The 57,671-nt window shown below is 50.1% G+C and carries 46 protein-coding genes (1 of these 46 running past the window's edge); 20 read left to right on the forward strand and 26 right to left on the reverse strand.

Going from position 1 to position 57,671, the window contains the following annotated elements; genetic code table 11:
* A partial coding sequence (locus WC647_11415) for an IS66 family transposase (GenBank protein MFA6222909.1) occupies nucleotides 1–608 on the reverse strand: 608 nt, incomplete at its 3' end.
* Between the two features lie 186 nt (nucleotides 609–794).
* Between WC647_11415 and WC647_11420 the strand changes: the two genes are divergently transcribed.
* From WC647_11420 to WC647_11445, 6 genes are all read left to right on the forward strand, one after another.
* On the forward strand, nucleotides 795–1,106 hold the full coding sequence (locus WC647_11420; protein ID MFA6222910.1) for a hypothetical protein: 312 nt from the start codon (nucleotides 795–797) through the stop codon (nucleotides 1,104–1,106).
* Between the two features lie 219 nt (nucleotides 1,107–1,325).
* Nucleotides 1,326–1,976, forward strand: coding sequence for a TetR/AcrR family transcriptional regulator (locus WC647_11425; GenBank protein ID MFA6222911.1), 651 nt, complete (start codon nucleotides 1,326–1,328; stop codon nucleotides 1,974–1,976).
* 71 nt (nucleotides 1,977–2,047) lie between these two features.
* Nucleotides 2,048–4,063 (forward strand): PAS domain S-box protein, encoded by a 2,016-nt coding sequence (locus WC647_11430; GenBank protein MFA6222912.1) that lies wholly within the window; start codon nucleotides 2,048–2,050, stop codon nucleotides 4,061–4,063.
* A 158-nt stretch (nucleotides 4,064–4,221) separates the two neighbouring features.
* A complete protein-coding gene (locus WC647_11435) occupies nucleotides 4,222–4,869 on the forward strand; it encodes a hypothetical protein (GenBank protein ID MFA6222913.1) in 648 nt (215 codons plus the stop codon).
* Between the two features lie 223 nt (nucleotides 4,870–5,092).
* Nucleotides 5,093–6,169 carry an efflux RND transporter periplasmic adaptor subunit gene (locus WC647_11440; protein ID MFA6222914.1) on the forward strand — a complete coding sequence of 359 codons (1,077 nt, stop codon included), beginning with the start codon at nucleotides 5,093–5,095 and terminating at the stop codon, nucleotides 6,167–6,169.
* 12 nt (nucleotides 6,170–6,181) lie between these two features.
* Nucleotides 6,182–9,361, forward strand: coding sequence for an efflux RND transporter permease subunit (locus WC647_11445; GenBank protein MFA6222915.1), 3,180 nt, complete (start codon nucleotides 6,182–6,184; stop codon nucleotides 9,359–9,361).
* Nucleotides 9,362–9,670: 309 nt separating this feature from the next.
* On the opposite strand, the gene WC647_11450 is transcribed toward WC647_11445, so the two are convergent.
* Nucleotides 9,671–11,083 carry a rubredoxin gene (locus WC647_11450; GenBank protein MFA6222916.1) on the reverse strand — a complete coding sequence of 471 codons (1,413 nt, stop codon included), beginning with the start codon at nucleotides 11,081–11,083 and terminating at the stop codon, nucleotides 9,671–9,673.
* A 621-nt stretch (nucleotides 11,084–11,704) separates the two neighbouring features.
* Here WC647_11450 and WC647_11455 point away from each other — a divergent pair.
* Both WC647_11455 and WC647_11460 read left to right on the forward strand, forming a co-directional pair.
* A complete protein-coding gene (locus WC647_11455) occupies nucleotides 11,705–13,222 on the forward strand; it encodes a DUF1254 domain-containing protein (GenBank protein MFA6222917.1) in 1,518 nt (505 codons plus the stop codon).
* A gap of 120 nt (nucleotides 13,223–13,342) precedes the next feature.
* Complete coding sequence (locus WC647_11460) at nucleotides 13,343–13,900, forward strand: DsbA family protein (GenBank protein MFA6222918.1); 558 nt, start codon at nucleotides 13,343–13,345, stop codon at nucleotides 13,898–13,900.
* A 77-nt stretch (nucleotides 13,901–13,977) separates the two neighbouring features.
* Here WC647_11460 and WC647_11465 read toward each other — a convergent pair whose 3' ends face one another.
* From WC647_11465 to WC647_11505, 9 genes are all read right to left on the reverse strand, one after another.
* Nucleotides 13,978–15,357, reverse strand: coding sequence for a hypothetical protein (locus tag WC647_11465; GenBank protein MFA6222919.1), 1,380 nt, complete (start codon nucleotides 15,355–15,357; stop codon nucleotides 13,978–13,980).
* Between the two features lie 11 nt (nucleotides 15,358–15,368).
* Complete coding sequence (locus WC647_11470) at nucleotides 15,369–16,289, reverse strand: SgcJ/EcaC family oxidoreductase (protein ID MFA6222920.1); 921 nt, start codon at nucleotides 16,287–16,289, stop codon at nucleotides 15,369–15,371.
* A 233-nt stretch (nucleotides 16,290–16,522) separates the two neighbouring features.
* Nucleotides 16,523–19,285, reverse strand: a complete 2,763-nt coding sequence (locus WC647_11475; GenBank protein ID MFA6222921.1) for a molybdopterin cofactor-binding domain-containing protein — start codon at nucleotides 19,283–19,285, stop codon at nucleotides 16,523–16,525.
* Nucleotides 19,282–20,112, reverse strand: a complete 831-nt coding sequence (locus WC647_11480; protein MFA6222922.1) for an FAD binding domain-containing protein — start codon at nucleotides 20,110–20,112, stop codon at nucleotides 19,282–19,284. Before WC647_11480 ends, WC647_11475 begins: the two co-directional genes overlap by 4 nt.
* Nucleotides 20,113–20,213: 101 nt before the next feature.
* Complete coding sequence (locus tag WC647_11485) at nucleotides 20,214–20,684, reverse strand: hypothetical protein (protein ID MFA6222923.1); 471 nt, start codon at nucleotides 20,682–20,684, stop codon at nucleotides 20,214–20,216.
* Nucleotides 20,685–20,944: 260 nt separating this feature from the next.
* Nucleotides 20,945–22,360 carry a guanine deaminase gene (gene guaD, locus WC647_11490; protein MFA6222924.1) on the reverse strand — a complete coding sequence of 472 codons (1,416 nt, stop codon included), beginning with the start codon at nucleotides 22,358–22,360 and terminating at the stop codon, nucleotides 20,945–20,947.
* Between the two features lie 341 nt (nucleotides 22,361–22,701).
* Nucleotides 22,702–24,153: an FAD-binding oxidoreductase gene (locus WC647_11495; protein MFA6222925.1), complete on the reverse strand. Its 1,452-nt coding sequence runs from the start codon at nucleotides 24,151–24,153 to the stop codon at nucleotides 22,702–22,704.
* A gap of 371 nt (nucleotides 24,154–24,524) precedes the next feature.
* Nucleotides 24,525–25,058, reverse strand: coding sequence for a DUF202 domain-containing protein (locus WC647_11500; protein ID MFA6222926.1), 534 nt, complete (start codon nucleotides 25,056–25,058; stop codon nucleotides 24,525–24,527).
* Between the two features lie 24 nt (nucleotides 25,059–25,082).
* Nucleotides 25,083–27,641, reverse strand: a complete 2,559-nt coding sequence (locus WC647_11505) for a PEP/pyruvate-binding domain-containing protein (protein ID MFA6222927.1) — start codon at nucleotides 27,639–27,641, stop codon at nucleotides 25,083–25,085.
* Nucleotides 27,642–28,067: 426 nt separating this feature from the next.
* Here WC647_11505 and WC647_11510 point away from each other — a divergent pair, with 426 nt between their 5' ends.
* Entirely contained in the window at nucleotides 28,068–30,533 is a 2,466-nt protein-coding gene (locus WC647_11510) for a PAS domain S-box protein (protein ID MFA6222928.1), read from the forward strand.
* A 46-nt stretch (nucleotides 30,534–30,579) separates the two neighbouring features.
* On the opposite strand, the gene WC647_11515 is transcribed toward WC647_11510, so the two are convergent.
* From WC647_11515 to WC647_11535, 5 genes are all read right to left on the reverse strand, one after another.
* Nucleotides 30,580–33,726: a multidrug efflux RND transporter permease subunit gene (locus WC647_11515; protein MFA6222929.1), complete on the reverse strand. Its 3,147-nt coding sequence runs from the start codon at nucleotides 33,724–33,726 to the stop codon at nucleotides 30,580–30,582.
* Between the two features lie 14 nt (nucleotides 33,727–33,740).
* Entirely contained in the window at nucleotides 33,741–34,982 is a 1,242-nt protein-coding gene (locus WC647_11520) for an efflux RND transporter periplasmic adaptor subunit (GenBank protein MFA6222930.1), read from the reverse strand.
* Between the two features lie 310 nt (nucleotides 34,983–35,292).
* On the reverse strand, nucleotides 35,293–35,706 hold the full coding sequence (locus WC647_11525; GenBank protein ID MFA6222931.1) for a Zn-ribbon domain-containing OB-fold protein: 414 nt from the start codon (nucleotides 35,704–35,706) through the stop codon (nucleotides 35,293–35,295).
* A gap of 80 nt (nucleotides 35,707–35,786) precedes the next feature.
* On the reverse strand, nucleotides 35,787–35,954 hold the full coding sequence (locus tag WC647_11530; GenBank protein MFA6222932.1) for a hypothetical protein: 168 nt from the start codon (nucleotides 35,952–35,954) through the stop codon (nucleotides 35,787–35,789).
* Between the two features lie 51 nt (nucleotides 35,955–36,005).
* On the reverse strand, nucleotides 36,006–37,160 hold the full coding sequence (locus WC647_11535; GenBank protein ID MFA6222933.1) for a thiolase domain-containing protein: 1,155 nt from the start codon (nucleotides 37,158–37,160) through the stop codon (nucleotides 36,006–36,008).
* 215 nt (nucleotides 37,161–37,375) lie between these two features.
* Between WC647_11535 and WC647_11540 the strand changes: the two genes are divergently transcribed.
* The 3 genes from WC647_11540 (at nucleotide 37,376) to tsaA (ending at nucleotide 40,080) form a co-directional block, all read left to right on the forward strand.
* On the forward strand, nucleotides 37,376–38,230 hold the full coding sequence (locus WC647_11540; protein MFA6222934.1) for a 3-hydroxybutyryl-CoA dehydrogenase: 855 nt from the start codon (nucleotides 37,376–37,378) through the stop codon (nucleotides 38,228–38,230).
* Nucleotides 38,231–38,258: 28 nt separating this feature from the next.
* Complete coding sequence (locus WC647_11545; protein ID MFA6222935.1) at nucleotides 38,259–39,428, forward strand: acyl-CoA dehydrogenase family protein; 1,170 nt, start codon at nucleotides 38,259–38,261, stop codon at nucleotides 39,426–39,428.
* A gap of 148 nt (nucleotides 39,429–39,576) precedes the next feature.
* Nucleotides 39,577–40,080 carry a tRNA (N6-threonylcarbamoyladenosine(37)-N6)-methyltransferase TrmO gene (tsaA, locus tag WC647_11550; GenBank protein MFA6222936.1) on the forward strand — a complete coding sequence of 168 codons (504 nt, stop codon included), beginning with the start codon at nucleotides 39,577–39,579 and terminating at the stop codon, nucleotides 40,078–40,080.
* A gap of 92 nt (nucleotides 40,081–40,172) precedes the next feature.
* On the opposite strand, the gene WC647_11555 is transcribed toward tsaA, so the two are convergent.
* The 5 genes from WC647_11555 to WC647_11575 are packed head-to-tail and all read right to left on the reverse strand — an operon-like array spanning nucleotide 40,173 to nucleotide 44,452.
* Nucleotides 40,173–41,111: a hypothetical protein gene (locus WC647_11555; protein ID MFA6222937.1), complete on the reverse strand. Its 939-nt coding sequence runs from the start codon at nucleotides 41,109–41,111 to the stop codon at nucleotides 40,173–40,175.
* Nucleotides 41,104–42,195, reverse strand: a complete 1,092-nt coding sequence (locus tag WC647_11560; GenBank protein ID MFA6222938.1) for a glycosyltransferase family 4 protein — start codon at nucleotides 42,193–42,195, stop codon at nucleotides 41,104–41,106. Before WC647_11560 ends, WC647_11555 begins: the two co-directional genes overlap by 8 nt.
* A complete protein-coding gene (locus tag WC647_11565; protein ID MFA6222939.1) occupies nucleotides 42,192–42,596 on the reverse strand; it encodes a 6-carboxytetrahydropterin synthase in 405 nt (134 codons plus the stop codon). The genes WC647_11560 and WC647_11565 overlap by 4 nt, the downstream gene beginning before the upstream one ends.
* Nucleotides 42,593–43,654 carry a zinc-binding alcohol dehydrogenase gene (locus tag WC647_11570; protein ID MFA6222940.1) on the reverse strand — a complete coding sequence of 354 codons (1,062 nt, stop codon included), beginning with the start codon at nucleotides 43,652–43,654 and terminating at the stop codon, nucleotides 42,593–42,595. The genes WC647_11565 and WC647_11570 overlap by 4 nt, the downstream gene beginning before the upstream one ends.
* A 42-nt stretch (nucleotides 43,655–43,696) precedes the next feature.
* Nucleotides 43,697–44,452, reverse strand: coding sequence for a RibD family protein (locus tag WC647_11575; GenBank protein ID MFA6222941.1), 756 nt, complete (start codon nucleotides 44,450–44,452; stop codon nucleotides 43,697–43,699).
* Between the two features lie 440 nt (nucleotides 44,453–44,892).
* Between WC647_11575 and tsaE the strand changes: the two genes are divergently transcribed.
* From tsaE to WC647_11595, 4 genes are read left to right on the forward strand one after another with little or no spacing between them, the layout of a single operon-like run.
* Complete coding sequence (gene tsaE / locus WC647_11580; protein ID MFA6222942.1) at nucleotides 44,893–45,378, forward strand: tRNA (adenosine(37)-N6)-threonylcarbamoyltransferase complex ATPase subunit type 1 TsaE; 486 nt, start codon at nucleotides 44,893–44,895, stop codon at nucleotides 45,376–45,378.
* A gap of 40 nt (nucleotides 45,379–45,418) precedes the next feature.
* On the forward strand, nucleotides 45,419–46,639 hold the full coding sequence (locus WC647_11585; GenBank protein MFA6222943.1) for an aspartate kinase: 1,221 nt from the start codon (nucleotides 45,419–45,421) through the stop codon (nucleotides 46,637–46,639).
* 24 nt (nucleotides 46,640–46,663) lie between these two features.
* Nucleotides 46,664–48,235 (forward strand): citramalate synthase, encoded by a 1,572-nt coding sequence (cimA, locus tag WC647_11590; GenBank protein MFA6222944.1) that lies wholly within the window; start codon nucleotides 46,664–46,666, stop codon nucleotides 48,233–48,235.
* Nucleotides 48,195–48,797: a helix-hairpin-helix domain-containing protein gene (locus WC647_11595; protein ID MFA6222945.1), complete on the forward strand. Its 603-nt coding sequence runs from the start codon at nucleotides 48,195–48,197 to the stop codon at nucleotides 48,795–48,797. The genes cimA and WC647_11595 overlap by 41 nt, the downstream gene beginning before the upstream one ends.
* A gap of 50 nt (nucleotides 48,798–48,847) precedes the next feature.
* On the opposite strand, the gene larB is transcribed toward WC647_11595, so the two are convergent.
* Nucleotides 48,848–49,609, reverse strand: a complete 762-nt coding sequence (larB, locus tag WC647_11600) for a nickel pincer cofactor biosynthesis protein LarB (protein ID MFA6222946.1) — start codon at nucleotides 49,607–49,609, stop codon at nucleotides 48,848–48,850.
* A gap of 10 nt (nucleotides 49,610–49,619) precedes the next feature.
* Nucleotides 49,620–50,066, reverse strand: a complete 447-nt coding sequence (locus tag WC647_11605; protein MFA6222947.1) for a CBS domain-containing protein — start codon at nucleotides 50,064–50,066, stop codon at nucleotides 49,620–49,622.
* Between the two features lie 135 nt (nucleotides 50,067–50,201).
* Here WC647_11605 and WC647_11610 point away from each other — a divergent pair, with 135 nt between their 5' ends.
* Nucleotides 50,202–50,621, forward strand: coding sequence for a secondary thiamine-phosphate synthase enzyme YjbQ (locus WC647_11610; protein MFA6222948.1), 420 nt, complete (start codon nucleotides 50,202–50,204; stop codon nucleotides 50,619–50,621).
* A gap of 79 nt (nucleotides 50,622–50,700) precedes the next feature.
* Here WC647_11610 and clpB read toward each other — a convergent pair whose 3' ends face one another.
* On the reverse strand, nucleotides 50,701–53,292 hold the full coding sequence (gene clpB, locus WC647_11615; GenBank protein MFA6222949.1) for an ATP-dependent chaperone ClpB: 2,592 nt from the start codon (nucleotides 53,290–53,292) through the stop codon (nucleotides 50,701–50,703).
* 288 nt (nucleotides 53,293–53,580) lie between these two features.
* Between clpB and WC647_11620 the strand changes: the two genes are divergently transcribed.
* Together WC647_11620 and WC647_11625 are read left to right on the forward strand one after the other, a co-directional pair.
* Entirely contained in the window at nucleotides 53,581–55,113 is a 1,533-nt protein-coding gene (locus tag WC647_11620; GenBank protein ID MFA6222950.1) for a response regulator, read from the forward strand.
* A gap of 139 nt (nucleotides 55,114–55,252) precedes the next feature.
* The gene (locus WC647_11625; protein MFA6222951.1) at nucleotides 55,253–56,464 is read left to right on the forward strand and encodes a radical SAM protein; all 1,212 of its coding nucleotides are present in this window, start codon (nucleotides 55,253–55,255) and stop codon (nucleotides 56,462–56,464) included.
* A 34-nt stretch (nucleotides 56,465–56,498) separates the two neighbouring features.
* Here WC647_11625 and WC647_11630 read toward each other — a convergent pair whose 3' ends face one another.
* Both WC647_11630 and WC647_11635 read right to left on the reverse strand, forming a co-directional pair.
* Nucleotides 56,499–57,008: a Gx transporter family protein gene (locus tag WC647_11630; GenBank protein ID MFA6222952.1), complete on the reverse strand. Its 510-nt coding sequence runs from the start codon at nucleotides 57,006–57,008 to the stop codon at nucleotides 56,499–56,501.
* A complete protein-coding gene (locus WC647_11635; protein MFA6222953.1) occupies nucleotides 57,005–57,397 on the reverse strand; it encodes a NusG domain II-containing protein in 393 nt (130 codons plus the stop codon). Before WC647_11635 ends, WC647_11630 begins: the two co-directional genes overlap by 4 nt.
* A gap of 265 nt (nucleotides 57,398–57,662) precedes the next feature.
* Here WC647_11635 and nrdR point away from each other — a divergent pair, with 265 nt between their 5' ends.
* Nucleotides 57,663–57,671, forward strand: the start of a protein-coding gene (gene nrdR, locus WC647_11640) for a transcriptional regulator NrdR (GenBank protein ID MFA6222954.1). It continues 513 nt past the right edge of the window; the window shows 9 of its 522 coding nt (coding positions 1–9); it begins with the start codon at nucleotides 57,663–57,665; its stop codon lies off the right edge, out of view.

Raw genomic sequence — 57,671 nt, forward strand, 5'->3', positions numbered from 1 at the left:
CGTGTGCTCTTCCGATCTATCCCAGCGCATCGATGGAAGATATCCATCAGACTCCCAGGTCCAACGCCGATATTTTCCGAGATTCGTCCCATTGGAAGACCAAAAAGATAGTACATCGTTATCGCATTGGCGATCAGTTGGTTCCCATACAAGCTTTTAGGAAGAACCCCAGGAACACGGGGAGTGAAGTTTTTGTGACAATGTGGACAATACCGCTTGGACAATCGAAACAAGACCTTTTCAGGCTTAGTTGAAGAAGTGTCAAGAATGCTTCTTTGCTCAATTCCCTTTTTCTGAAGTTGATGGCCGCACTCAGGACATAGATCCGATTCCGCCTCAACTTCCACAACCCTATCCGCTCCCAAACCATCATGACTCTTGCGGCCCCACCCGTTGTGACCTAAGCGCCCACCTTTCGGCCGCTTCTCTCCCTCTTGAACGTTTGCCTTAACAGGCAGTTGGGATGAAGGAGTGGAAGAACCGAAAAATCCTTCTTTTTCGTTCTGTTTTATTCTCCCTAAAGCCTGTTTAAGTCGATTGATCTCATCTTCCAGTTCATCAATCTTTCGCTGTTTGTCCAAGCATAAACAACAATTATTAATCGCCATCAGCGCCAACCTCTAAAGAAAGCTGATAAACTTCCTTGAACTCAACGCCATATTTAAAATCTTTGAAAAAATCGCGACAATAAAATCAAACTCAAACTATTTTATCCCCCTGTAACTGAATGGTTACCAACAGTACTAAATTCCAAGTCCTCTGCCGTCATTATCAAAGGTATTCAGACTGCCGACTTGAATTATATTGCTGTAACAGCGGCTTCGGCTAATGTAGAAAGACGTTTTTCGCATGAAACACCACATGTTTATGACACTGATCCGCAAAACGCTCCCCTTCATATCCAAAAGACCATACAATTAGGAAACCGTGGAGATTTCGAAGAAGCTTTTCTCCATCTTAGCGCTGCGATAAAACTTGACCCCCAGAACTCTGATTATTATCGTGAAAGGGCCAAACTTAGGGTACAGCTCGGTTTCATGAATGAGGCCAATAAAGATTTGGCTATTGCGGAAGCAACTCTACAAGAAAAAGCGGAGATCCCTTAAAGAATCGGCAAAAGGAGCCGCTTGGCGGACTGGCAAGCTGCCAGAATGCCTAAGATCTCAACCCCAAAATAGAGACCTGCTCCGTCGCTACAACCTGCGCTAGTTTTTTTGTTGCCAACAAACGACGAATTGCCTCGACGAATTGCCTCTTGACTAGTGCCTCGGAACCAAATAGAATGTGACGTCATATTCTGATTATGACCTCAGGAGGAGAAATGAATGAGTCCTGTAGCGCTTGGGAATGTCAACACAAATTTTGAAAACCTTCCGCGTCGAGACCGAGAGAAATTACGTCAGCGCGGAGAGATACTCGACGCTGCGCTAAGACTCTTCTCGGAAAAGGGGTATCACAACGTCTCTATGCACGAGATTGCAGGAAAGGCAGAGTTCGGGATCGGAACATTATATAAATTTTTCACTAATAAGGAGGACTTGTACAAGGCCCTTATCATGGAGATGGCGGAAAAGTGGCACCATGCTCTCATGCAGGTCCTCGAACAGGAACGGAATCCTCTGCAAGCCATCAACAGGTACATCGCCCTCCGTCGGGAACTGTTTTTCGATAATCTACCGGTCATGCGCCTGTATTTTGCCGAAACCAGAGGAGCGAGCTTCCACATAAGAGCTGGTTTGGACCAAGATCTCCTTAAGCTCCACGATGAAGGAATTGAGAAATTGGCATCATTCTTTCAGAAGGGCATCAAAGCTCATCTGTTCCGGAGCCTTGATCCCTATTATATGGCACTGGCGCTTGACGGAACGATCAACGCTTTTCTTTTTAGCGTCATGAACGATCCCGCCCAATTTAGAGCGGGGGACAATCTGTCAATCGCCACGGACATTTTTTTCAGAGGGGTGCTGGACAAGTGAGAAAGCGTATCTAAGTCATGCCTGCGTCATTCAACTTCAAAACAGGGTAGACCACAGAAAGGTGGAACACTATGGAGGAAAAGAAGCCTGCGATCGGCGGAGTTCCTTTTGAGAATGGGCTATCTTTTGATGTCGCATCACTGTTAGACGAAGATCCAACCTTGCCGGATAGTGTTGAGATGAGAGAACTTCAAGCGGCCGCACTGGCTAAACTCCTGGATGCCATGCCGATCCCTGCGGTATTGATTGATCCATTGTCGCTCATAGTCTTTGCCAACCAATCTTTCAGGCGAACAATCCTGCAACCCGAGAAACTACAAGGCCTATCCCTCTCAACGCTGTTTCCCGACAAACGTGTTTTCACAAAAATCCAACACCTGACGGAGGAAGTCCTTACCACAGGAAAATCCCAAGTTGTGTACGCCCCGTTTGAAGTTACAGATCAGAGGATCTGGGGACACCTGCGCTTTCAGTCCATGAGGCTCGGCAATAATAAGTGGATGGCGCTCTTGATGGAAGACCTGAGCAGTGAAAAAACTCAGCTCTTGTCGAGCCATAGAGACTACTACGGAGTTCAAAAGGAAATCGTGGAGCGTGGGTGTGCGGATAAATCGCTGTTTGAGAATCAGCAGAGGCTTGAGCTTTCGCTGAGAGGGGCGGAGTTGGCGCTGTGGAACGTCGATCTTCAAAAAGACACCGTGCTTGTTGATCAAACGTGGGCCGACATCTTCGGCGATCGCCCCGAGGGGATTCAGCTTGGCGCGAGTTTTTGGTGGAGCCTCATTCACCCTAATGACCGATCTAGGGTCTCAAATGCTTGGAATGAGCATGTTGAGGGAACTACAGAGCGCTTTGAGTGCGAGCATCGCATCAGGAACAAGTTTGGAGAATGGGAATGGCTGTTGACTCGGGGAAAAACAGTGGAACGCCTGCAAGACGGTAAGCCGCTAAGGGTTTCCGGGGTTGCGTTTGCCGTCACGGATCGCAAGTGTGCTGAAGAAAAACAGTTTCAGGCTTCTAAAGTATTTATGGACGCGATAGACCCGATTTTCATCAGGGATTTGAAAGGCGATATCATTGACCTGAATCGCAAGGCTGAACAGACCTATGGCTGGAGTCGGGCCGAGTTGATCGGCAAAAGCATGAAAACAATTGTGCCTCCGGACCTTCACTCACGGGCGGAAGAGTTACATGAGCGCTGCAAGCGGGGAGACAAGGTTGAAAATGTGGAGGCTGCTCACGTAACAAAGTCCGGCGTCACTATCCCGGTCTTGCTCAGCCTCTCACTCTTGACCAACGAAAGAGCTGAGCCGGTAGGTATAGCCACCATAACCAAGGACCTGAGCGACCTCAAGCGCACGGAAGAGGTGCTTCGTGCTCAGACGAAAGCGCTGGAACGCAGTAACAAGGATCTGGAGGAATTCGCCTACGTGGCGGCTCACGACCTAAGAGAACCACTCATCGGAATTGCGACTTATATCAAACTCCTGGAGCGGCGCCTGAAACGCAGGCTCGACGCACAGGCAGATAAACTTATCGCCCGTGCGCTCCACACAATCACCCGAATGGACCATCTCATTCAGAGTCTCTTGTGGTATTCACGTCTGGCAAGCGAGAAAAAGCGTTTTGCGCCCACTGATTGCAATGTCACTTTGGAAGAAGCCCTGTCCAGTTTGAGATCAGCCATAGAACAACGTGGAGCTATCGTCGAGAGTGAATCACTTCCCACGGTGATGGCCAATCCGTCACTGCTGATCCAGGTATTTCAAAACCTGGTAAGCAACGCAATCAGGTTTGCCGGTAATGAACGCCTCAAGATTCGTATCGGTGCGCGACGTGAAGAGGGCGAGTGGAAGTTTTTTGTCGAGGACAACGGCATCGGAATCGAACCACCGTATTTGGACCGAATCTTTCGTATCTTTGAGCGGATTGATTCAAGCCCGGATAGTCCTGGAACAGGCATAGGATTGGCCAACTGCAAAAAGATTGTGGAGCATCACGGAGGACGCATCTGGGTTGAATCCAAACCAGGAAAAGGTTCGACGTTTTTCTTCACCATGCCGCATCAGATGGTTTCTGATACTTAAATGAGAATCGGGCTCGAACATCAAACGAGAGTAGCCTGAAGATGGCGGATCCAGCTCAGATGGGACTCTGGGAGCATGAGGGTTCCCAGAACAAGTTGTTAAGACACAAGGCGGCGGGCACGACCGTCGCACAAATCAGATCAAAAGGAGATAATACTATGTCAAAGATTAGGGAAATCAGAGAATCCATCGACACGAAACTGGACAAATGGGAAGCCACAGTGACGGCGGTCGAGGCCCAACTGCAACAAACCAAAGATCAAGCCCTAGAGGAATTCGAAGTTCGGAAGAAACAATTGAACGAGGCGCTGAAGGCATTCAAGTCAGAAGTCGTTAAGGCAAAAGGGCTTGCAGATGGAAAAAAAACCGAGATTCTGGCCCTGTTCGAGGATTTGCCGGTTCAACTGGCTTTGGGTAAAGCTGAGGTGAGAGATTCATTCGAAGCCCAGAAGGAAAAGATCCGACACTCAATCGCCACGCTGGAAACCACCATTGACCATGACCTGGACGCTGCTGGCCAATCAATTGATGAGTCGCTGGAAAGAGCCGCAAACAAGTTCATCGTAGCCGCTATTGGATTAGAAGCTGAGATGGAGGCCTTGGAGATTCAATTTAAAGTGGAAAAGGCTGGAGCTAAGACTCAGCTCGAGCATAAAAAGAAGGAACTCATTGCACAGATAAATCGGTACAAAAGCCAACTCGATGAAAAGAAGCAAATGGCCAAGGACAAAGCCACAAACTTTGAGAGTGAGCTATCGGATGGCATGTCCCAGATCATAAAAGCGTTCAAGAAGCTCTTTGATTGAGAAGAAAGTCCAGGAGAAGGCAGCGACGCCTAACCGAGCCTTCTCCAACAACGGGGAAAACCCATCGAACGACGGGAATTACAGCAAACACATTCTTTAAGGTTGCGTCATGCTCTCGCAAAGACTCACAGTTATCTTGTTCGTCAGTGTTTTAGCGTTACCGCTCCTTGGCTGCGGTCACCAGCAGCAATCTCCGCCGCCACCTGTCCTGGAAGTGACTACGATGACGGTCCAGCCTCAGCGGCTCTTGCTGACCACTGAATTGCCGGGCCGCACGTCTCCGTACCGTGTTGCGGAAATCCGACCCCAGGTCAATGGCATCATACAGAAACGCCTGTTTGTGGAAGGTTCAGATGTCAAGTCCGGCCAGGTGCTTTATCAGATCGACCTCGCCCCTTTTCAGGCGGCGCTCAACAGCGCTACGGCTAACCTTGCTAAATCAGAAGCTAATTTTGTTGCGACCCGCTTGCGGTTCGAGCGATACAAGGGATTACTCGCAGAACAAGCTGTCAGCCGGCAGGACTACGACGACAAAGAGGCTGCGCTGAAACAGGCCGAGGCCGATATTGAGTATTGCAAAGCGGCGGTTGATACGGCCCGCATCAATCTAGAGTATACCGGTGTCACCGCGCCCATCTCCGGGCGCATCGGTAAATCCAACGTGACGGATGGCGCTCTGGTGACGGCGTATCAATCCCTAGCCCTGGCAACCATTCAACAACTGGACCCCATATACGTGGATGTGCCCCAATCCACCACCGAACTGCTGCGATTGAAGCGCCGCCTGGAAGATGGCCGTCTGAATCGAGACGGAACGAACCAGAAGAAGGTCAACCTCATCCAGGAAGATGGCACAGCATATCCGTTGGAAGGGACGCTTAAGTTTCGTGACGTCACGGTGGACCCCACGACCGGGTCTGTCGTCCTGCGGCTTGTCTTCCCAAATCCAGACGGAATTCTCTTGCCAGGGATGTTCGTCAGAGCGGTGGTGAAAGAAGGTATAAACGAGCAAGCCATTCTTATTCCGCAGCAAGCATTGTCACGCGATCCAAAGGGGAATCCCATGGCGTTGACCGTGGACGCCGAAGAGAAGGTTCAACAGCGACAACTCACTATTGGTCGCGTCATCGGCGACAAGTGGCTCATCTATTCAGGTCTCACATCCGGTGATCGTGTGATCGTCGAGGGTATGCAGAAAATTCGGCCGGGCGTTTCCGTGAAGGTTGTCCCTTTTGGCTCCGATGGGAAAGCCGATTCGGAACCCGGGAATTCGGCCCAGCCGGCCGGAAAATCGAACTGACGGGGAAACATAATGTTATCGAGATTCTTTCTGGATCGGCCGGTCTTCGCCTGGGTCATAGCGATCATTATGATGGTGGCGGGTGGCTTGTCGATCTACAATCTGCCCATATCGCAGTATCCTCCCATCGCCCCACCGTCAATCGCCATTGACTCCGTTTATCCCGGGGCCTCTGCGGAGACCGTTGAAAACACGGTGACGCAGATCATCGAACAGAAGATGACCGGCTTTGACAAGATGCTGTATATGTCCGCCACCAGTGATTCAACCGGCGCCTCCCGCATCGAGTTGACCTTTGCCCCGGGAACCGATCCGGACCTCGCCTGGGCCCAGGTGCAAAACAAGCTCCAGCTCGCCACGGCGAGCCTGCCGGACGTGGTTCAGCGCCAGGGCGTCAAGGTCAGCAAATCCACCAAAAACTACCTGATGGTCGTGGGCCTGATCTCGGAAGATGGCAGCATGGATGGGTATGACTTGCAAGACTATGTCCAGTCCAACATCGAGAAGGTGCTGGCGCGTGTACCAGGTGTGGGCGAGGTTACAAGCTTCGGCGCCCAGTATGCCATGCGGGTGTGGCTGAATCCCGACAAGCTTACCGATTACCAAATGACGGTCGAAGATGTTATCACGGCGCTTCGAGCCTACAATGTGGAGGTCTCCGCCGGCCAGTTCGGAGGAGCGCCGGCGGTGGAAGGCCAGCGCTTGAACGCCTCGATTATCGTCCAAAACCTCCTCAAGACCCCTGATGAGTTTGCCGCCATCCCCATCCGCATGAATCCGGACGGGTCCGTCGTGCGAATCAAGAACGTGGCACGGACGGAACTTGGCACTGAGTTCTACAATCAGTCGTCATTTTTCAATGGCAAACCTGCCGCTGCCCAGGCTATCCGGCAGGCCGCCGGCGCCAATGCGCTGGATACGGCTAATGCCGTCAAAGCGAAACTGAAAGAGATGAGCCGGTACTTTCCTCCCGGCATGAAGGTCATTTACCCTTACGACACAACCCCTTTTGTCACCGCGGCCATCGAGGAGGTAGTGAAGACCCTTTTTGAGGCCATCTTGCTGGTCTTCCTGGTCATGTATCTCTTCCTGGGGAACATCAGGGCTACGCTGATACCGACCATTGCGGTACCGGTGGTGATCCTGGGGACCTTTGCGCTTCTGGGGCTATTCGGGTTTTCCATCAACATGCTGACCATGTTTGCCATGGTGCTGGCCATCGGTCTCTTGGTGGACGACGCCATAGTGGTGGTGGAGAACGTGGAACGAATCATGACCGAGGAAGGTTTGCCGCCTAAAGAAGCCGCCCGAAAGTCTATGGGAGAGATCACCAGCGCGTTGATCGGAATCGGGTTGGTGCTCTCGGCGGTGTTCGGCCCTATGGCGTTCTTTGCAGGCTCCACCGGTGTCATCTACCGCCAGTTTTCCGTGACCATCATCGCCGCTATGCTTTTGTCGGTTGTTGTGGCCCTGATCCTAACGCCGGTTCTCTGCGCATCGCTTCTCAAAACAGTGGGAAAAGGCCATGAGGCGTCTGAGACCGGATTTTTCCTTTTTCGGCCATTCCTCCGGTGGTTCGACCACATGTTCTTCTGGGCCAGAGACAGGTACATGACGATGGTCGGTCGTGTTCTTTCAAAGCAACTCCGTTACCTGTTTATATTCCTAGTGATTGTGGTTGCATTGGGATTTCTGTTTCAGCGCATGCCCACCGCCTACCTTCCTGATGAGGACCAGGGCATACTGTTTGTTCAAGCGATGCTTCCGGCAAATTCGACCCTGGAACAGACCGAGGAGGTCCTGAAGAAGGTAAACAACCATTTTCTGGTGGATGAAAAAGACGCAGTGGAATCCTGTATGACGATTGCCGGTTTCAGCTTTTCCGGCAGTGGACAGAACATGGGCTTGGCATTTGTGAAACTCAAGGACTGGGAGCTTCGCGACCGGCCGGATATGAAGGCCGATGCCCTGGCCGGAAGGGCCATGGAGGCGTTTTCAAAGATCCGCAATGCCATGGTGTTCGCCTTTCCGCCGCCGGCTGTCGTCGAACTGGGTCAGGCCAAAGGTTTTGATTTTCAGTTGCAGGATCGCGGCGGTCTAGGCCACGCCGATCTGATGGCGGTCCGCAACCAGCTCCTGGGGATGGCCATGCAGGACCCAAGATTGACCAGGGTTCGGCCTAACGGCATGGAAGATGTGCCCGAATATCGGATCGACGTGGATTTGGCAAAAGCAGGCGCTCTGGGGACTCCCATCACCTCCATCCATACTACCATCTCAGCGGCCTTCGGTAGCGCCTATGTGAATGACTTTATCCAGGCCGGACGGGTCAAGCGGGTATATGCTCAGGCGGACGCACCCTACCGGATGTTGCCCAAAGACCTGGAAAAACTCTATGTGCGCAATACCGCAAGTAAGATGGTCCCCTTTTCTTCTTTTGCGTCAGGACACTGGACTTCCGGTTCTCCCAAGCTGGAGCGCTACAACTCCTTTCCGTCCATAAATATCTGGGGTGAGGCGGCCCCGGGGAGGAGTTCCGGTGAGGCGATGCAGGCGATGGAAGAGATTGTGTCGAAATTGCCCCAGGGCATCGGTTTTGACTGGAACGGGCTCTCTTACCAGGAGCGCATGGCGAGCTCGCAAACGGCCATGCTCTATGCATTTTCCATGCTCGTTATCTTCCTTTTTCTGGCGGCTCTTTACGAGAGCTGGACCGTTCCCTTTTCGATCATGCTGGCGTTGCCTCTCGGGGCTATCGGCGGCGTGTTGGCCTCATCGTTTCGGGGATTGCCCAATGATGTCTATTTCCAGATAGGACTTCTCACTACCTTGGGGTTGACTACTAAGAACGCCATCCTGATCGTCCAATTCGCCAAGGATAAACTGGAAGAGGGGATTGGAGTGATCGAGGCCACACTGGAAGGGGCAAAATTGCGGCTTCGTCCGATTGTTATGACATCGCTGGCCTTCGGCTTCGGGGTCCTACCACTGGCGTTAGCCACGGGAGCAGGAGCGGGAGCGCAAAAGGCCATCGGCACCAGCGTCCTGGGCGGGATGGTTACAGGAACATTCCTGGCGATTTTCTTCATTCCACTCTTTTATATTGTGGTTCATCGGATATTTGAAAGAAAAAACCGCGGGCAGCCTGAAACGACCGAGCAGTCTGACGTGCATCCTAAAAATGGCCTCTGATATTTACGCAACAAGGCTTGTCCCAGGTAATCCCTCGGCGCAGCATATTTTCGTCCAAGACTTTTCAGTGTCGGCAGCGCCAAGGCTGCTAAAAGTCGGGAAGGTTCCTTCGACAGGACAAAGGACTCAAAAGAAACTCACGATAGATGTTGACGAGATTGACAAGTAGAGCGGGAAACAATTTCGCCAGGCGAGAAATCAAGCAGACGCCCGTTAATTCAGCAACTAACCTGGCGAACGAGGACAGGAACGGTCGGGTACGACCCTCTGGAGGCTGTCTCCTAATCAGAATTCAAAGGAGGCGCCTTATTACCCGCTCCTTACCAGGCTGAACACCTGAACCGGCTCGCTCACATTCTTGAAATTCATCAACCCCCTGTCGAATAGCGTCACATCTTCATCTTCCGCCACCCTGCGGGCCGTCTCCGGACCGACGAGAATATCCCCATGCTTTGCAGCGGAGGCGATTCGCGCAGCAACATTTGTGACTGGCCCCGTCGCAGTAAAGGTCATTCTGGTTCCTGAAACCCCTGTGAATCGACTCATCCCTACAGCGGCCGTGCCGGAATTGATGCCCATGTTAATTTCAACCGGTAAGAATCGATTCTTCAATTCCTCGTTAATCTCCATTGTCTTATTTCGAATCTCCAGAGCCGCCTTTACGGCAGCTAACGCAGTTTTCTTCGGCTCACCCTGAAATATGACCATGAGTCCGTCACCTGCCGTTTCGTTTATGTCTCCCCCATGATCGTAGATGAGGTCCAGGAAACTGGAAAAATACTTTTCGATGATGAAAGTGACTTTGTCCCGGCTCTGAGTCTCACTGATGCAAGTATAACCCGCAACATCCAAAAACAGCACGGTAGCGTCTATGTCCTTCTTTTCAAGGTCAGGGGCAGCAGGGTCTTTTTCCACGATCTTCTGAACTGTTGATGGGACAAACGGCCTTAGATGATCCAGAATCCTATCTACGGTAAGCTTTTCCTGGGACATTCTCCAGTGGTTTCGAGCATTCTTGATTACATTGCTGGCGAGTTGAACGAGATCCTGCAATAGTACAAAGTGCTTTTCGCCCATGGAGTGACCGGGCTGCGCTATAGCGTCAAGAACAGCGAGTGGTCTGCCTTCATCATAGATTGGAAACACTATTTCCGAAAAACCATCGGCATACGGGCCGGCCGCCATTACATGGCCGCCATGATTATCAGGAAGAAAACAAACGGCAGAGGCGGTTTGACCGACGGCGCGGTTTACCGTTTCTCTCCCACGTTTACATAGCTGGCAATTGATCCGTTGCTTTGCCACTGCGCAATGAAGTGGGCGGGTATAATTATGGGCTTCAGGGTCTGTTACAAGAAGACAAACCTCCTGCAATTGAGGTAAGGTCGCTCTTGCTTCGTCCCGGATCATCTCCAGCACTTCGCTAATGTTCATTGACGACGTTAGCTTTTGGGCCACTCGAAAGACGTTTTCGAAGCGTTCCCTAAAAAGTTTTCCTTCTGCTAGAGACAGTTCCTGCTCTTCATGATCCATATTTGAAGCATCAGTGGGTCTTGGCGCCATGATTTCTACTTCGAACATGTCTTTTGTAGATGCGCATATGGGGCAAATCCACGTGTCAGGTAAATCCTCGAACGCCGTTCCCGTGCCTATGCCATTTTCCGGATCACCTTGGGCGGGATCATAAATCCAACCACAAGTATTACATTTCCACTTAGCCATATCTGTATTTCCTTGAATCTCTCATAGAGCGTCATCCTCAATGGGCTGCCGCTACGTGTTCCTCAAGCTCTCGGGTTCATGTTCCGCCGCTTTCCTTGAAAAAGAGATTTTTCTAAAGCTTTTAAGCATAACTCTCTTAACGCCTCATGGTCAAACATAATATCCCCAGAAAATTGCCCAAATCATCATCGAGATCAACTAGTTTAGAACATAATATTAATGATTTAGTGTTTTGTGCAAATAGAAATCGGGAAAGTTCTTAACTTCAAAATATTGACTAAAATATCCACAATCTATAGTAATCTACATTGAGCAGTTCGTCTGGGACTCCATGCTGTGACCGATCAGGGTCAGAGAAACTATCCCGCGGTTCTCCAACCGAGCCAAGACGCTCAAGATCGCAAGGCATTTGCGTGATTGCGGTCCGATATACCCCAGCCGTGCTTCCTAGGTCTGGAAACAAGCCCAAGTTTCCAGAGAATTAACCGACGCAGAGTCAGCCGGATCAAGTAGGGAGGCTTCTGAGAAACCTCCGATCCTCATGAGACTCTGCAACATGGAAACATAATTCGATGCTATTCCAGTGGATTAGCGCTCCAAATAGACCGAAGGGGAAACATCATGAAAAGATCACTGAATAGCGTGAGCCTTTTGGTGTGCGCTTTCATCATAATAGCGGGAACGCTCGCGCAAGCTGCAAGCTTCGAACTATTGGCCAACAGCGCCATGCATGAAGACCGGCCCACCGCGGAGACCAGCAAGCTCTTGAACGATGAATTACTGTTTCAGCGTGCGACGCAGGCCTATCTCTGGGCGATGCCGCTTATCAACACCATGGGCATGAAAACCGGGTCCGAGAAAGTATTCGGCGCCGGCTACAACGTGTTGCCCATCTGGAAGGACCGCCTGAATGCCCGGACCCTGGTAACCACCCCCAATTCCGACGTTCTTTATGCAATGAGTTATGTCGACCTCGGCACGGACGGGCCCTTAGTGCTGGATGCGCCGCCAATGCTCCAGAGCATTCTGCTCGATTTCTGGCAACGTCCTATCCCAGGGCCTACGATCCGGGGACGGAACTTCCTCGGCGATATCGGCTTCTTCGGTCCGGACAAGGGCCAGGGAGGCAAGTTCCTGCTACTGCCGCCAGGCTATACCGGCATGATTCCTGATGGATACTATGTCTATCGACCGGAGACCAACAACGTTTTCATTTTCTTGAGGGCCTTCTATCAGGATCCCAAGGACCTGAAGCCTGCCGTAGATTTGCTGGAAAAGACCAAAATCTATCCACTGAACAACGAAGCCAAGGCCAGGAAGATGGAATTCCCGAATGCCTCGCTGGTTCCCGCAAATATGCTGCCTGCCAGTGACTTTCAAGCCTTCGAGCAACTCAAGCTGCTAGTGGACAGCGAAACTGACGGATTGGGTGACCCAGACTGGATGGGAATGCTCGGCTCGATCGGTATTGAGAGAGGTAAGCCGTTCAATCCGGATGACCGTTCGATAGCTATTCTCGATCAAGCCGCCAAGACCGCCTACAAAATGAGCCGTGTCATCGGCCTTCAGGAAACGGACATCAATGGGGTTTCGTATCGTGTGTACCCTGATCGGCAATGGGCGAACCCTGCCGCGTCCGGCAACCCTTTTGACCTGAACTGGTTGAAGACCAACACCGCTTATCGTGCGCTGGACGCCAGAATAAACTTTTTCACCAACTACTACTCAATTAGTCCCGGAATGATTTCGCAGACGCCCGGACTTGGAGCGAATTACATGGTCGTTAACCGGGACGCCGATGGCGATCTCTTGACCGGAGCCAGTCAATATTTACTGAAACTGCCTGCAAATGTGCCTGCAAAGAACTTCTGGTCCGTGACCCTCTATGACGCGGCTAATTCGTCAGGTCTCGACAATGGACAGCCTTTCCCTTCGCTAGGTTCCCGAGACAAGCCTGTCGTCAACGGCGACGGCTCCATTGATCTCAGTTTTGGGCCGACGCCCCTAAAAGGAAAGGAGGTTAATTGGCTCCGTACGGTCCCCGGTAAGGGTTTTTTCGTAATTCTCCGGCTTTACGGTCCGACTGAAGCGTCATTTGACAAGAGTTGGAAGCCAGGTGATTTGGCGAAAGGGAAATGACTTTTCCAACAATCTTTTGAACCCAGGTCAAAGCGCCGGGATAGCGGATATTGAAAGGATAGAAGATTAATGACCATTCACATGAAAATTTTTTCGGATTATGTCTGACCGTACTGCTATATCGGCAAGGGTCTTGTCGAAGAATTGAAAAAGAATTTTCCAATCGAAGAAACCTGGGTTCCATTTCAGTTACGACCCGCAACTCCGCCTGAGGGAATTCCATTCTCTGCACTCTTCCCAGGTATGGACATCAAGGAGCGTTACGCTGGTTTCAATAAGGCGGGAGAGCCTTTTGGGCTCCGATTCGGTGAACGCTCTTTTCTCTCCAACTCCCAGCCTGCTCTCGAGGCCAGTGAATATGCGAGAGACAATGGGAATTTCGATTCATTCCATGAGAAAGTCTTCCGGGCGTACTTCACCGATCTACTCGACATTGGTGACACAACGATTTTGTTCAGGTTGGCCCAAGAGGTGGGCCTTGATCCTGAGGAATTGAAGCGTTCTCTGGATGATGGGCTTTATCGGACCAGGATAGAAGAAGGCTTGAAGGAAGCGGCTCGATATGGGATCACTGCAGTCCCGACCTTTATCATCAACGAGGTCCACAGAATCGTCGGAGCGCAACCATTGGAGTCATTTAGAGACAAATTAAGACGTATCCAACAAGCTGACGAATGAAGCAGCATGCTCCACTACGAACAGTTTGAAACGGACCGCCTGTCAAATCCTTTCAACTATTTGACAGGCGGCATGCGTTATTGTTTTTTGGTTTCTTTGGCGCTTTCATCATTTTTCGGCTGATCAAGCCGAACCAACAACCATTGCTCTGTCTTCTCATTGCCGAAATGCACGAGCGCTTCGGTTTGATCTTGTGTAAGATTGAAAACGCCCGTCTCCATGATTATATCGGTGTTCTTGCCGTCACCAAAAGTCCATGCCGCTCGCTGGGTCTTTTTGTCGACCTTGCCTTTCACAGGCCGAGAGATGTCGGTGGCTGTGTTGTAATAAGTCCCAGCTATCACTCCGTCTTTGTCGACTGCAAGCTGCAATAGCGCATTTGAATCGGTGGCCTGGTCTCGCGAGATAGCGAAGACCCCAAGCGGCAACCATTCTGTTTCAGGCGCCTGGGTTGAGGGAGCGCTGGTCGCGAGATCACTGGCCTGCTGATAATATTCGTCTGCGCTTGCGACCCGTTTTCCGTTCACGTAGACCTGTTCGTCCTCGTAATATACACCTTCACCATAATCATAATAGGCCGGAGAGTCCCAGGCGCTTCCCGCCACCCAACCGCCCAACGCGGCCCAGGTAGCTGGCCTCCACCAATGATTACGAGCGTATTGGTATTTCCCCATGTTTTGCCAATAAGCCTGGGCCATGTTTGGATGGTCTTTCCACCATTGTGGCGTAAAAAGATTGTCGTATCGTCCCTGCATGTTGTCTCGAATTTGGCCGGCATTTGCCCGTGAAGGCAATTGCGAAGGACGATCCGCTGTGCCCGGTCTGGCCCCAAGGTCTGGACGCCCACCTGCTCTTGGTCTTTCAGCAGGGAGTGTACCCGCCTGGGGACGATCTCCGAGTCCAGGTCTCCCGCCAGACTCGCCCCTGTCCGCAATACCGGGTCTTTCCCCTCCGGGCTTCTGGGACCCCAGCAATTGCTGCGCCCCTGCAAATCCGAGCGCTCCCGCGGCTGCGCCAACGCCGACCTTTCCCAGATCCGACAAACCTTTTCCATCCTGTTGGGGAAGATTCAAGAATTGCTGCACATCACTCCGACTCGGTTTAGATCCTCCTGCGCCGGGAAGTTTGGTCTGAATTTTTGAGCCGGCAGCCGGGGAAAGTTTTTGGCCGGAATGACTGGGGCGGTTAGATGCAGCCTTGCTGGGAGAAGAAGAACGCTGTGACTGAGATGAGACATTGCTGGATTGTCTCGGTTTTGACTGCGAAGCTGATGAGCGCGATGGGGAATGGGAACTCATGGAAGGACTGCGGGAAGCGGCGCCCCCTCCTCGATAGGCCGCGCCTCCACCTCCAAAGCCTCCGCCTCGGCCCCCTCCTCGTGAGAAGGCGTCGTCAGCGTTTAAAAAGAGGAAAAATACAAACAGCATAGGCAGAGCGAATACAGCTAGTCTTTTCATGAACTCCTCCGTCATTTCCCGGATTCTGGTTGAGCTTTTTGGGCGATCTTCCTTACTACGGTCACCTCATCGATGTCCGGAAGAAGTTCTCCTTCCACTTCACGGCTAACGGACTGCCAGGTGAATGCGTTCGGGTCCACATATGTATAGATGTTCATGGATGATGCTTTCTGACCAGTACCAAGGATGCTTTTCACCTTCACTGTCCATCTATTGCCCGCCCTGGACCATTCACCTTCCCCAAAACCTGCTTTGGTGTCGAATATCCAGGAGCGAATCTTTTTTGCCACAGGATCCCAACCAATGACCTGTGTACCCTCGAGATCCACGCGATCCCCCACTGTCACACGGAATGCGCCGTTAATGAAGGCATAGTCCTTGGCCCAGCGATATGTTGTTTCTACTCTGGCGTTTTCGTCCTGGTCCACCCAGTCGCCAACCAGCCATTCGAGTGCGCCAAGCTTTGCGATTGTGGCAATAGGAACCGGGGATTCAGCTTCTTCCACTTTAGAAAGCTTCCACATCCCGTTTTCTTTTACGAGAGTAGCGGTGAAAAGAACTTCTTCTTTCTTTTCCTTGGGACTATGGAACACCGCAAAACCTTTGGATATCGCTAGATCAGGCGATTGGAGTTCAACGCGGAAAATAGCCGCCTTCACCTGGATGCCCTTTTGTTCGGCAAAAAGCTTTTCCAAAGCGGGTCGTATTTCGTTCGGCCCCTTTGCGAGTTCTCCATCCTGGCCTATGTATGTGCCGTCCAGGCTCCAATGCTCAGCCGCAGCCGAGGCGTCCCCGTGGTTATAAGTGTCTTCATAGGATTCAATGGCTTTTCGAATGGCGATTTCATCCTGACTTAAGCCGGTGTTTTCGGCGCTCACTCCCGAAACCATTAAAATTGAACCGATTATCAAGGCCAGTGCGACTCTACCCACCACAGCGGTCCTCCTTATTCGGTAGTCCAACTTTTATAGAATAACTTCATATACAAAATTATACAAATCAGGCGCCATTTTCGTTGTTTTGGGGATTGTGATAAGTCATCCGATGGTTCCCCTCAGTTTAAAATGCCGTCTCGGGGTGTTTCACTATCTTCTATTGATCCGAAACGTTTGCAGCGCAAGTTAGTTGGCTAATTCGTGCGGGCTCTTGCGTCTGCGTAAGGTCGTCAGGTGTCAGGCGATCCCCATTGTCGGTCGTAGTCCGCCGGGCCTAGTGGGTGTTCCGCCAGGATGGCGCTGTAAATACGATCAGGGGCTAGTGGAAGATCATGAAAGCGGATGCCGGTCGCATCGGCCAGAGCGTTGGCCAGCGCGGGGGCTACCGGGTTGATCGGCGCTTCGCTCATGCTCTTCGCTCCTAGTGGGCCAAAGGTGTCCGTTGTCTGGGCAAAATAGACCTCGCTGCGTGGGATGTCGGCATAAGCCGGGATGCGGTAGTTACGGAATGTCGGGTTGACGACCCGCCCTTCCTTGTCGAACACTATTTTTTCGTACAGGGCCCATCCCAGTCCCTGGGCGATAGAGCCTTCGACTTGGCCTCGGAGCTGCTGCGGATTGATCACTACCCCAGCATCGACTGCCTGAACGCTCTGGAGGATCTTGATTTCCCCGGTAATACGATGGACCGCAATCCAGAAACCGTGCACGTTGAAAGCTACGGTTCGCGGGGTTCCATGGGCCTTGCGTACGACCCGCAGAACCTGCCCCGCCTGCCGCGCTAAGTTGTGAAGATCAACCAGGCTCATGCGGGCGCCATCACAAACAACAGTGTCCGGTTCCAGTCGGCATTTGTCGCGAGCCGTACCACAATGCCCGGCAGCAAAATCCAGGATGCGATCCCGGAGGGATTTGGCCGCTTCATGCACCGCCTTCCCGGCGACGGTCGTCCCAGTGCTGCCGAACGGCCCGGTATCATAACCGGTGCGATCGGTGTCGGATTGGATCGAGATCACGCACTCCGGGGAAGCGCCAAGCACCGTGGCCGCAATCTGGTGGCGGACCGTGGTTGAACCATTGCCAAATTCCGGCGACCCGATGGTCAGGTGGTAATTACCATCCCCTTCCAGACTGAGACATGCCTCGGAACGATGCTCGGTGGGCGGGGCGCAACCAATCATTGCCAGACCGACACCCTTTCCTACTAGCCACTCATCTCCCTCGGGGCATGCCCGTCCCTTGCCTCGGGCGAGAGCGTCGCGCACCAGATCGAGGCACTGGTCCAGTCCATAGCTTCCGTAGTCCAGGTCGTGCGGCTCCCCGCTCAGGGACGTCATCGGATCGTAAGGGCGTATGACATTACGATGTCGGAACTCGATGGGGTCGATGTTCAAACCTCGGGCCAGTTCGTCCATCGCCGACTCGACCGCAAAAATAGTCTGCGTCAGCCCGTAACCTCGAAAGGCCCCCGCAGGAACAGTGTTCGTATAGACAGCGAAAGCATCGATCTTCTTGTTCGGGCAACGATAAACCGCAACCGATTCACCAGTGGAATGGAAAAGTGTGGAGCCTCCATGCGTGCCGTAAGCTCCGGTATTGGAAACGATACGCAACTGGAGAGCAGTCAGCGTGCCGTCGCGTTTGGCCCCGGCCTTCACATGGATTTTCATCGGATGTCGCGTCGTGGCGCCGAAGAATTGCTCCTCCCGCGTATACTCGAGCTGTACCGGCCTGCCGGTCTTGATCGAGGCAAAGGCGCAAATATCCTCTGTCACCATTTCCTGCTTCGCCCCAAAGCCACCCCCGACACGCTCGCAGAAGACACGCACACTGTCCGGATACAGGCTAAAGAGATAGCACAGCTTTGCCTTGGTAAGGAACGGGGTCTGCGTGCTGGTACGGACGTTCAGACGACGGTCGTCGTCGATCCACGAGATCGTGCAGTGCGTCTCCAGATGAGCATGCTGGGCTCGGTGCGTCGAATAGGTCGCTTCGTGGATGACATCCGCCTGCGCGAGGCCGACCTCGACATCACCAACGCCGCCGTGGAGTTCGAGCAGGATGTTTCGGCCCGGACGCTGGATGCGGGACTCCACGCCTTTGTCATGGAGCACGGGCGCACCGATCCTCATCGCTTCCTCAGGATCGAAAACAGCCGGCAGCAATTGATAGTCTACCTCCAGGCGGCGGCATCCCTCCTCCGCAGCCCCCTCGCTATCCGCCAGCACGGCAGCGACGCGCTGACCGACGTGACGGACCACGTTGTCCAGAATATACGTGTCGTTGGGATCGGAGTGATAATCGTCGTGATTGGCAGCGGTAAACAGTAGCCGTGGGACATCCTCCCACGTGAAAACCTCGTGGACACCGGGCGTCGCCAGTGCGCGGTCCTTACGAATGGACAGGATTCGCGCGTGCGCATGAGGCGACCGGAGCAGTTTCAAGTGCAGCATTCCGTCGATGCGCATGTCGAGGGTATACCGCGCCTTCCCCGTGACGATTGCTGAAGATGCCGGCGCTGCAACGCTACTCCCGACGGAAGCTCCTGGGGTCGGTTCCTCGATCGATTTGATCCTGCGGATTGCGTCCTCTATCGAGTGGTATCCAGTGCAGCGGCATAGATTACCCTTGAGCGAGCGAGGAAGGTCCTGGAGGTCTTCCTCGTTGAGGCTGGCCGCTGTCATCGTCAACCCACATGTACAGAAACCACACTGGAAACCCTGTGCGTCGATCAACGCCTGCTGCACGGGATGCAGTTTCCCATTGCCGGCCAGTCCCTCGATCGTCGTCACTTGTCGGCCGGCAGCGCGAAAAGCCGGCACCAGGCAACTGTGGACGGGAACACCATCGAGCCAGACTGTACAGGCTCCACAATCCCCCGTATCGCATCCCTTCTTGACTCCGAACCATCCCAAATCGCGCAGGAAGCTGCGCAGGCACTGCCCGGGTCGTGGCTCGGTGGAGAAGGTCCTACCGTTGATGTGATAGGTCATGCGCCTCCTCCTGCCGAGAGTTCTCTACGGATGTCCTCAGCGAAGTAGTAGGTTAAGTGTTTGCGGTAATCGGGTGTCCCGTGAACGTCATCCAGGTACCAAGAATCCGGGATTGCTTCGCGGAGCTTGCTTCGGAGTTGATCGGCAGGAGGGATCCGAGAAAACTCAATCCTAACGGGTCGCTCGGTAGCAGCGGTGACAGTGAGCGCCATACTCCCGTCGAGCGGGCATAAGGTGGCGATCAGTAGCGCCGAGGACCGGCCCATGTGGGTCAGGGACATTCGGCGAAAGCTCGTTCGCTTTTGAAGGGCGGATGCCGGCAAGTCGACGCTGCGAAGCAAGTCGCCCGGTCTGATGAGGTTCTGGTGAACTCCGGTGACGAAATCTACGACCGGCACGGCCTGCTCACTGCCATCACGCCGCCAGATCGTGCAAACACCTTCGAGAGCGGCAGTCAGGGAGGTCATCGCTCCGGCCGGCAGGGACATGCAGATGTTCCCACCCACGGTCGCAGTGTTCCAGATTTTGAATGATGCCAGCAGCGACCTACAGCACTCGCGGATCAGCGGGGCCGCCCGCCACTCAGGTGGCGTAACGAGAGAGTAAAGCTGGCTGATCTTGCACGTCGCTGCAATTGTGAGACCTAGCTCATGAACTTGCAGCGATGGCCAGCGGAGCCCTTCGAGATCAATGAGTCGGCGCACGCCAGGCTGCTGTTCAGAGAAAAGCCACGTTCCTCCGGCCAGCCAGGCATCCGAGTCGCGCCAGTCAGGGACGTCATCCCTGGTTGAGGGACGAACTACTTCAGAAACAGTGTTGAGATCCATGTTACACCGCCGTTCGCTTCCAATTGTCGCTCCGCCGATAATTGGGAATTGCCGGAGCCGATCACCTTGGCATCATGATGGATGCGTCACTTTGAGTACTTCTATCCCGTCACCTGACGAAACAGGAGGGCCAAGCCCGTCAAAAGGACAAGAATCAGCAAAAATCCTCCGGCAGACAAAGCCCTATCCTTTTCCGAATTCGCCTTGAGCCAAGGAGCGAGTAAGGAGTTCAGCACGGGCATCACGGCCCATTGGAGAATGGACACGCTCAGGGCGTTGCCGATCAGCATGGCCAAGGCCAGTCCCAATGGCTCCATATACGGCCCAGGAAAGAGCGTGAGCGCCATAACAGTGGGATAGAGGCCGAGAAGCACCGTTAGGGCCATCTTCCACGATGGCGGAGGCGTTTGCTCCGGACCGTGAGCAAGGCCCGTGAACCAGGAGCCGAAGCCGCCCGGTAGCGTTTTCAGTTCGAAGTCGCCGACCTGCGCTTGCAGTTTCTCCACCCACTGCGACCGAACCGACGAGTCCAGCCACCCCTGAAGTGACTTCTCATCGTCGAAGTGTATCACCACCACCCACTCGTTTCGCCGGCTGTCACCTGGAGGATAGACCTCTGTGCCGCGGTAGCCGGCAAAGCCCTCGGCGGCCCCAGTGACGCCGCTCTGCCACTCCATGAACCATTCCGCAAGGACAGGTGGGACTTGTTGAACCACAACTGCGGAAGCCCGCGAGATATGCACTTCCAAGCTTTAACTCCTCATGTTCTAATATCTGAACACGCACTGTTCAGCAAACAGGCGCGAGGCTCAACCTCGCCGCTGATTTACACCTACGCTCCTTCAGGAGCTTTCTTGTAGGCGCGCTTTCCTGCGACCCACGTCTCGTCGATGTTGCGGTCGTCGCCGACCGTCATGACGCCGAACAGTAGCTGGGCCGCCTGCTCGATGGTCTCCGGGCCGGCGCCCTCCACGATGAGCGACTGGCGCCAGCGCATTGCCAGTTGCCCGGCGTTCCAGTCGACAGCGACGAAGTCGGCCTCTTTTCCCTTGTCGAAGTTGCCCAGCATGTCGTCGAGGTACAGCGCATGGGCGCCTCCGAGGGTGGCCAGGTAAAACGCCCGGTAGGGTGATAGTTTGTTCCGTTCAGCCTCGGCCAGGTCTTGCTCACGCGGATTGACGGAACCGTCTAGCATGGTGTTGTTGCACATGCCTACCTTATAGGCTTCCTCGAGCACGCGAACGATGGTGAACGCGTTGCCTCCGCCCATGTCGCATCCTACTGTGATGCGGACGGGGTACTCGGGGTCCGTAGCGCGGCCCAGGCGGAAGAGGCCACTGCCTAGGAACAGGTTCGACAGCGGGCAGAACGCAATCGCTGCGCCCGCCTTCGAAAAGCGTCGCAACTCGTCATTGGAGAGCCAGACCCCGTGGCCGGCGGTGAACTTCGGTCCCAGCAGTCCGTGTTCCTGGTGGACCTGCGTGTAGTCCTCGCAACCGGGAAAGTAGTTGTGCGCTGTGCGAATCTCGGACGGGTTCTCGGAGATGTGCGTGTTGACCCAGCAGTCATTGTGCTCCTGCTTCAACTGCCGGCAGCGGTCCATCATTTCCCCGGTGCAGCCCACAGCGAAGCGTGGCGTGATAGCGTAGAGATTGCGGCCCTTGCGGTGGTAGCGCTCAATGAGCCGCTTGGACTCGCGGTAGAATTCATCCGGCGTGATGAGGACCTCGTCCGGCGCGAAACGGTCAATTCCGGTCAGGCCGGCGATCACGCGCATGTTACGCCGAGCCGCCTCGTCAAAAAACTCCTCCGTCGAGACGGGGCTGCTGGTGGTAAACGTCAGGCATGTTGTTGTGCCCCCGGCCAGCAGGGCGTCGAAGAAATACCTGGCAGCGGTGCGCGAATAGTCGCGGTCGCTATACTTCAGCTCTTCCGGAAAGATCCAGGTTTGAAGCCAATCAAGCAACTGGTTACCGTATGCCCCGAGGACCCGAACCTGAGGAAAGTGAATGTGCCCGTCGATGAACCCCGGGAGGATCAGCCGATTTTGCAGATGGGTAACCGGAAACTCGGGGTAGCGCGGCGAGATGTCGGCGAAGGCGCCAAAATCCACTATCATCCCGTCCTTGACGACGAGCAATCCGTCGCGGATGAAGCGGGCAGCGTCCTGCTCCTTTCCGATGTGCTTCCACGGGTCGTCTATGAAATCGAAGAAAGTTCCTCGGATCGCGCAACTGGCGCCTGTCATGACGGTTCCTCCTCTCAAAAGTTGGTCACGCTGAAAAGCGCTACGTTGTGTAACAAAGATGGCTCTTGGACGACCGGAAGTTCTCCGGCCCTGACGCATTGGCGCCTCACTCTAGGCCGATATGAACAACAGAACACATGGAAGCATATTCGGGATTGACCCCGAACGCGGCATCACTGAGATCTTCATTATCCATAAGACATTAAACGTGGAATTCAAATTGAGGCCCTTCATTCCATAAGCTCCGGATTGAAACCGGCGTCAGGAGCCTTGGGTACACCATCGAAGAATTGCCGGAGTCCTTTTGGGGAACAGAGATAAATCGAGACTCCCAGCTACTCTCAACTCAACCCGTCAGAATAATCGAAGAACACCCCATCCGGATCATATTTCTTTCGCAACTCTTTGAGGCGCTTCCACTTGCCTTCGGTATATGATTCCTGAACGATGTTTGGATACGTGACCGTGTCCGATTCGCCGATGTAATACCCCGCGACAAACGGTTTAAGCAGCTCCAGGCACTTCCTGTGCCATCGCGTGTTGGCTTCGTCGTCCTCCGCTTTCGTCCACTGCGTCCATGGTCCGCCATAATAATGGGCGCTCATGGAGAATGCGGCATCGGGAAGCGGGGCTGGGATGTTGGGGCCGGTGAAAATTGCGAACATGATCAGAGTGGTAGGTGACGGCGTCTTCAGGAAATAGTCGCGGACTCCGTGGAACAGGTCCGCCAGTTTGGAGTTCGAGAAGACCGCTTCAACTTGGTTGCGGTGATCGGCGGGCCACAGAGTTCCGGACGCATCAAACAAAGCCTCGAAGTCGTAGGGGACCGCTACAGTTTTGGAGAGACATTTCGCAATGATCGGGCAATCATCGAGAGTTTTGAGTGAAGAATTTGCTTCCTCCTTCGAATCAGCGAAAATCGTTGCAGCTACCATACATACTTTACGGGCATCTGCCTCGCATTTTTCCGCAAGCTCAGGTGGCGCAGTCAGCATGAACAGACTCAATTCAATGTTCGGAGGCAACTTGCCTGCTATGGATTCAAGCCACTGAGCAACAGTATCGACTTCTCCTATAGGATAATAATAAGAGCTGCAGGCTATCACCTTTGGCAAATCATAGAGCTTGAGGTGGTAGCGAATTGCGACCCCGAAGAAACCCGGCCCGGCCCCACGAGCAGCCCAATAGTAATCGGTGTTTTGATCTTTGTTGGCAGTAATGATGTCTCCATTGGGGGTGACTAACTCAACTGCTTCGACGCTGCCGATGCCAGTTCCCCAGACACCCTGATTCCATGACATCCCTCCACAGAGGAGATAACCACTCAATTTGACCGGCGGGCAATGCCCGCTGGGATAGGCCAAATTCTGAGCATTGACGTGAGTTTGAATTTCCCGATTGCTGACAATTGGCTGAACCACAGCCTTGCGCCCCTTTGCATCTATGGAAATGACCTGATTGAGACTGGTCAGATCGATCATCATGCCACCAGTGCGCAGTGAAGGATTGCACCAGTTGTGCCCACCTCCACGCACGACGACCTTCAGTTTGCGTGCTTTTGCAAATTTTACAGCCTCGACTACGTCTTGTTCGTTGGCCACGCGAACAATCAATTGAGGCCGGCGGTTAGCTGCTTCATATTTGTTCCAAACATCGAGAGCAATTTTCTCGAAGTCTGGGTCAGATGCGGTCAAGACTTGACCCGTGACGCTTTTCTGCAGAGCGCTCGTATCCAGGTGATTTTGGTCTTTGAATCTATTGCCGGCTAACTCAGCATCCTTTTTTTTAATCATGGCAAAAGCGCTCCAAATGCACAGTGCTTGCTTACCGGAATGATCCTGCAGTCAAGCCATTCAGGGGGTGTTTAGGATGCCGCCCGGGCGGGGCAGAATTCCTTAACTTACAAAAGGGCTCATACGGTCCCCCTCAGGATTGAGGTGGCTTGCCAAAGAAGACGCATTGAATCCTACAGCAAATATAATTCACCGCACGCCCCAGTCAATATCCACAACGAGCGAGCCCCTCGACGCAACGTTTAGTTCAGTTCGTTTGATTTCGGAGTATAAGAAACAATTTTGGGTGGTCCTGTCACCCAAGAAATAGACAAGAAGCCAAGAAGCGCCGGCGCAATCAATAGCTCCGTCGACGTTTGCCAACCGAGTGGTTAAATCTCACCGATTATTCCGATGAGCCTCGGGAACGTCAGCGCCAGAGTCACAACAATTATCACCATGACCGAGGCCACGACCAGCACGTCTGGTATAAATGAGTATGAGGCCATTCCCCAGTTGAGGTGACGTCTCACTGCAAGAAAGCGCCATCCGGCTACGATGGAGCTTAATCCAGCCATACCGAAGCAGAAAAAACTTAAATATATCATCCCCTGTTGGCTGGGAATGCTCATCGTAGAACCACCTAAATGAGCTATCTGATGCATGAACAGCTCAAACTTTTCAATAACAAAACCAAACGCCAACAGAGAGATACTGGTACGGCTCCAGGAGAGAAAGGTTCTTTCGTTGGCCATGTGACTGCGCTGCCAGGCGAAGAAAATTCGATCATCCGCCCATATGTTTGGAGGCTTGCACACCATCTCGGCGGGTCCCTGGCCCCAGATTCTTTTTGCGGTTCCCATCCAGCCTCCTCCCGGACCTACTCCTGATGTCTTACGGTTCCAGATTCTTCCGATGATTCCCATGTTTTCTCCCTTGAGGCTCCGCTCTTATGTAGAAACGCCAGGACTTGGGATAGCGCCGTACCCTATCACGAAAGCTTCGACGTGTTCTTCAACGTCCTGATCATTTCGCAACTGAATATCCAGCTGTCTGGTAAAACCGACCAATGCGCCTAGAACTTTGAGGCGGGAACTGATTTCAGCCTTCGGAATGTGTAGGATCCTGCCGACAACAAGATCACCCTGGACCCTTACTTTGAAATGAAAGCGCGCCAAGATGTCCGCCAGTAGCTGCGCTCTTCGGGATCGCCGCGTGAGTTCCGCCACGCCCCCCATGAATCTGAAGTAAATGTGATTCTGGTTATCCACATCATCCATCCGAGCGTCGATCAGGTTGAGATGATAGCCGAGTCGTAAGTTCAGATTGGTGTAAACATCGTTGACAACGGCCAAGTTTAATCCAAAAAGAGCGGGGCCTCGACTTGGATCCCAGGTTTTTGTTAAGCTCGACATCATCCCCTTTAAATCGACTACAACAGGTTCCGTACGCCACATCTCGGGCCGAGACAAGCCTTCTAACAGAGCCTTGAGTGGCAATGATCTGATCTGCTCGGTTCCAATCGTGCTTCCTGTAGCCAATGGATCAAGTCCGCCCCCAAGATCAACTATTCTCAACGGCAGCGGAACGTCAGACACGAGGCTCCATACCTCAGAGCCTTTGAATCGATTCAGCGAAGTTGGGATTTCCATCAGCTCATGCACGGCTTTTTCATGTATGAATCTGATCACGTCATGAGCCGATCGGCATGCTTTCGGCGCATAGTTTATAGATTGCGGGTCGGTCAGGTTGAGTGGCGCAACTTGATGGAGAATCCTGCGAAGAAAGCGGAATTCAGGAGCATCCTCAAAAACCGTAGGCTGCATCAGTTCGTAATGGATCAACTGTTCTACGCGACCCTCATAAATTATCCGATGGTGCGCATCAACAGTGACTTCCATACCGTCGGTCAGGACTTTAGTCGCCCCTTCCACTCCCGTAAGTGTGGGAACGCGAAACTCTCTTGCAATTGTCGCAAGATGTCCGGCGACAGATCCCCGTTCGGAAATGATAGCGCGGGCTTTTGGCACAATTCGCGCGAGCCATGGCGCCGTGTAGCGGGTCACCAGGACTGCCCCGTCAGTAAACTTGGCCATATCCTCATTAGATTGCACGATGCGAACCAATCCCGATCCGACACCAGCGTGTGCGACATCTCCAATGTCACGAAGGATTATCTTGGAGCCAGAGCAAGACGCCCGCCAGTCCTCGGGAGCCAGGACCGCCGTCTGGGGCAAGAGTAAGGGCCTGCCTTGAAGAAGTTTGCAGTGGCCTTCGGGATCCACAGCCCACTCTAATTCCAGCGGTCGCCTAAAATAGCGTTCCAAGATCACTCCCCAATGTGCCAGAGACTGCGCCACATTGTCGGAAATGGCGGGTTGCGTACGCTTTTCCTCGGAGATTACTGATTCCTCTTCCCCTCCACCGAGCGCTGTCCTTAATAACCATCCCTTATCGGCTATCCTCATCTTTCTGATTTCGTACGGAGGTTCCTTGGTTACAACGTAACGGTCCAGGACATCCCTCCCTTCCGCCGTGGTTCTCCCGAGTCCAAATGAAGCGTAAATTGACATGCAACAAGGCTCGGCGGATTCCAGGCAGACGGTTTGGAGAACACCGCTGGATTGACTGTCGATCATTTCCTGGCAAAGCACCGCCATCGCAAACTCGTCCCCCAGAGTACCCATCTGATGCCGGTAACAGACGGCTTCGGGAGAGTAAAGGCTGGCCACACAAATTTTATACGCCTCCAAAACCTTTTCTGGAGCCACGTTCAAAACGGTTTGGTGAAGTCCGGCAAAAGAAAGTTCCCCATCTTCCCCATAGGCGCTGCTACGAACTGACCAATTTCCTCTGCCTTTTTGCGCCCACTGACTGATGGCTTCTGCAAGGTCCTGTGGAATTACGCCAGTCAGGATTCGTTGGCGAATTTCACTACATGCGGTATCTAAATTTTGATTACCTGCCATCCAACCTCTGAGCAAAAATTGAATTCGATCACCAAGATGGTTTTGGTCGAGAAATCTGTAGTAGGCTTGAGTGGTGATCACAAATCCGTCAGGCACATCAAAACGAAGGCGCTGAATTATTTCAACCAGGGTATTCGCTTTTCCACCCGTTAGTTCCGGATTGTCCACAGGCGCTTCGTCAAGGGAAACCACGTATGGAGCGTCCCACATCATTAGTCGCCCCGAAAACTCGGGATGTACTGGGAAAACTCGATCCAATGTCGAATAAAGTTCCATGTAGCGATTGGATCCAATCAGGTTCAGTTCCCTTATCATCCTGAGCAAAATATTCTGCAGATCCCGCACAGAATCCTGGAGATATTTTCGATCGAATATATACTCTCCACACGACTTTTCCGCCAAATCGGCAATGATTTCCATAGCCCTGTCGTGATCCGGAAGTAGCGTATTTTCAAACCGGTTGAAAATTTCAGAAAATGTGATGGGCTCTTGCTCTGGTGAGAGAACGCCTCCAAAAAGCTGTTTCAGAACTCTCAACATTTCCGTTCTCCTTAAAGACGACTATGTGGCGGCATCATCGGACTATCCTTCCATGAGCTTCTTTCCGCGCTTTAAACAAACTGTATTGACTGGTAGAATTTGGATGTGGCTAGCAGTGGAAAGTTCACTCAAGCTTGAGCCTCTATCTATGCCTATATGTATATATCTATAAGCTCTTTTATTGATTACCGCAAGAACAAATTTTCACACATGTCCACCGACAGATACGATCGGACATCATAATCATGAAGACGTCTCTCCAATTCCAAAATGACCACAGAGGTTCCGCTCCAGCCTGTAAAATCATCAAGTTTACGGGTAGCTGTTAAGTTTTTTTGTATATTTTATCATTGACATTTTCTATATAGAAAATGGGTTACTAATGAGATCTTCTAACGATGTATTTCAACTCCAGGGGACCATCACATGCAAAACCAGGATAACCCTCAAGGACAGCTTGTTGATGAATTTAAAGAGATCCCGGATGAGTTCTCCACCCACGAGGCTGTTGATACGGGAGTCAATGACATCGCAGGATGCAATCAGGCGATGGATTCTCTCCGGAAGATTCAAGATAATTACAGAGAACTAGTTGAGTACACCAACAGCGTCATCCTAAGGTGGGACAGGGAGGGAAAGATCACCTTCCTGAACAAGTTCGGCCAGGACTTTTTCGGGTATAACGCAGAAGAAATCCTGGGCAGAAATGTCGTTGATACCATCGTCCCAGAAACCGACCATGCGGGTAAGAACCTTCAGGAGATGATTCAAGACATATTTATTCATCCTGATCTTTATGAGAAAAATCAGAACGAAAACATCCGTCATAACGGGGAACGTGTCTGGATTTCGTGGACCAACAAGCCGATATTCGACGAAAACGGAAAAGTGGCGGAAATACTGTCTATAGGCAACGATCACACAAAGTTGAAACGAGCCGAGGAAGAACTTCGCAAATCCAAAGAAGAATTGGAGATCAGAGTAGCGGAACGAACAGCCAAATTGAAAGGATCAGAGGAAAAATATCGTCTCCTATTTGACAGCGCCCCCATTGGCATAGCGCTTGTAAACCTTGACGGCTCAATTCTGGAAGTTAATCGTTCAGTCTTGGAAATTCTTGGATCTCCTGGAGCAGACGCTAGAAATGAGATCAACGTAATCACTTTCCCTCCGTTCGCAGAAACGGCAATTTCTGGGCTCTTCAAAACTTGCATGGCCGAGAACAGGCAGATTGACACCAACATTTTTTACAGGACCAAGTGGGGCAAGGAAATTTGTATGAGAGCGATTCTTACTCCCAAGTTATCTGAACAAGGAAAAGTTGAAGGATGCCTGGCTGTGATGGAAGATGTAATGCCTCGAAAACTGGCTGAACAAGCCCTCAGAGATAGCGAGGAGAAGTATCGGACCGTCCTCAAATCCTCGCCGGATCCCATTGTTGTTTATGACCAGGGCGGAGGAGTCATTTACGTTAACCCCGCCTTTGAAAAAACTTTCGGCTGGTCGGAAGAGGAGTTGATTGGAAAACGAATCGATTATGTTCCTGAAGAAGAAAAACCTAAGACTATAGAAACCCTAAAGCTTCTCTACCAAGGGAAAGTAGTTCCTTCTTTTGAAACCAGACGAATAACCAAGGATGGCCGTTGTCTGGACATCAATATCAGCGCCGCGCTACTAAGAGATGACGCAGGAAAACCGGCAGGGAACGTGGTAACCCTTCGTGATATTACTCAAGACAAGAGTCTCAGAGCCCAACTTCTTCAGGCTCAAAAGATGAAGGCGGTGGGGACGCTAGCCGGAGGTATTGCCCACGATTTCAATAATCTTCTCCAGATAGTGTTGGGATATTCAGAAGCTCTGCTTCAACGTAAGAAGGAAGGAGAAAAAGATTACTCAGAAATTCATAAGATACTTGAAGCAGGAAAGCGTGGAACGGATCTCGTTAAAAACTTACTCACTTTTAGCCGAAAGGTTGAGCCAGTGTATCAACCTGTTAATTTGAATTCAGAGGTATTTCAGATCCAACAACTTATGTCTCGTGCGATCCCCAAGACCATAAAAATTGACTTGCATCTAACAGGGGACCTGGAATTAGTCCAAGCTGACCGGTCACAGTTAGGCCAAATCCTGATGAATCTCGGGGTAAACGCCATGGACGCCATGCCCTACGGCGGGACGTTGACCTTTGGAACTTCAAACGCAATCCTGGATGAAAACTATTGTTGCGATCATATTGGATTAAAACCAGGTCGACATGTTTTGTTAACTGTTTCGGACACTGGCGTTGGCATGGAGGCTGAAACGGTGGCTCATATTTTTGAGCCCTTCTTCACTACCAAGGGGGTCACCAAAGGCACTGGCCTGGGGCTTGCGACCGTTTATGGCATCGTTAAGAAACACGATGGACACATACTGTGTTCCAGCGAACCCGGGAATGGGACCACATTCAAAATTTACTTCCCGGTAAATGAGACAAGAAAAGATTCTAGCCCTGCAATAGATGATTTGGCGATTCCTGGTGGTATGGAGACCATTCTAGTGGTGGAAGATGATGAAGTGATTAGAGAACTTTGTGAGTCAACCCTAAAGAGTTTCGGATACGAGGTCATCTTGGCCGGCGATGGAAAAGAGGCCTTGGAAATTTACGAGAGGGAGGGTAAAAGGATCTCGCTGATTGTCCTGGACCTGATCATGCCCGAGATGGACGGGAAGCGATGTCTTACGGAGATTCTCCGAGTTAACCCCGAAGCCAGGGTACTTATAGCCAGCGGTCATTCCATGAATGGTGAGGTCAGAGAGTTATTAGAAAGCGGGGCAAAAGGATTCCTCGGAAAACCTTACGACATGGGACAATTCTTGACCACAGTTCGTGAGGTAATTGACAATGGATGAACGATATAAAGCCCCACTTCATTTGATTGCGGCGGGTCCAGAAAAACTATTCCATATCGTCATTTGAATCTTTCAGTTGCTTAGACGGCCGAGAATTGGCAAACCTTTTCTTCATCTTTTGTAGAGCCAGATACAAAACAGGAGTGAAGAAAATCCCCAGGATGGTGACGCCAATCATCCCACCAACCACAGCAGTCCCCAGCGCCTGTCTCCCTGCGGCTCCAGCGCCGGTCGCGATCATGAGAGGGGAAACTCCTGCCACAAAAGCCAGAGAAGTCATCAGGATGGGGCGAAATCGTGTCCTAGCTCCTTCCAGTGTAGCCTGAAAAACGTCGTCTCCTGCCGCAAGCCGTCGCCTTGCAAATTCAACGATGAGTATGGAATTCTTCGCAGCCAACCCGACAAGGAGCACCAGTCCAACTTGGGTGTAAAGGTTATTGTCAAGACTTCTTATCATCAAAGCCGCAACAGCCCCCAAGACCGCCAGAGGAACTATCAGAACCACCGCTGCCGGATCGACCCAACTTTCATATTGCGCTGCCAGGATCAGCACCACCACTAAAACCGCCAATCCAACCACTAGCCCCATCTGACCACTGGTCTTCTTCTCCTGATAGGCCATGCCCGTCCATTCATATCCCATACCGTAAGGCAGATGCGTCGCGGCCAGTTGCTCCATTAGCTCCAACGCCCTACCGGAACTTACCCCAGGGGCCGTTTCGCCAAATACACGGGCAGCCGGAAACATATTGAATCTGTCCACTCTTTGAGGGCCGAGGTCATCCGCCACTTTGACAATAGTTCCCAGAGGAACCATCTTTCCGTCAAGATTGCGGACCTGCAATCTTTCAATATCTTTAGGCCGCATACGGAATTCGGTATCTGCCTGAACCGTTAGTTGCCAGGTCCTACCAAATTTATTGAAATCATTAACATAAGTTGAGCCAAGAAATGATTGCATGGTATCAAAGACTGTTTGTAGTGGGATATTCAGTTTCAGCGCCTTTACTCTGTCCACATCTACAAAAAGAGATGGAACCTGGGCACGAAAAGTTGCGAATGCGGAACGGAACTCGGGTCGGGATCTTCCCGCAGCGGCCAGTTCATTGACCGCCTGTTCTAAGGCTACAAGCCCAAGACCGGAGCGATCCTCCACCTGCATCTCAAAACCGCCTCCCTGACCAACCCCCGGGATTGGCGGAAGAGAAAATGGAAACACTATGGCTTCCTGGATCTTCGAGAACTTAGCGAAAAGCTCGGCCATAATGACACTCTTTGAGCGACCATCCTTGAGACGATCATCCCAAGGCTCCAACGCCACGAACCCGCCACCGACATTGGCTGCGTTTCCGTCAATTATGGACCAGCCGGGAATCAGGTTGAAATTGGCCACTCCTTTTGTGCCTTTCAGAATCTTGGTGACGCGATCCACAGTCGCCTTGGACCTGCTGAGTGAGGCTCCGTCCGGCAACTGAGCGTTGATAAGGATAAGACCATCATCCTCCGCCGGAAGAAACCCGGTAGGCACGCGAAGAAGTCCAAAATAGGCAGACAACACCAGCAGCGCAAAAATACCGATCATCAGCCGCACGTGGCCCATACACCAAATCACAGCACGAGTGTACGATTCGGTTATGCGGTCAAAGATTCTATTAAATGCCCCAAAAAAGCCACGAGCCCTGTTCTGATGTGGACGGAGCAGCAATGCGCAGAGGGCCGGGCTCAGTGTTAGAGCGTTTATAGCGCTGAATAATGTGGTAAACGCAATAGTCAGAGAAAACTGCCGGTAAAGCTGCCCTGAGATACCTCTGAGGAAAGCGGCGGGAACAAACACCGCCATAAGGACCAAGGTAATCCCGATGATCGCCCCTGTTATCTCTCCCATTGCCTTGACCGCCGCTTTTCGTGGAGAATACCCGAACTCACGCATATTACGCTCGACATTTTCAACGACTACTATTGCGTCATCAACTACGATACCTATGGCTAGAACCATGCCGAATAGGGTTATCATGTTAATGGACAACCCTGTCAAAGCCATTACAGCAAAAGTTCCTATGAGAGAAACCGGGATGGTGATGGCTGGAATCAATGTAGCGCGCCAATCTTGCAGGAAAACGAACACAACAAGCGAAACAAGAAGAAAAGCCTCCAACAGCGTCTTTATGACCTCATGGATTGACACTCTTACAAACTCTGACGCGTCGTAAACTATTTTATAATCAAGCCCACTAGGGAAATCCCGCTTGAGAGATTGCATGGTCTTTGTAACCTGATCCGCTACATCCAGCGCATTCGAACCGGGCGATTGAAACACGACAACACTGGCTGAAGGGACACCGTTCATTAAGGACACTGTGTCATATGTCTTTCCCCCAAGTTCCACGCGGGCCACGTCTCGCAGACGTGTAACTCTTGTTCCGTCGGCTACCTTTACAATGATGTTTTCAAATTGATCCAGATCCGTCAAACGTCCGAGGGTGTTTACCGTCAACTGGAAATGTTGCCCCGGAGGAGCAGGCTGCTGGCCTATCTGTCCTGCCGCCACCTGCACATTCTGCTGTCTGAGGGCGTTAACGACATCATTGGTTGTAAGGCTATTATATTCCAGCCTGTTTGGATCAAGCCAAACTCTCATGCTGTAGTCTTTTGTCGGAAAGCAAATGATGTCCCCCACCCCTTTAATACGCGCGAGTTGGTCCTTGATGTTGATCGTGGCGTAGTTGGTCAAGAAAAGGTCGTCATGACCACCATCCGTTGAGTAAATGGAAAAAACCTCCACAAAAGTAGTTGATGTCTTTTTGGTGTTCACTCCGAGCCGTTGCACGGCTTCCGGAAGTTTGGGAAGTGCCCTTGAAACACGGTTTTGGACTAACACAGTCGCTGTGTCAGCGTCCGTTCCAAGTTCAAATGTTATCTTGAGCGTGTATGAACCGTCACTTGCGCTGGTGCTGCTCATGTAGAGCATGTTCTCAACGCCGTTGACTTCCTGCTCTATCGGGGCTGCTACAGTGTCAGCTACGACCTTTGGATCGGCTCCCGGGTAACTGGCCGTTACCTGGACTATTGGGGGAGTAATTTCGGGATATCTGGCCACGGGCAAAGTAAAGACCGCCATCCCTCCTGCGATCACTATGAGTATTGAAATCACAGAAGCGAATATGGGGCGGGCTATGAAAAAGCGGCTTAACACTGGGGTCCCCTCGCTCAGTCTTTTGCGGATTTAAGATCCGCTGCGCTGGGCGACGCGGATTGAGCTGACCCAGTAGTTGGGTAAACTTTGCCTCCAGGTCGCGTGCGCTGTAAACCGTTGACTATTACGTTATCCTTCGCTGTCAGCCCTTTTTGCACTACCCTCATATCTCCGACTAGTTGCGCTACTTTGACTCTGCGTAATTCGGCGACGTTGCTATCGTTGCAAACCAACACATATTTCCCCCCCTGGTCGGTCATCACAGCCACATCGGGGATAAGGATCTCTACCTTCGTTTCAACTGGGACTCGGACACGCGCGAACATTCCTGGGTACAACAATCCTTTAGAATTGGGGAAAATAGCCCTTACCGGAATTGTTCCTGTGCTTTGGTCAACCTTGATGTCCGTATAGTCCAAGTTCCCTTCATGCGGGTACGCCATTTCATCCGCCAATCCCATGTACACAGGGGTCTGCCTACTCTGCGGAGAAGATTCACCATCGGCCCGGATAGATTTTCGATTCAAGGACAACAACTCACGTTCGGTCAAATTAAAATACACGTAAACGGAATCATCGTTGACAACCTGGGCCAGGAGAGTGTCTCCTGTTACTCCTACCAAATTGCCTACATCAACAAGATTTCGGCTTACGCGCCCATTTATAGGGGATCTCACGTGTGTGTACTCAAGATCAAGTTTGGCAGAATCCAGATTTGCCTTTGACCTTTGGAGTTCAGCCTCGGCCATATCTCGTCCAGCCCTGGTATCTTCCAATTTTAGTTCTGCGACAGCTTCCTTGGAACCGAGGGCCGTGTATTTGTCAAGTTCGATCTGTCGAATCCTCAACTGCGCTTTCTGCGCGTTTAATGCGCCGAGCGCCTGCTGAACTTTGGCGCTGTAGGGTCTGGGGTCAATTACAAACAAAAGATCGCCCGCTTTGACCTTGGCGCGAGGCTGATACTTGACGCTTTCCAAATAACCTGCGACTCGCGCCCTGATCTCTACGGATTCCAACGCTGACGTAGCCCCTGTATGCTCCAGGTATGTGGTAACCTCTTGTTCGACAGGATGCTTCAGCGTTACCTCTGGAGGGGGTGGAACAAAATCGTTAGAGGACTTACCGCAACCGGATGTGACGATCATGAGCCCCAATAAGCTCAGCGCCGACAATTTGCGCCGCCGCTTAAATCCGTTTTTATTAATAGTATTAATGGGACTTAAACCCAACGCGACCTCCCAGAATCCAAGTTTCATGGCCAGGATCCTTAATCCAGATTGCTCTCAACAATAGAGTTGCGCATCTCTAAGATTGCTTTCTTTATAAACAATGGCTCAAATATGCGATGTTGATTTAAACGAAGCGATGGGCGTCAAGTGATCAAATAAGGTTATTCCTTCGGCATCTTACAAATAGGCTAGTTCACAGATAAGCGTTTACAAGGACGAGAGACGTTTGTTTGAGCGCTTGGTCTAATGTTAATTGGAAAGGCTGGAGCGGGTTGTCCAGCCCTCCAATGGAATTAGTCTCAGAATGACCGGGAATCTGATCAACTCGAGGGTCTGATCAGGCAGACGTCAGTTCATAACTCAAACGTCCGTTATTCAGATCGACGGCCTTGAGCTTTATGTTCATACCGATCTTGATGACGTTGTCAGGGAGCGACTTGTCAAGTCGCCCAAACACTTTGGTTCCATCGGGAAATTGAGCTACTCCCAAAACATACGGAACATCCTTTTCGAATCCCGCTGGGGCGTACATTGCCTGCGTGAAAGTGATCAACTGTCCTGCTCCGGCTATTTCGAACCAGTCCATGTCCTCGCTGAGACAAACGTTGCAGTCACTGCGAGGCGGAAAGAATTTTGCGCCGCAGGACTTGCACTTAGTGCCGCAAATTTTCCCGTCCTTGAGTAGATCCACGAATTTTTCCGCTTTTGTGGTACCAGTAAAACTTACTATCCCGAATTCTTCAAACCCCATATCTTCCTCCGATATTGTCGCGCCGATCGGCACACTCTGTTTTCTTCGTTCGAAACGCGTCCAGCGTCATCGAGTTATTTTCAGCCTGGACCAAATCGTCTGGAAAATTCGAGCGTCCACCGGGAATGGTTCGATTCTTTGATTCCTGAAAACACCTTCCGACATTCTCGATCAAGTTCAACCTCAGTTTCCTTAACGTCTGTCTCCTGTCGTTCTTCAGGTTGGTCCTTGTTCTGGTTGATTTTCACATCTTCCTCTTAACAGACGAAACCGGGCGCTAAAGGCTGGTAAGGTTAGGGTCAATCAATTCCGAATATACTGACGTTCCCGTAGATTCCAACTCCTCCGATATTGTGAACAAGTCCTATCTTGGCGTCAGGAACTTGCATGTCTCCAGCTTCTCCTCGAAGCTGCAGGATTATTGTTCGAATTTGGGAACCACCGGTAGCGCCTATAGGATGACCTTTTGAAAGTAACCCACCATCAACGTTTACTGGAATTCGGCCTTCCTTATAGGTTTCCTTGTTCCTGATCAACTCTTTACCTTTTCCAGGTTCAGCAAAACCCAAGTCCTCGTAGGCCATCATCTCTGCGATTGTGAAACAGTCATGAACCTCTGCCACATCAATGTCCCTGGGACCGACTCCAGCCATGTCATATGCCCTGCGAGCGGCTAACTGGGCGCACTTTAGTCCACTAAACGTGTCTCTGCCAGCCATATTTATCGGAGCTGTGGCCATACCAAGACCACGAATCCAGACGGGCTTTTCACAAAGTTGTTTGGCCTTTTCCTCCGAAGCCAAAATAACACATGAAGATCCATCCGCATTCGCGCAGCAATCCATCATTTTCAGAGGAGTGGCGATATATTTCGGTTCCATTATCTTTTCGAATGTCAGGGATTTACGAAATACCGCTTTTTCATTTACTACCCCATAAGTGGAAGATTTTAGACGAATCAGAGCCAGATCTTCTTCAGTGGTACCGTATTTGTGAAAATGGCCTCTGGCGTACATTGCGTAATATGCGGGCATCATCGTTCCGAATGGGGCTTCCCATTGGATGTCGGCTCCCCTGCCCATTCTTTCCTGTGACTCTGCTGAGGAGATCTCAGACATTTTTTGAAACCCAAGAACCATGACAACATCATGCAGCCCTGAAGCTATGAGAGCGTACGCTGTCCGCAAGCCGCTTGAACTCGAAGAGCAGACACTCTCCACGTAGAAAGTCGGTTGAGGATTCAAGCCTAAATATTCGGCCACCAACCCCGCTGGTGTTCTTTGTTTATCGTACTCCGGAGCTGAGCAAATGATGGAAGCGTCTACCTGCTCCGACTTGATTCCAGATCCTTGGAGAGCCTCTCTGAACGCTTCAAACGCTAGTTCACGAATTGACCCAGGATATGCGCGGACAAACGCGCTTTGCCCGACCGCTATGACCCCTACCTTTGGCATTCAATCCTCCTCGTTCAGGAACTTCTATTCACTGATAAAGACTTTGGCATTTTACCACACCAGAATGTGTTGAGCAATCCGGTGACGTGAATTTTGTCGGAAACGCTTGATCAAACCGTTTCTCTCTGTTAAATCTGAGAAAATAAGCAAAATTTCTTTTCTATCCTTTTTTGCTTTATCGCCAAAAAGTTCCCATTCAGAAGGGAGAATCGTGAATGGAGATTAAAAAAATCGGCGTCATCGGCGCAGGACTCATGGGCGCCGGCATCGCGCAAGTAGCGGCTCAAAGTGGCTTTCAAGTCAACCTCATGGATGTCGAGGAGAGATTTGTAGCAAAAGGCATCTCGACAATAGAAAAAAATCTCAAACGTATGCTTGATAAAAGCGTTATTCCATCATCTGAAGCAGAAGCTACTCGTGGTCGTATTTCCACATGCCTGAGTTTGGCGGACCTGGCGCAGGATGTGGACATGACTATCGAAGCGGTCATAGAGAACCTTGATCTAAAGAAAAAGGTTTACAAGGAATTGGATTCCCTAGCTGCCCCAAGCGTGATTTTCGCTTCGAACACATCGGCTTTAAGCATAACAGAGATGGCCGGCGCAACAAATCGACCGGACAAGTTCATCGGAATGCATTTTTTTAATCCTGTTCCAGTCATGAAACTGGTTGAAGTGATAAGAGGGTACGGGACTTCTGATGAAACAGTCAAGATAACCAAAGAAGTAGCAAACAAGATGCGAAAAACTGGTATCGAGGTCCTGGAAGCGCCTGGATTTGTAGTTAACCGGATTCTGGTCCCTATGGTGACGGAAGCTATCTACGTACTTCAGGAAGGATTGGCGACAGCAGCGGAAATCGACGAGGGAATGAAACTCGGCGCCAATCACCCCATGGGCCCCCTTGCTTTGGCTGATTTAGTAGGCCTGGACACTCTGTTGAGTGTTCAACAACATCTGTACGAAGAGTTTGGAGATCCCAAATACAGGCCGCCGGTATTGCTTAAGAAAATGGTTAGAGCGGGCCGCCTGGGTAGAAAAAGCGGCAAAGGCTTTTACGATTACTCATGATTGATCTCAGTCATTTTTGGAGGAAAACATGGAAGGAATTGATCGCTTCGGACTGACCGAAGAAGAACAGATGCTTCAAGATATGGTAAGGCGCCTTGCAAAAGAGAAAATTGCGCCAGGAGCCGAAGAAAGAGACAAAAAGGGAGAGTATCCCTACGAAATGCTTGAACTCATGAAAGAAAATGGGTTGATGGGTATCGATTTTCCCGAAGCCTACGGTGGTATGGGAGCCGGCATGCTGGCGCATTGTATCGCTGTTGAAGAACTTGCAAAAGCGGACGCGTCTGTAGCGCTGATACCTTCGGTGCAGGAACTTGGCAGCCTACCAATTATCCTGGCTGGAAACCATGAACAAAAAGAAAAATATTTGACACCACTATCAACAGGGGAAACAACCGCGGCATTCGGTCTTACGGAATCGAAGGGCGGTTCCGATGTCGCTGCCCTCAAAACACGCGCAGTCCGAAAAGGCGACAAATACATTTTAAACGGTTCAAAGATGTGGATCACAAATGGTGGGATAGCAGATACTTTCAGCGTCTACGCCATTACAGATCCGGATGTGCCGTCCTACAAAGGGGCTAGTGTTTTTATCGTTGAAAAAGGATGGCCAGGCTTCACGATTGGGAAGAAAGAAAGTAAGTTGGGTATTCGCTGCTCTGACACAAGAGAACTGGTTTTTGAGGATGTGGAAATCCCTGTCGAAAACCGCCTTGCAGAAGAAGGCTCCGGCTTTCATGTTATGATGAAAACCCTCGATTTCAGTCGTCCTTCTGTAGGCGCTCAAGCGCTTGGTATAGCTGCGGGCGCTTTCGAGTACGCCACTCAGTACGCCAAAGAAAGGATCACTTTCGGTAAACCCATCATTAAGCATCAGGCGATAGCTTTCAAGCTCGCGGACATGGCTATGAGGATTACCGCAGCAAGAATGCTTCTGTGGAAGACATGCTCATTATTGCACAGTGTGGGGAAGGACTTGTCCAAGATTCCACCCGAAATCATAAGGCATTCATCTATGTCCAAAGCCTATTGTTCGGACGTGGCGATGTGGACTACCGTTGAAGCGGTGCAGGTTCTGGGTGGTTTCGGATACAGCACGGAATATCCCGTTGAACGTATGATGCGAGACGCCAAGATTACCCAGATATATGAGGGCACAAACGAAATCCAGCGGTTGGTTATCGCCGGAACCTTATAGACCTTTCGTCGGAAGACCGGTTATATGAGCTTTTGTATGAGTAAGTTGGCCGGTAACAGTAGTTAACAACTGATCCAGTTCTCGTTAGATGGAAACCAGTTTACAAGAGGCGTCTTTAAGGCGCCTCTTTCGCTTAAAGGCGGAGCTAATGTCTGAAAAAGCGACAAGCGAAATTGTGTATAAACCTATAGGTATAATTCGAACCAGTTTTGAGGATGTAGAAGGAATGCCGATACAGCCTCTCGGCGCAGAAGGAACAAAGGGATCGGTGGAGTTGTTTCCAGAATATGCCGAGGGACTGCAGGACATTGAAGGGTACTCGCATCTTATACTGATTTACCATTTTCACCTTTCCAAGGGCGCCAGCCTGCACGTGAAGCCGTTTCTGGACGACAAATTGAGAGGGGTTTTCGCTACCAGAGCGCCTAAGAGACCAAATCCAATCGGTTTCTCCGTTGTAAGATTGATATCTGTCAACAAAAACAGGCTTGAAATAGAGGACGCTGACATTGTAGACGGTACGCCACTGCTTGATATCAAACCTTTTGTTTCTGATTTTGACAATCGTTATGACACGAAAACCGGGTGGATGACAGGGAAGCAGCTTCAGGCGAGAACCAAGAAATCCGATGAAAGATTCTGCGTTAAATAATCAAGACCATTTAACGCTCTCCCCCTCAAGAACGTGGTTTGATCTCAGCGCTCACAGAATCAAGGCAGTATAGAAAGCTTTCTCAACAGATTCTAAATATTGTCTGACTTCCTGCATAGAAAATCGAGCTGATGGGCTATGTAGACTAGTTCATGATCTTCAATCTGGGAGTGTCTTTTCTCTATCCATCTCCGAAATCTGTCTGGTTCGAGTTCCGGTCTATCTTTAAGCGCAAGATACATTGTGTGGACTATGAAATGCAGGAAATAGGCTTCATCTTCGCGATAGCCACTTCTCCCCGCAAAGACCGTCCAATCCGAAGGCCCTGCTTCCAGTATTTCCACATGGTTTTTTCGAGCTACCTCGAAGAAATGCCTACCGGTCCTGCTGTCACCGGATATGGCGCCATCTATTATCCGTTCATCCATGGTTCGGTGATATAGCTGTTCAACAAGCGCATCAAATTCAGCGTCAATTTCGGGTTCGAGAACAGTAGAGCCATCAAAGTTGATGGTGAAATATAGCAACCCGGTTGGTTTCAGGAGCCCCAAAGTAATCGGCAAGGTCCTCCCTGCGTCTACAAGATCCAGGAACGCATTGGCTATGATCAAATCCCAAGTGGTATTTGTGAGTCTTTCTCTTGCGAACTGGAAGAAATCACCCGCTTCCAGTCTCAAGGTGACTTCCCTCCCCGAACCGGTTAGTCTCAATTCATCGTCGGAAATCTCTGTAACCCGATATCCAACGTTATAAGCCCATCCAGGGATTCTTGCTTTTGCCTCCGAGATGTTTTCCGTCATAGCGTCAATCACTGCGTAATGGGCGTTGTTAAATAGGCCCCATTCAAGCGAACGCTCAAACATCGTTCCTATACCCGCCCCAATTTCCAATATCGCCAGTGATTTTCTTGCACGCTCAGTTGCAAGGATGGATCTCAATTTCTCCCATACCAACCTGTTTAAAGCACGGTTATCCACGCTTTTTTTCGAAGACAAATATCTGGCAAATGAATAGTCGGATTCATTAAACATGAGTCTCTAGAACCATTTCTTTCATGAAATTATATATCCTGTCGCAGCTTTGCTCCCAGGTTGGATGCGCTATGAAGCGGTCCAGAGCGGCCAGTCCCATTTCAGTCAAAAGAGATCTTTCAGCGCACAGGCGACCGATTTGCTCTGCAATACCCTTGATGTCACCGGGGGATACGAGAAACCCGTTTTCCCCGTCGGTAATCATTTCGTGCGCCGCTCCAGCGGTTGATGCCATTGGAGGGGCCCCAAAGCCCATTGATTCCAGATAGACTATACCGAAACCCTCATATGAGGAAGGGACCGCCAGAACATGGCTGTTCCGGTATTCAGCGTCAAGGTCGTCGCCGGACATAGAGCCCAACAAGGAGACATTATCTTCAAGGTCGAGCCGCCTCAAACGCTCCAATATTTGTTTCGTGTAATTTTTGTCCGTATCAAGAGAGCCCACAACTCTTAAATCCCAATCCTTTTTCGGGATACATGACAACGCTTCCAGAAGTGTGTGGAGTTCTTTTCTCCGAATAAGTCCGCCTACAAAGAGTAATCTCAATGGGCCTTGTTCTTCAGCCCTTTTTCGAATGAATTCACCATCAATCCCCCGATTAATGGCCTTCCTCCCGGGATAAGCCCTCACATACGGCTTATGGACCGGCGCTAGCTTCCCCACACTGTCCCGAGTGGTATCGCTATTGAAGATAAAACCATCTACGGATTCGAGATAAATACCTTCCAACATGCGATAAAAGTGATTAGCGGCTTTTGACCTGAGTTCGCTGGACCGCAAATGATGAACTATCGACACAATTTTATATTTTGGCGAATGGCTCAGAAAAGTATTTGCAAGTAACAGAGACGGGTGGTTTAACTCGTCTTCCAGAAGCAGGTCACAATTGGCGCTTCTTAATTGTTTAAAGAACCTAAAAGATAAATTGTCCGTCAGGTGAGACGCATAGTCGCGCCAAGGTAAGGAAAATACTTCGACAGACGCTCCTTTGGACTGAATATAATCGACCAGCTTACGATCGTAGATAAAACCGCCTGTTAGGATTTCCAGGCTGCCATAAATTACCAGTCCAACTTTCAAGAACGTTCTCTTCGATATGAAGCCCAGGCTATTTCATTTTCCCAAATCCTGATCGTTATCCCACTGATATTTGAGGCTGTTACACCGCTCCACATATTTTCGCAAAAAATACGTGAAAAGTGTTCTATGCTTGGATTGATACCGGAGAATTCTTTTAATTGATTTAATACATTATCCCGATATCGATCCACTAGACTATCAAGCACGCTCTCTATCTCGACAATGTCGACAAGATACCCGTGCTGATCGAGTTCGCTCCCTTCCAATTGTGCCTCTACACGATAATGATGGGAGTGAATTTCGTTTTCCGGTCCCCAATCACCCCCGAAAAGAAAATGTCGAGCGACGAAATTCCTCTGAACCGCTACTACATAAATGGCATTACCACTATGACATGTCATGAATTTTCCCCATAAGTGATTATGACCTGAATTGTTTCTTCAGGGTGTTTGTCAAGTATTTCGTAAGCTCGTTTTGCGTCGGAGAAATTGATCTTATGAGTGATCAACTGTTCCGGTTTAATTTCCGCTATCATCCGCAGAGCTAGATCGAGGCGTCTGGACTTGGACCACCGACCTGACAGGTGTGGATCTATTGAACTGACCTGGCTGCTGATGATTTTGATTCTGCTTCTGTGAAACCATCTGCCAAGTTCGATTTCCGCTTTCTTAGAACCATAAAATGACCCTACCACTATCCGGCCGCTAAAACCGGTTATTGAAATGGCCTGATTCAAAACATCGGGCCGACCGGTAAGTTCATAGGTCAAATCAGCGCTGGAATCCTCACCTGTAGAACACTGTGATGACTGTTCAAAATTAGCTGTTGCAGACTCCTCCGAGGAATCAAAACACTTACCCGCTCCAAGCGCCAACGACGCCTGTCGTCTCAACGGATGTCTGTCAAACGTTACAAGCTTTCCTAAAGGCATCCGAGCTAGCAAAGCGGTTGTCAGAAGCCCTACCACTCCCTGACCAAACACAGCGACCGTCTCTCCTATGAGTGGGCGGCCATCCATGACCAGGCTGACCGCTGTTTCCATGTTTGGAAGAAAGCAGGCTGCCTCGGGAGTCAGATCTTCCGGCAGAACAATTAGTCTGTCCGAAGCGGAAACAAAATGTGTTTCGTGCGGGTTAAACGCAAAAACGAGCTTTCCCAGCAAATTAGGGGACACATTCGGACCGATTTGCGTTATACGGCCAACGCTCGCGTATCCATACTTTAGAGGGTATGAGAACGTACCGGACAGTGACGATATGCTGTCGTCAACAGTGAGTTCCTCGGGCCACTCACCTCGGTAAACAAGAAATTCCGTTCCAGAACTGATGGCGGACAAAAGAGTTTCAACAAGAACATCCCCTGATTCAGGTCTTTCTATAAGGCTTTCCCGTATGTTTACGATTTTGGGCCCTTCAAAATACAGAGACCGCGCCCGAATTTTTGAATTATTTGAGGTCACTTTATTTCAGAAGATTTCATCTTACCGGTAGAAACGCCTGCGCTAAAAGCAGGATCCTCCGACTGCGGCTGGTAATTGCGAGTGATTGGCTCCATTACTCACCAGGTTCCCCCAGAGGATAAGGTCCTTTCCCAACCACTTATGGCCTGGGTTCTCCAATCGGAGAAAGTGGTTCGGGTCCGACTCACCCAGGTCGCTCACCGCTCTCAATCCTCCCACCAGAACAGGCGCAACCGTAAGCACTACAAAATCCGGGGCTTTTTCCATGAGGAAACTTGTAATGATGCGGGCTCCACCCTCCACCATCAAACTATTCACGGACAAATCACCCAAAATAGCCAATATTTCCTGGAGATTCAGCAAACCTTTGTCATTGGAAGAAACCCTAACAACCATAACTCCTTTTTGCTCGAGTATTTTGATCTTATTATCGTCAGCCATGTGACTCGTGAAAATTATCGGATCTCGGGAAGATTCCTTAAAGAGGTTGCAATCAAGCGGAATCCTAAGGAAGCTATCCACCACCACAGGTCTCGGATCGTGTCCATTCACCAGCCTGACGGTAAGCCTGGGGTTATCTGAAAAAACGGTTCCTATTCCTACAAGAATGGCGTCATGAGCGGCTCTAAGTTGATGTGTAAGTCGAAGTGATCTCTGTCCACTGAGAGCCAGCGGCTCACCCGGGCGGGACGATATGCACCCGTCCAGGCTCTGGGCATAGCTTAGAGTGATGAAGGGTCTTCCGTTACGTTTTCTATACTCGGGAGCAAGAGCCAACAAAGGCCTTAAAAAGTCCATCTTCCGTTAACTTAGGCTTATCGCCTTCCTCTCTGGATCAGAAACTGAGATAATCACTGCTCCGACAATGTCGGAAATTAAAATTCGCATTACCAAAACTGCTATCTTAGCGGGGCCTCTCTGGAAACGAATATTAACGTGCATCTTCTTGTAAGACCGTGTGCGCAGATGCCAAAATCATTTTCCCGAATCGATCATTTCGTTCCTGACAGGGCTGGACGCATGTCGTCCAGTATTGACGCCGCAGGCTCTTGTAACATGAAGATCATATAAAAACAATATTTTATCAAAAATAAAGCGTCTTTATCAACAAAATACAGACAGTGTCCGCTCTCTCGGTCAAATTATTCTTGTCAAGATCATCCAGCTTGGATATTATAACCGATTGCGCCTTTAAGGCTTGGCGCCCGAGGCATTCCAAGAATTACGCGTAGTGAGGCATGTTAAACAAAATCCGAATCAATTCCCAATCGGAAGAAAATAGTATCTCGATCGGGAAAGCTATCGGAACAGTGATCCGGTCCGGTGACATCATAACGCTAGTGGGAAACCTTGGGTCCGGCAAAACAAGACTGGTCAAAGGGATCATTTCCCAGGCCCTGGCCATACCAATTGATGAAATAATCAGCCCAAGCTTTACGCTTGTTAATCGATACGAAGGCACGATGACTATAGACCACGCTGATCTTTACAGAGTCGGTCCCGGGGCCGTTGAAGAACTGGGTCTTCTTGAAATTATCGATGCGGAAGGCGCTCTGCTGATTGAGTGGGCCGACAATGAAGCCCCTGTTTTGAAACATGAACTTAGGGTGACTATCTTGTACGGCATGGACCCAGATTTCAGATTTCTGAATTTTGAATACGAGGTTCCCGGCGCTTGGGAGACAAGATTACCAAGAGCTGTCGAAAAATTTCAGCATAGTTGAAAAAACCTGAAGAATCTTGCAGGTGATTTGGAGAAAACGGATGGCTGTTATTGTTCAAAAATACGGAGGGACTTCCGTCGGCTCCCTGGACAGAATAGCGAATGTGGCGCGACGGGTGGCCGCTCGCAAAGACCAAGGAAACGATCTGGTAGTGGTCGTCTCCGCCATGTCGGGAGAAACGGACCGGCTGATCAATCTCGCAAAAGAAATTTCGCCTTTGCCAAACGAACGTGAGATGGACGTTCTCGTTTCTACGGGTGAGCAAATATCGATAGCGTTACTGGCAATTACCCTGGAGACCATGGGATATAAGGCCAAGTCATATTGCGGCTGGCAATTGCCTCTCCGAACCGATTCAGCCTTTGGAGCCGCCAGAGTCACGGATATTGTCACAAACAAGATCAGTGAAGACCTGGCAAACGGGATTATAGTAATCATAGCGGGCTTTCAAGGTGTTGATGACGACGGCTCCATTACCACACTCGGACGTGGTGGATCGGACACCTCCGCTGTGGCGGTGGCCGCGGGTCTCAAGGCGGATCTGTGTGAGATATATACGGATGTTGATGGCGTTTACACAACGGATCCCAATATTGTGCCCGAGGCGAAAAAGATTCCGAGCATCGCCTATGAAGAGATGCTTGAGATGGCGTCTTTGGGGGCCAAAGTTCTTTATATCAGGGCAGTGGAATTTGCAATGAGGCATAAGGTTCCGTTGATCGTCAGATCGAGTTTCAACGACAACGAGGGAACCCTGGTCACAGAGGAGAGTTCAGATATGGAAAAAGAATCCGTCAGAGCGGTCACACTGAGCACAAAAGAGGCAAAGATTACGTTGTCGGGGATCCCTGACGTCCCTGGGACAGCGTCACAGCTCTTTGGGGCGCTGGCTGAAGCGAATGTGATTGTGGATATGATTATTCAGAATTCGAGCGAAGAAGGCAAAACGGACATTTCTTTCACAGTGCCATCGCCGGATCTGGAAAAGGGCCTGGAAATCTGCCAGGGTGTCCGGGAAATTCTTGGAGCCGAGAAGCTGGATGGCTCCAAAGCCTTCGCAAAAGTTTCAATAATAGGACTTGGAATGCGGTCTCACACGGGCATCGCTTCCAAAATGTTCGCCGCGTTGGCAAGAGAGGGGATCAACATTGAAATGATCTCAACCTCTGAAATCAAAATTTCCTGCGTAATTAAGAAAAAATACGCTGAACTGGCAGTAAGGGTTTTGCATGACGTTTTTGAACTGGAAAAACCTCTTTAATCATTTTCTGGCTGGAGAATCTAGTTGAGCGCAATCGAGCTTTATGACACAACTTTGAGGGATGGGGCCCAAACCTGGGGCGTTACATTCTCATTGGATGACAAAGTTAGAATAGCCCAAAAGCTTGATGAGTTTGGTATAGACTACATTGAGGGAGGTTACCCCGGATCAAATCCTAAAGATCGGCGTTTTTTTGAAATTACAAACACCCTGAATTTCAAGCATTCCATAATTACTGCTTTCGGAAGCACATGCAGGGCCGATCTCATCCCGGAGAAAGATCCACAGGTCGAAAGCCTTCTCAAGACCAGGGCATCCGCAGTCACTATAGTTGGAAAGAGTTGGGATCTGCATGTAACAGCCATTCTGGCTGTTACACTCGAACGTAATCTTGGCATGATACGGGAAACCATTGATTATGTGAGACGTCATTTCGGCAGGGTAGTGTTCGACGCTGAGCACTTTTTTGATGGTTTCAAAAGAAACCCGGAATATGCCATAAAGACCCTGGAAGCAGCCGCCTCGGCTGACCTGCTGTGCCTGTGTGACACTAACGGCGGGACATTGCCATCTGAAACAGCCGAGATTATCCGATCTGTAAGGAAAACTGTTCACACTCCTCTCGGCATACATAACCATAATGACTCGGAGACCGCTGTCGCATGTTCTTTGGCTGCGGTAGAAGTTGGGGTAAAACAGATACAGGGAACAATCAACGGCATTGGGGAAAGATGCGGTAACGCCAATTTAATCTCAATTATACCGGCTTTGGCCCTCAAAATGAAAAAACTCGAGTATGCTCCGGCCAAGTTGAGACTATTGAAGCATCTTTCAGAATTTGTTGATGAGATGGCTAACCGAACGCCAAACAAGGCCCAACCGTATGTTGGAGCCGCCGCGTTCGCCCATAAAGGAGGATTGCATTCGAGCGCTGTCTTGAAAGTTCCATCCGCTTATGAACACATAAGCCCCGAAGTTGTCGGATCAATGCGGCAGATGCCAATATCAGAACAGGCTGGGCGGGCGGCCCTAGCCCAAAAAGCGGCCGAGTTTGGAATAGATCTTACGCCTGATGATCCTCGAGTTGGGGAGGTCCTCAAAATCATAAAAGACCTTGAGGCCCAGGGAGCCCGATACGACATTGCAGATGGTTCATTCAAACTTCTTCTCAAGAGAATGTTGGGGCTCCACAGAAGGTTTTTCACGCTCCATGGTTTTAGCGTCACAAGTTCTAAACGAAAAGGAGATACCAAGACTTATTCCGACGCCGTCATCCGTATAGTAGTGAGAGATAAAATGGAATTCTCCGCGGCGGAAGGAAATGGTCCGGTACATGCTCTGGATAATGCATTGAGACAGGCCCTTACAACATTCTATCCCAATGTGGGCGAAGTGCGGCTCACTGACTTTAAGGTTAGAGTCCTGGAAGGGACATCTGGAACCGGCGCCACAGTTAGTGTGTTAATAGAATCCACGGACGGAGAAGATGTTTGGTGGACTGTCGGCTTTAATGAAAATGTAATACAGGCCTCCTGGAACGCCCTGGTGGACAGTATTGACTACAAACTCCAAAAAGATTTTATCGGACAAGAATAAATCTAACGCTCAGAAAAACATTCGAGGGGGCGTCAAACCAGCCCAAGGCTTGGCTCTCGTCGCCGTTTTCTTTGCGCTGGGGTATCTTTTTCTGTCTCATTTACCAACCCATAAAACGGTTCCTGTCGACCGATCTTCGTATCTTGGACAAGGAGACTGCGGCTACCGGCTTGTGGTGGGAGACAGGACACTAGGCACGGTTTTCTTTTCTGAACCGAGCAATCTCAAAAAAATACTAGATAGGCTGGAAGAAAAGGGATTGAAGGTGACCAACCCGAACTTGGTTCTTCCATGCGGCTCTGTGATCCACTTGAGAGATGGGAATATTCAAGAGGTTAAGAGGCTCCTAGGAGAGCAGGCCATCGCATGCGGTAAGAGGATCGAATTAAACGAAGCCACAGAAGAGGATCTTATGAGTGTCCCGGGCATTGGGCCGGGAATCGCGAAGCGTATTTGCGAAAGAAGAAGTCTCTTGGGCCCTTTTGAAAGTGTTTCGGATCTGGGCAAGATCAGCGGCATTGGCGCCAAAAAAGTCCTGGGTTACCAAAAGTACCTGAAATAGATATTCCCCGTAAACAAACCGAGAAATGTCCGCAGAAAGCGGAAGCAGTATTAGGAATCTCTTTTCCGGTTGATTGCGCTAGCAGCGTACGCGGCTCCAAAGCCATTGTCTATGTTCACGACCACCACACCGGGGGCGCATGAGTTGAGCATCCCCAGTAGAGCCGCAATACCACCAAAGGAGGCCCCATACCCTACTGACGTAGGAACCGCTATCACAGGACGATCTACCAAGCCTCCCACCACACTGGGTAAAGCTCCTTCCATCCCCGCCACAACTATTATTACTGAAGAAGAATTGATCAGGTCAATGTGGGCTAGGACCCTGTGTATTCCCGCTATTCCAACATCATATAACGAATCGGTTTTGTTCCCCAGGGCCAGAGCCGTTACCCTGGCCTCTTCAGCGACAGGGAGGTCAGATGTTCCCGCCGCCATTACAAGGATCGAACCCCTTCCACTGAGGGGTATCTCCTTTCTGGAATACAATATCGTTCCGGCAATAGGATTGTAGTCTATCGAACCTGTTGACCGGTCTGCGACGTACTGAGCCTTCTGTGCATCGACGCGTGTAATAAGAACGGTATCATGCCTATCTTTGAGCCGTTCAAAAATGGACACAATCTGGTCAGCCGTTTTCCCTTGCCCGTAGATTACCTCTGGAAATCCCAAACGCAAGGCCCGGTGATGATCAATGCTGGCAAACCCCAGTTCTTCGGTTTCCAGCTTCTGAAACAGCAGGCTGGCCTGTTCAACCGTTAGCTTACAGGTTTGCACCTGTTCAAGGATTTCGTTGAGGCGTTCTCTGTTCAATTTGGATACGTCAAACTAACGATTTTACGATATCGACTTTGCCGATTATTCCCACCAGTTTTCCTTCCTCAATTACTGGGATCGTGTAGTACTTGTTTTCCGACATTATTCTGGCCACTTCTGAAACGTCTGCGTCAGACTGCACGCAGGTAGCTGGATGTGAATAAATATCTCCAACAGTGGTAGCCGAAATTCTCTTAAAATCCTGATGCAGGCGCCATGGATTTTCGATGGGGATTATGGAATCCAGAATGAAAAATACCGTCGGAATGTGCAGCGGTTTATTATATTCTACCAGGTCAGATTCACAAACAACGCCTATCACGGCGCCTTGCTCATCCACAACTGGGACTCCGTTAACCCCTTTTTCCAGCAGGATCTCGGCCAGTTCCCTGATAGGAGTTTCTTTTGTTACCGTGATGACATTTTTTGTCATTATTTGTGAGGCTATCGGCATTCCATTCTCCATCCAGCCCAAGAAATTTCTCTTTTCCGATTTTTTAATGGATCCATCGATCAAGAAACCAGCGTGGCGTGATATATTTGCCCGGCTCAGAGTCAAAACACCCTGATCTGACTGACGGAGGCCATTATGAAAAGTTACCGGAAAGAATTGTGGTTCAATATAAACAAGCGGCGTGAGTTCGTCAACATAACCCGGGATGTCGAAAAGGCGTTGAAGGAGTCGGGAATTCAAGAGGGGTTGATTCTAGTCAACGCCATGCATATCACTGCGTCGGTATTCATCAATGATGATGAATCAGGGTTGCATGAAGACTATGACAAGTGGCTGGAAGGGCTGGCCCCGCACGCTCCCACCAGCCGTTATCTACACAATCGCACCGGAGAGGACAATGGAGACGCCCATTTGAAAAGACAAGTCATGGGAAGGGAGGTAGTTGTCGCCGCGAGCAACGGCATGCTCGATTTTGGCCCATGGGAACAAATATTTTATGGGGAATTCGATGGTGGACGGAGAAAACGGGTTCTGGTGAAAATTATAGGAGAATAGGCTTCTTAAACATTTTCATTCTCGGCAATCGGTCTGGTCATTCAGGAGGAACCCTTCATGACCAGACCGATCAGTTATCTTACTGATTCAATGTTACAAACTTTAATTTATCGCCGTCCACCTGCGCCTCAATTTCGTCGTCAGGCCCAAATTTTCCAGCTAGGATCTCCGAAGCCAAGGGATTCTCAATGAGGCGCTGGATCGCTCGTTTAAGCGGTCTAGCTCCGTACGCCGGATCGAACCCGTCATCAGCGAGCAAATCTCTGGCTTCTGAGCTGAGCCTGAGGGTGAACTTGCTTTCTTCCAGTCTCCTGTTCAGACGTCCTATCTGTATATCAACTATTTTCTTAATGTCTTCCCTGGTTAAGGCATGGAAAATTATAATGTCGTCCAGACGATTCAAAAACTCAGGTCTGAAATGGAATCGAAGCGCTTCCATCACGCGAGTTTTCATCGCCTCTTCATCTTTTCCTGAATAATCTCTGATTTCTGTCGAGCCAATATTCGAAGTCATTATTATAATGCAATTCTTGAAGTCAACTGTCCGTCCTTTGCCATCCGTCAGTCTTCCATCATCCAGAATTTGCAACATCGCGTTGAAGACTTCCGGATGCGCTTTTTCAACTTCGTCGAAAAGGATAACTGAATAAGGCCTGCGGCGAACTGCTTCCGTAAGATATCCTCCTTCATCATAACCGACATAGCCGGGAGGGGCGCCGATTAATCTTGCCACTGAGTGCCTCTCCATGTATTCGGACATGTCCACTCTAATCATTGCCTGTTCATCATCAAACAGGAATTCAGCCAGAGCCCTTGCAAGCTCCGTTTTTCCAACGCCCGTAGGACCAAGGAATATGAAGGAACCGATTGGACGATTAGGATCCTGGAGACCGGATCTGGCTCGGCGTACAGCGTTTGAAACAGCTATGATGGCCTCTTTTTGACCAATTACTCTTTTGCTGATTCTTTCTTCCATCTTGAGTAGCTTGCTGACTTCACTTTCAAGCATTCGAGCAACCGGTATTCCCGTCCATTTGGCCACAACTTCGGCAATGTCCTCAGGGCCGACTTCTTCTTTTAGAAGCCCACCATCTTTCTGAATCTCAGCCAGCTCAGTGTTTTTTGCGCTGATATCTTTCTCTAGGGCAATCATCATGCCGTACTTTAGTTCAGCGGCTTTTGTAAGGTTTCCTTCACGCTCTGCCTGGCCAGCTTGGGATTTGGCCTGTTCATATCTCTCTTTAAGGCGTCTTATCTCCGCTATGGCCTGTTTCTCTTTGCGCCATTCTTCTTTCAGCCCATTGGACTCAGTGGTGAGCTTTTCTATTTCTTCCTCTACTCTTTCCAGTCTGTCCAAGCTGTTGGTATCAGACTCTTTTTTTAGAGCTTGGCGTTCAATTTGAAGCTGGATGATTTTTCGGTCGATCTCATCTATTTCCGTAGGCATCGAATCTATTTCAATTCTAAGCTTTGAAGAGGCTTCGTCGATGAGGTCAATGGCCTTGTCAGGCAAGAACCTGTCGGTAATATACCTGTTCGACAGAGTGACAGCCGCTATGATAGCTGCGTCCTGAATTCTAACCCCATGATGCAACTCATAGCGTTCTTTCAGTCCCCTGAGGATGGATATCGAGTCCTGTACCGAAGGCTCTGCGACATAAACAGGCTGAAACCTTCGCTCTAGCGCAGCGTCCTTTTCAATATATTTCCTATATTCATTTATCGTGGTCGCCCCGACTGCCCGGAGTTCTCCTCGGGCCAGAGCGGGTTTCAACATATTTGAAGCGTCTACAGCCCCTTCAGCCGCGCCCGCGCCAACAAGGGTATGCATTTCGTCAATGAACAGGATTATCTCCCCCGCGGCGGAAGTCACTTCTTTCAGGACGGCTTTGAGCCGATCTTCAAATTCCCCACGATATTTGGCTCCAGCAACCAACTGGCCAACATCCAGAGCCATAACCCGTTTACCTTTTAGGGTTTCTGGAATATCTCCGGACACTATCCGCCCTGCCAGCCCTTCTACTATCGCTGTCTTGCCGACGCCTGGGTCTCCTATCAATACAGGGTTGTTCTTCGTCCTTCGTGAAAGCACCTGGATTATTCTTCTTATTTCGTCGTCCCTGCCAATCACAGGGTCGAGCTTACCCTTACGCGCCAATTCGGTTAGGTCTTTTGTAAACCTCTTGAGCGCCTGATATTTCTCTTCAGGAGCCTGATCCGTCACCCGCTGGGTCCCGCGTAGATCAGTCAAGACAGTGTAAATCTTGTCTTTCGTGACTCCTTTGGAATTAAGGATTTTGGCCGCGGAACTTCCCGAAGCTTGAGAAATGGCTATAAGAAGATGCTCCACTGACACATATTCGTCGCGTAACTGCTCCATCTCCTTGAAAGCGCTCTCTAGCACGGCCCGGAGAGTGTTTGAAAAGTATCTATCGGCCACAGCGCCACTCTGCTGCGGAAAACGTTCTATCACCTGAAGAGTTTCATTTCTTATTCTGTCTAGATCGGCCCCAAGTTTCTTGATTATTTCAACGCAAAGCCCTTCGGCGTCTGAAATTAGAGCTAACAAAAGGTGTTCCGTGTCAACTTGGGGATTCCCCCTCTTTGACGCCATATTTTGAGCCATCTCGAGGGCTTCCTGAGATTTCAATGTAAACTTGTCCAAACGCATTATGTTGCCTCCTTGAACTGTTTATTCATGACAAGGAATCCGCCTTTGTGGATCAATGAACATTTTGTTGAAACTGTTGGATTATTTGACGGAACCTCGCCAAAAGAGGAGCAAATCGCAAATTAAGAACTTATGGTTCACAGTTAAGCAGTCGGAGCATGTCTGTCAATTCGAACGCAGATTTATTTCCAAGTAAATGTTTGACTTATCCTTGATGGGTTATTACGATTGAGCACAGAGATAAAATACTGGACAAAGTCATGTCGACTCAGCGGGGAGAAAGCAGTGGTGAACCGGCCACAGGAGACCGCTCATTTCAATAATCAATCAACAGCTCCCAAACTTCTGGTGGCTGACGATGACGGATTATCCCTGGAAAGCCTGGCAGAATTACTGTCTCTTAACGGTTTTGAGGTTTTTACGGCTCAATCAGGGGAACAGGCTTGGGAACTCTATTTAAACCAAAAACCCGATCTCGTAATAACAGACATCCTGATGCCTGGAATGGATGGAATAGGTCTTCTTAAACTCATAAGGGACAAAGACAATATCATACCGGTTATAATGATTACCGGCTTTGGCGAGGTGGAAACATCCATCAAAGCCCTTAGGTTTGGAGCTTCCGATTTCCTGCTTAAACCGATTAACGCCGAGATAATGATTTCCACTGTGCAAAAGGGTCTAGAGCATTACAGACTGAAACTCCTTGAAAAAGAGTACACTCAGCGTCTTGAGACTCAAGTTGAAAACAGGACTAGAGAGTTGGCGAGAACCAACGAGTTTCTCAGAGGCATTCTTGAAAGTTCGAGGGGTGTGTCCATAGTAGTTACAGGACTTGATAAGAAAGTACTATTCTGGAACTCCGGGGCTGAAAATATTTTTGGCTACTCTGAGGAGGAAATGGTCGGGCAATCTGTTGTTAGATTGTATTCACCGATCGCCAATCCGGACGAAATTCAAAATACACTTAGGCAGGCCTTGGCCAGCAAATCCGGGACAGTGCAAAAAGTAATCAAGCAGCTTTCCAAGGATGGCGAGGAGATCACACTTTCTCTTGCTATATCTCCCATGATGGATAGAAAGGGCCGGATAAATGGTGTCATAGGCCTGGGGCAGGACGTTACGGAACAATATCGGCTTCATCAGGAGCTGCTTGAATCGTACACAAGAATTAGAAAAATTCAGGGCGCCTCGATTTTCGCGCTGGCTCAACTGGCCGAGGCTCGTGATGGTGAAACAGGCGCGCACCTAAAAAGAATCAGAAAATATTGCGTCATCTTATGTGAAAGCCTTCGGAAAAGGCCCAAATATGGTCCCAGGATGACTTCGGATTACATTGAAGACCTGGTACAATGCTCAGTACTGCATGATATAGGTAAAATTGTGATACCGGATAGCATATTGTTCAAACCTGGAAGATACGAATCTGATGAATTCGAAGTAATGCAAGAACATGCTTTGCTTGGCGGGAAAGCTCTGTTTGATGCGGCCCAAGAAACGGGTGAGTCTCAAAGCTACCTCACTGTCGGCGCAGAGGTAGCCTATTATCATCATGAACGGTGGGACGGGAAAGGCTATCCATTCGGTTTAAGTCAGGATAAAATACCCTTGTCCGCTAGAGTGGTAGCGTTATGTGATGTTTATGACGCCTTGAGATCCAAGAGACGTTACAAAGATGATTTCCCTCACGATGAGGCTGTAAGATTGATACTTGATGAACGTGGCAAGCATTTTGACCCGGAGATTGTTGACGCTTTTCTGGAAACCGCTGAAGAATTCAGGGCCATTAGTAATGTTCACCCCCCGGCAGCCAATAATTGATCTTGCCAATTTCGTATTCTGAACCACCAATAGAAGCCTTTCCCAACTTATCCTCCTTCTGCAAACAAGGTATGCTCTTCCAACGGGCCCACAAATTGTGTAAAGTGAATAATCTAAATTTTTCAGAAAGTGATTTGGTATGAGTCAAAGCTGGGTACCTATTACAACGATATTGAAGACCGCTCCAAAGTTGCTGGAGATTCCCAAGTACGCCAAGAATGTGGCTATGATACAGGTGGACAAATTCCTGAGAAGCCTCTCTTATAAATCAGGGGATGGAGCAGCGGACAAAATAAGGCAATGTAGTGTCCGCATCACTGATTATTGCAATCTTCGGTGTCATACATGCGGGCAATGGGGAGACAGGGGCTTTTTGAGGTCTTGCTCGCTCAAGGAGTTAAAAGAACACGAAGTTTCTCCTGAAAGATACATTTCGTTGCTGCGAGATCTTCAAGCTCACGGTCATACACCCTCGGTATATCTTTGGGGTGGCGAGCCAATGCTTTACAAGGGGTCCGTGGACATAATAGAGGAAGCGGCAAGGCTCGGGATGCCCCCGAGTATAGCCACCAACGGAACAGGGCTTTATGAACATGCCGAGAGGTTGGTACAAGCCCCCATGTTCGTCGTCCAGATTTCAGTTGATGGCCCCGATGAAGAGACCCACAACAAAAGTCGTCCTGGAGCTGCCCCTTCGGTGAACAATTTTAGAACCATTAACAAGGCTATCGACACATTGACCCAGCTTCGAAAAGAAAAAGGTCAAAGGCTTCCTCTGATAGCTTCGCTAACAACTATCAACAACGTAAATTATCAGAGGCTCGTAGATATTTACGAAGTTTTTAGGGATCGCGTAGATGTTTGTGTATTTTATCTCGCGTGGTGGATAGATGAGAAATCTGCGGAAAAACACACTGTGGACTTTGAAGAAAGGTTCGGATTCAAGCCTCAAAAGCACTATGGATGGATAGGAAATTGGAGACCACCTGATATCCAGGCCTTGTCGCAGCAACTAAAGCGCCTGCATGAACTGGCCAAAAAGTTTTCCGGGCCTGCCGTTATCGTGATGCCTCCCCTGGACGCCGTTGACGATCTGGAGCGCTACTACACGGATCATGACTGCACATTTGGTTTTGACAAATGCGTGTCAATCTTCAGCGCTGTGGAAATCAATTCCAACGGTGACATGTCGCCGTGCCGGGATTACCATGATTTTGTAGTTGGAAACGTCAAAGAAAATACTATAACCGAGATTTGGAATTCAGATCGTTACCGAGAATTCCGTAAGAGTATTTCTACTAAAGGTTTGATGCCTGTTTGCACAAGGTGTTGCGGCTTGATGGGTTATTAACAGTCCCGCGTTTAACTCAAAAATCATCGCGGACCTAAAATCCCAGGGACTTCATTCTCTTAATGAGGAATTTCGCAGCGAGGCCATTCATTATGCCCGTTACTATCGCTGCGAAAATCATTATCGGAGCCAGAAGCAGGATACTTTCGTTCTTCACGAGCATTGCATACGCTACCCAAAGTTGAGCCATATTGTGAGTCACAGCCCCCAAAACACTGACGCCAACTTCGCTGAGAAACCTTTCTCCAAAATGGTACGCCACCGCCATTACGCATATTGAACTGATACCTCCTGCGGCGGCGAGAAAAAATCCTGGTGATCCAAATTGCCCGGAGATTAAACCTCCAAGCAATATCCTTCCTATTGTAAGCAAAGCGGCGTCTTTAAATCCAAAAATATACAACGTCGCAAGACCGATAATGTTTGCAAAACCAAACCTAAACCAGCCTACAGTAAAAGGGACAAGCGCTTCCAGAGAATGTATTGCGGTAGCAAGGGCCAAGAGCATCGCCAATTGTGAGAGTTTTTGAGTCCTGTCACTCATCTGCTGATCGCGTCCACTTTGCCGTAATCGTCTCCTCCTATTCGAACAATTATTTCATTGGGCACACAAACCAGGGCCGCGCCGCCAGTTTTGGTTTCTCCCATTTTTGCACAGTAGTGATTAGGACATGGCGAACTAAGAATACTAACCTTGCCTGCTTTGATCTGAATCCTGGACTCACCCAACGGGCCATTTACAGAAACGACGCGATCATGATTCAGAGAGTAACGGCCGACAAGCCGGGATCCAGACTCTATTAATACAACATCCCCGGAAGTAATGATTCGCTTTGGCAATAATACCGACAGAAGTAGGGCCAAAACACCCATCATCAAAATGACGATCAAGTCTCCTGGTTTGCAGCGCCGAAACAGAACACGTATTTCCAAGATGGCTCAAACTTCCTTTCTAGTCCTTCAAATCGAGGGTATCATTTTCGTTTATGAAATGTTTTTACGCAAGTCCACCAAGCATATACATTAATTCTGGAAAATTGTTTCAAGAGCTAATCAACGTCATAATAACCTGTATATTAGACCTCAAGGATTATAAACTTAAACTGTTACTTAATTTTTCCTTGCGCCTTGCGCAACTTCCATATAAATATTGGACCAGTGGATTCTCGCGGTAACCTCACACTTTAGGCGGCTTGCGATGAAATGT

Source organism: Desulfomonilaceae bacterium (assembly GCA_041662605.1).
Taxonomy (GTDB): Bacteria; Desulfobacterota; Desulfomonilia; order Desulfomonilales; family Desulfomonilaceae; genus CAJBEZ01.

Excerpts from the sequence above, each read along its gene's own strand:
- WC647_11425 (MFA6222911.1), top strand. The coding sequence starts at position 1,326 with ATGAGTCCTGTAGCGCTTGGGAATGTCAACACAAATTTTGAAAACCTT.
- WC647_11430 (MFA6222912.1), top strand. The coding sequence starts at position 2,048 with ATGGAGGAAAAGAAGCCTGCGATCGGCGGAGTTCCTTTTGAGAATGGG.
- WC647_11435 (MFA6222913.1), top strand. The coding sequence starts at position 4,222 with ATGTCAAAGATTAGGGAAATCAGAGAATCCATCGACACGAAACTGGAC.
- WC647_11440 (MFA6222914.1), top strand. The coding sequence starts at position 5,093 with ATGACGGTCCAGCCTCAGCGGCTCTTGCTGACCACTGAATTGCCGGGC.
- WC647_11445 (MFA6222915.1), top strand. The coding sequence starts at position 6,182 with ATGTTATCGAGATTCTTTCTGGATCGGCCGGTCTTCGCCTGGGTCATA.
- WC647_11450 (MFA6222916.1), bottom strand. The coding sequence starts at position 11,083 with ATGGCTAAGTGGAAATGTAATACTTGTGGTTGGATTTATGATCCCGCC.
- WC647_11455 (MFA6222917.1), top strand. The coding sequence starts at position 11,705 with ATGAAAAGATCACTGAATAGCGTGAGCCTTTTGGTGTGCGCTTTCATC.
- WC647_11465 (MFA6222919.1), bottom strand. The coding sequence starts at position 15,357 with ATGAAAAGACTAGCTGTATTCGCTCTGCCTATGCTGTTTGTATTTTTC.
- WC647_11475 (MFA6222921.1), bottom strand. The coding sequence starts at position 19,285 with ATGACCTATCACATCAACGGTAGGACCTTCTCCACCGAGCCACGACCC.
- WC647_11480 (MFA6222922.1), bottom strand. The coding sequence starts at position 20,112 with ATGGATCTCAACACTGTTTCTGAAGTAGTTCGTCCCTCAACCAGGGAT.
- guaD (MFA6222924.1), bottom strand. The coding sequence starts at position 22,360 with ATGACAGGCGCCAGTTGCGCGATCCGAGGAACTTTCTTCGATTTCATA.
- WC647_11495 (MFA6222925.1), bottom strand. The coding sequence starts at position 24,153 with ATGATTAAAAAAAAGGATGCTGAGTTAGCCGGCAATAGATTCAAAGAC.
- WC647_11500 (MFA6222926.1), bottom strand. The coding sequence starts at position 25,058 with ATGGGAATCATCGGAAGAATCTGGAACCGTAAGACATCAGGAGTAGGT.
- WC647_11505 (MFA6222927.1), bottom strand. The coding sequence starts at position 27,641 with ATGTTGAGAGTTCTGAAACAGCTTTTTGGAGGCGTTCTCTCACCAGAG.
- WC647_11510 (MFA6222928.1), top strand. The coding sequence starts at position 28,068 with ATGCAAAACCAGGATAACCCTCAAGGACAGCTTGTTGATGAATTTAAA.
- WC647_11520 (MFA6222930.1), bottom strand. The coding sequence starts at position 34,982 with ATGAAACTTGGATTCTGGGAGGTCGCGTTGGGTTTAAGTCCCATTAAT.
- WC647_11525 (MFA6222931.1), bottom strand. The coding sequence starts at position 35,706 with ATGGGGTTTGAAGAATTCGGGATAGTAAGTTTTACTGGTACCACAAAA.
- WC647_11535 (MFA6222933.1), bottom strand. The coding sequence starts at position 37,160 with ATGCCAAAGGTAGGGGTCATAGCGGTCGGGCAAAGCGCGTTTGTCCGC.
- WC647_11540 (MFA6222934.1), top strand. The coding sequence starts at position 37,376 with ATGGAGATTAAAAAAATCGGCGTCATCGGCGCAGGACTCATGGGCGCC.
- WC647_11545 (MFA6222935.1), top strand. The coding sequence starts at position 38,259 with ATGGAAGGAATTGATCGCTTCGGACTGACCGAAGAAGAACAGATGCTT.
- tsaA (MFA6222936.1), top strand. The coding sequence starts at position 39,577 with ATGTCTGAAAAAGCGACAAGCGAAATTGTGTATAAACCTATAGGTATA.
- WC647_11555 (MFA6222937.1), bottom strand. The coding sequence starts at position 41,111 with ATGTTTAATGAATCCGACTATTCATTTGCCAGATATTTGTCTTCGAAA.
- WC647_11565 (MFA6222939.1), bottom strand. The coding sequence starts at position 42,596 with ATGACATGTCATAGTGGTAATGCCATTTATGTAGTAGCGGTTCAGAGG.
- WC647_11575 (MFA6222941.1), bottom strand. The coding sequence starts at position 44,452 with ATGGACTTTTTAAGGCCTTTGTTGGCTCTTGCTCCCGAGTATAGAAAA.
- tsaE (MFA6222942.1), top strand. The coding sequence starts at position 44,893 with ATGTTAAACAAAATCCGAATCAATTCCCAATCGGAAGAAAATAGTATC.
- WC647_11585 (MFA6222943.1), top strand. The coding sequence starts at position 45,419 with ATGGCTGTTATTGTTCAAAAATACGGAGGGACTTCCGTCGGCTCCCTG.
- WC647_11605 (MFA6222947.1), bottom strand. The coding sequence starts at position 50,066 with ATGCCGATAGCCTCACAAATAATGACAAAAAATGTCATCACGGTAACA.
- WC647_11610 (MFA6222948.1), top strand. The coding sequence starts at position 50,202 with ATGAAAAGTTACCGGAAAGAATTGTGGTTCAATATAAACAAGCGGCGT.
- clpB (MFA6222949.1), bottom strand. The coding sequence starts at position 53,292 with ATGCGTTTGGACAAGTTTACATTGAAATCTCAGGAAGCCCTCGAGATG.
- WC647_11625 (MFA6222951.1), top strand. The coding sequence starts at position 55,253 with ATGAGTCAAAGCTGGGTACCTATTACAACGATATTGAAGACCGCTCCA.
- WC647_11630 (MFA6222952.1), bottom strand. The coding sequence starts at position 57,008 with ATGAGTGACAGGACTCAAAAACTCTCACAATTGGCGATGCTCTTGGCC.